Origin of the sequence: Janthinobacterium violaceinigrum, assembly GCF_009208555.1 — a bacterium.
In the GTDB taxonomy this organism is placed as follows: Bacteria; Pseudomonadota; Gammaproteobacteria; order Burkholderiales; family Burkholderiaceae_D; genus Janthinobacterium; species Janthinobacterium violaceinigrum.
On the sequence record NZ_WFLI01000035.1, the window covers coordinates 1 to 57,671 of the forward strand.

The window sequence follows — 57,671 nt, forward strand, 5'->3', positions numbered from 1 at the left end:
CGCGCCGGCTGCAGCAATTCCCATTGCGCCAGCGCCGCGTGGCGCCCGGCCGCTGCGGCGCTGTCGGCGGCCGCGCTGTCGAGCGCCTGCTGCGCGGCCGTCGCCTGGCTTTGCAGCTTGTGCGTCTCCTGGTGCCAGCGCTGCTGCAGTTCCAGCACGGCCTTGCGCAGGTCGATGTGCTGCAGCGTGGTCTCGGCCGCGCCGCACAGCGTTTCGGTCTCGGCCCGTTCTTCCGGCGACAAGGGCCGCTGGTCGGCCAGTTTTTCGCCCAGGCGTTCGAGGATCTGCTTTTCCTTTTTCGCCCGTTCGAAGGCGCGCATGGAAATATCGGTATAGATGCTGCTGCCCGTCAGGGTTTCCAGCAATTCGCCCCGTTCATTGTCTTCCGTCTTGAGGAAGGTGGAAAACTCGTTCTGCGCCAGCAGCACGGCGCGCGTGAACTGGTCGAACGACAGGCCGATGCGTTTTTCGATCTCGTCCTTGACTTCCGTCTTGGTGCCGCCGATGGGCTGCAGCGCGGGCAGCTGGTGCAAGCTCATGGCGGTCGCCTGCAGCGCCCCTTCGGCCCGGGTGCGCGAGCGGCGCACGCTCCAGCGCGCGCGGTAGCTGGCACCGTCGTTGCCGACGAAATCGACTTGCGCGTACCCGTCCGGCGTGCCGCGGCGCAGCAGGGTGCGCGTATCCTGGGCGTTGACGGTTTCCTTGCCCACGTCGGGCAGGGCGCTGCCCCGGCCCAGCACCTTCAACAGGCGCGGCGTGGCGTCGTACAGGGCCAGGCACAGGGCGTCGAGCAGGGTACTCTTGCCCGCGCCCGTGGGGCCGCTGATGGCAAACAGGCCCGCGGACGCCAGCGGTTCCTGCTGGAAGTCGACTTCAAATTCGCCGGCCAGCGAGGCCAGGTTCTTGCCACTGATTTTCAGTATTTTCATGGTTGTTCTGGAGCAGTCATGCGCCGGGCAGCAGCAGCTCGGCCAGCGCCGACAGTTGTTCGGGCGGCGCTTCCTTGTCGTATTTCTGCAGGTACAGGCGGCGGAAGATGTCGTCGGGTTGCAGCTGGCCCAGCTGGTCGAGCGTCATGTTGTCGGGGGCGCTGCTGCGCGCGGCGCTCGACGTTTCGATCTTCGCCAGGCGCACGGGTTTGCCGTCCAGCGCCGTTTCGATGCGCATGCGCAGGCCCGGTTCGGGCGCGTCCAGGCGCACGCGCACTTCCAGAAAGGGCTGCGCTTCCGGTGGCGCTTCGGGCACGTCGAGGGCGGCCAGCTGCGCCAGCACTTCGCCGATGGGCGCCGGCGCCGCTGGCACGCGCAAGAGGGGCACGGCGCGCGGCACTTCGATGGCGCGCACTTCGCGCAGCTGCTCGCCGTCGATGTCCAGGCACAGCACCTGGTGGCGATAATTGACTTCGGCGAACGACAGGGGAATGGGGCTGCCGCAATAGCGGATATGTTCCTGTCCGCCCACGGCTTGCGCCTTGTGCAGATGGCCCAGCGCCGCATACGCGATGGCGGCGTCAAAAATCCCCGACGGCAGCATCTCGGTGCCGCCGATGACGATGCGCCGCTCGGAATCGTTGGACATTTCGCCGCCCACCATATGGCAGTGGCCCATGGCGACGATGGCTTGCCCCGGCTGGCGGCGCGCCAGCGCCAGGTCAGTCAACTGGCGGTACAGCAGGGCGATGCCGCCCAGGTAGGCGTCCTGCGTGTCGCCGGCCGGCAGTTTCGGCACGTCGCCGGGACGCAGGAAAGGCACGGCCAGGCACCAGGCCTGCACCTGGCCATCGCTGCCGGCCAGCGGCAGCAGCAGGCGTTCCAGGTCGATATCGCCCGCCGCATCGCGCAGCAAATGGCCGATCACGTGCGTGCCGTGCGCGGCCAGCAGGGGGCCGGGCGCTTCCAGCCGGCCGGCCGAATCGTGGTTGCCCGCGACGACGACCAGCTGCAGCGCGGGCAGGCGCGCGCGCGCCTGCTGCAGGAACACGTACAGCTGCTTTTGCGAGGCGGCCGATGGGTTGGCGTTGTCGAATACGTCGCCCGCGACGAGCAGCACGTCGGCCCGTTCGGCCACGAGGGTGTCGAGCAGCCAGTCGAGGAAGCGCTGGTGTTCGTAGCCCCGCTCGTAATTGTGCAGGGTCTGGCCCAGATGCCAGTCGGAAGTGTGCAGCAGGCGCATGGTGGGGCAAGGGTAGGGAAGACAGGCGCCAATATAGCAGGAATGACCGGGGTCAGAGCCAGCCTTCAATCGATAGTCGCGCCGGCGCGATAGGTATTGCGGCCATCCTGCTTGGCCTGGTACAGCAGCACGTCGGCCCGCTGCAGCAGCATGGCGGGGGAAATGTCTTCGTCGCGGTAGAAGGCCAGGCCGATGCTGGCGGAAATGTGCACGCTGATGCCATCGAGTTCGAACGGCTGCCGCATGGCGGCGACGATTTTTTCCGCCAGCACGGCCGCGTCGTCGGGCCGGGCGATCTGCTCCATGATGATGGTGAATTCGTCGCCGCCCAGGCGGGCGATGATGTCGGTGGCGCGCATGGTCTGCGTCAGGCGCTGGGCGAAGGCGCGCAGCAGGGCGTCGCCCGTGCCGTGGCCGTGCGTGTCGTTGACGGGCTTGAAGCGGTCGATATCCATGTACATGACGGCCATCAGGTGCTGCTGCTGGCGGCTGGCGTGCATGGCGTCGCTGAGTTTTTGCTGGAAGCCCGCGCGGTTCGACAAGCCCGTCAGGGCATCGACCTGGGCCAGCTTCAGCAGGCGCTGTTTCTCGCGCTTTTGCACGGTGATATCCTGGCGCATCACGTGAAAGCCCACCACCTGCAGCTTGTCTTCGCCGATCTGCGGGATATAGATCACTTCCATGCAGCGCTCGATGCCTTCCTTGTCGTCTTCTTCCTCGAAGCTCAGGGTCTCGCCGGCCAGCACGCGCTCGATGTACGGCGCCACCGTGCGGTAGCGCGCCTCGCCCACGGTGGCGCGCACGCTGCTGCCCAGCGCCTGCCGGCCCGTCAGGCCGAATTCGCGTTCATACGCGATGTTCAGGAAGCGGTAGACCTGGTCGGCATCGATGTAGGCGATCATGGCCGGCAGGGTGTCGGCGATGGTGCGCAGGCGCGCTTCGCTTTCCAGCAGCGCCACTTCCGATTCGCGCAAGGTGGTGATGTCGTCCAGGCTGCCCACGTAGCCTTCGATCTGGCCGTCGATGAGGATGGGGGCGATCTTTACGGAGACCCACACCAGCCTGCCGTCGCGCTGCAGGCAGCGCAGGGTGGACTGGAACGGCGCGTGGCTGCGTGTGAGCTGCTCCAGCGCCACGTGCATCAGCGGATAGTCTTCCGGGTGCAGCGCGCTGGTCCAGCCGGCGCCCAGGGCGGCGGCGCGCGGCAGGCCCGTGATCGATTCGAAGGTGCGGTTGACGTAGGTGCAGCGGCGCTGGCGGTCCAGGCGCACCAGCCCCAGCGGCGAGGCGTCGTTGACGGCGGCCAGTTCGGCCTGTTTCTGGCGCAGTTCCAGTTCCTGCTGGCGGCGCTGCGAGATATCCTCGGCGATGCACAGGATATGCTCGACCTGCTGGCGCTCGTCGAACACGGGCACGGAGACGGCGTGCAGGTAGCGCAGGCTGCCGTCAGACAGGCGCAGCGGCTTTTCCGTATGGTCGATGACGCCCCGTTCGGCCAGGATGGCGCGGTCGTCCTCGGCATCGTGCAGGCCGAAGTCGGGCGGGAAGGCCTCGCAGTCGGTCTTGCCGATGACGTCGGCGGCCAGGTGGCCGGTGATGTCCTCGGCCGCCTTGTTCCACACTTCCATCTGGCCGAAATTTTCCGGCCGCGCGCTTTTCACGTAGACCAGCACGGGCAAATGGTCGATCAGCGACTGCAGGAAGCTGCGGTTGTCCTGCAGCGCCAGTTCGTCGTGCTTGCGCGCGCTGATGTCGCGCGAGGTGACGGCCACGCCGTCGGCGATGGGCACGACCTGGTGGCGCAGCCAGCGCGTGCCGCCCGAGGCCAAGGTCAGCTCGAATTCATCTTCCAGCGGCTGGCCCGTTTCCATCACCAGCAAAAAGCGCTTGAAGAAGCGCTCGCCGCGCAGCAGCGGCACCTGCGGCAGCACGCGCTGGCCTAGCAGTTCCGAGCGCGGCTTGCCCAGCATGTCGGCGGCCCGCTCGTTGACGTCGGCGAAAATGAAGTCTTCCACGGGCTTGCCCGGCGCGGGGCGCCAGGCTTTCAGCAGCAGCACGGCGTCGAGGCTGCCCTGGTGCGCCGCGCGCAGCAGCGCTTGCGTTTCCTTGGCCTGGCGGATGCTGCGGCGCAGGCGCGCGCTCTGGCGCGTCAGCAGCGCCGTGAAGCCGGCGATCAGCAGGCTGGCGGCGATCAGCGCGCCCAGGTATATCTTGCGGCGGTGTTCGAAACGGGCCAGGGCAGCGGCACGGCTCACACCCACCACGGCCAGCAGCGGGTAGCGGGGCAGCTCGCGGTAGCTGTAGATGCGCGAGGTGGCGTCGACGGGCGGCTCGATCACCAGTTCTTCCGGCGCGTGATCCGGCGCGCCGGGCATGCGGAAATCGATGCGGTCGCTGATGATCAATTGCTCGCCGATGCGTCCCACCGTCAGGCCGCTGTCGCGCGCCACCAGCATCAGGGCGCCGTGTTCGTCGAGGTTCAGGCGGTCGTAGTCGTCGACGAAATACGTGGGATCGACGTGGATGATGATGGCGCCGGCGAAGCGGCCCTGGCCATCGTTCAGGCGGCGCGCCAGGCGGATGGTCCAGTGCTTGCTGGCCGCGTCGAGCATGGGCGTGTCGACCAGGGCCGTGTCGGCCGGATTGGCGGCCAGCGCGCGGAAGAAGGCCTGGTGCGCCAGCTTTTCCGGGAAATACGCGTTGGCGCTGTCGGTCACGTTGCCATGCGCGTCGACCAGGGCGATGGGCAATTCCAGCTTCGACGGCAGCACGCTGTCGAGCAGTCCCTGGCGGCGCGTGAATTCGTTGAGGCGCAGCTCGCCGCCAGACTCCTCGTATTTGAGCTTGAACAGCTGCGTGGCGTGGTCGGTCTGGCGCAGGATGTAGCTGGTATGGTCGGCCAGTGTGCGCGCCAGGGTCTGGCTGCCGGCGACGGCGTCGCGCACGGCCCCGGCCTGTTCCTGGCCCACCTGATAGATGACGGCGCCCCACATCACGAGCAGCAGCAGGAGCGCGAACAGGGGCACCAGGCTGATGCTGTAAAGGCGGCTGGCAAGGCGTTGCAGGGGTCTTGTTATCGCTATCACGGGCGCTTGCAGGCTAGAGTCATGGAAAAGGGGAGGGGCGGCGTGGCGCGCATGATAGCCGAAATCGGCGGTCCTGCGCTGAACCCGGTGCTGTCGCTCCCATCGTCTGTTCGTGGTCTGTCGCTGGCCTTATTCTGCGTTAAATCAGGTAGCTGTGGTGCCGCGCACGTTAAAAAAAGCACGCCGCCCCCCATACGGGCGGGCGCCGTGGCAGAAAAAGTACAATTGCGCCCCCATCCTCTTTAAAATGGATGCTTCTTCCTCCCATATCGAAAGTTGTCATGCAGAGTAAAAAGCCCGACGCGGCAAGACTGGACAAGATCGTGGCCGAAGCGCGCCGCGCCGCCGACCAGCGCGAGAGCGGCTACCGCGAACGCTCGCTGAAGATGTATCCGTGGGTGTGCGGCCGCTGCATGCGCGAATTCACGCGTGCCAACGTGCAGCAGCTGACGGTGCACCACCGCGACCATAACCACGACAACAATCCGCCCGATGGCAGCAACTGGGAACTGCTATGCCTGTATTGCCACGACAATGAGCACTCGCGCTACCTGGAAGCGGACCGCGGCGCCGGCCTGCTGTCGGCCGACGTGGCGCCGGCCACGCACAATCCCTTCGCCGCGCTGGCGGGCCTGATCAAGAAAAAGGACTGAGCGGCCCATCCCGCCTGACCCCATGCGCATCTTGCTGACCGAAGACGACCCGCAGCTGGGCCGCGCCATGCAGATCGGCCTGGAACAGGACGGCTACGCCGTCGACTGGGTCACGAGCGCCGAACACGCGCACACGGCCGTGCGCCTGCACGACTATGGCTGCATCCTGCTGGACCTGGGCTTGCCGGGGCAGGATGGCATGCAGGCGCTGGGCGTGCTGCGCGACAATGGCTACAGCGGCGCCGTGCTGGTCGTCACGGCGCGCGACCAGGTGGGCGAGCGCATCGCGGGCCTCGACGCGGGTGCCGACGATTTTCTCGTCAAGCCGTTCGACCTCGACGAGCTGGCCGCACGCATCCGCAGCGCCTGCCGGCGCGCCAGCGGGCGCCTGCGCGAAAATCTCGTGCACGGCGAGCTGGTGCTCGATATCGCGGACCGGCAGGTGACGCAGGGGGGCGTGCCCGTGAGCTTGACGGTGAAGGAGTTCCGCATCCTGCAATTACTGCTGGAACACGGCGGCCGGGTGCTGAGCCGGGAACAGCTGGAGAAAAACCTGTACAGCTGGGGCGATGAAGTGGAAAGCAATGCCGTGCAAGTGCATATCCACCACCTGCGCAAGAAGCTGGGGCGCGAACTGATACGCACCGTGCATGCGATCGGCTATTGCATCGACAAGCCGAAAGCGGCGTGACAATAGAAAACGGGCCGCCCTGCGGCAGCCCGTTGCGGCGATGCTTAACGCGTCGTCACGGCATCAGAAATCGACGGTGGCCGACAGCCACAAACGGCGTCCGTCCAGGCTGTTGACATAGCGGTTGGCGTAATTCAATGCCGGTGCGCGGTACGGCTGGTAGTCGATGAAGTCCTTGTTGAGCAGGTTGTACACGGCTGCGTTCAGCGTGACGCGCTTGTTCAACTGGTAGCTGCTGCCCAGGTGCAGCATGGTGTAGCCCTTGTAGTCGCCCAGCGCGGCCTTGGCGGCGCGCGTGGTCGCCGAGGTGCCCGGATCGCGGAAGCGCTCGCTGCGGTATTCACCGCGCAGCCAGCTGTTCCACACAGGCGAAATGTCCCAGCTCAGGCGCGCGTTGACGGCGTGCTTGGGCGTATCGCTGAGCGGCATGCCCGCGTTGCTGCCGCTCTTCTGTTCGCTTTCCGTGTACGTGTAGTTGGCGCTGGCCGACAGGGTCTTGCCCAGCGGGAAACGGGTGTTCAGCTCGACGCCGCGCGTGACGGCCTCGTCCACGTTGATCGACTGGCCGAACGCGTCCACATTGGGCCAGTTGCCGAAGCTGACGCAGCCGGGACGGTTCGGCGATGGACGATAGCTGCAGTTGAGCAATCCCGTGCCCGTCGTGATCTTGTCCTTGAATTCGTTATTGAACAGGGAGCCGCTGGCGGTCCAGCCGGCCAGATTGTCGAAGTACGCGCCGATTTCCGTTGTCGTGCTCGTTTCCGGCTTCAGGTTCGGGCTGCCGACGAGGGGTATCGTGCCCTGGCCGCCGAAACCGTTGATGCCCGGCGACAGCTGCTCCACGCGCGGCGTCTTGTAGCCCTTGCTGACGCCGCCCTTGATGGTCCAGCTCGGGGTAGCGTTCCACACGGCATAGGCGCGCGGACTGGTCTGGCCGCCAAAGATGCTGTGATCGTCGTAGCGTGCACCCACCGTCAGGGCAACATTGTCCAGCACTTGCCATTCGTCTTCGAGGAACAGGGCTTTTTGCGTGAACTCGAATTTTTTCGGCGCCACCCCGTCCGTCATTTCCGCTTTCCACCACTGCGCGCCGACGGTGGTCATGTGCTTGCCCAAAGGTAATACCAATTTGGTATCGAAGACCTGGCTTTCCACTTCCAGGGTACGCGCGCTGCCGGCCACGGCGCCCGGCGTGCCCGGCGGAATCGTGCGGCCCAGGGTTTCCGTCTTGTTCACCATGTAGCTGCTGTCCAGGGTGCCGAAGCCGAAGCGGCCCGTGTGCGACAGGGTCCACTGGTCGCGCTTGTATTTCTGCTCGGGGCCGTAGCCGCCCTGCACCGACTGCGTGCCCAGCTGGCCGCGCGAATTGTCATAGGTCTGGCGTCCCGCGTCCGCGTCGAGGATGACGGTATGGAAACGGTTCGGCGTGAACGCCAGGCGCGCGCCGAAGTTGTCCACGTCCGAGCGCACGGGGTTGGCACCCATGCTGGCGGGCACTTGCGCGCCGACCGCATTGGGGATGCTGATATCGGCCGCGTCGCGGCGCTGCTTGCTGCCGCGCAGGGACAGGCCCAGCAGGTCGGTGGCGATGGGGCCGCTCAGGTAGAAGCGGCCTGCCTTGACGTCGCCGAAGTCCGATTCTTGCTGCACGGTGTAGTCGGCCGAGACGGAACCCATCCACTGCTTGCCCACCTTGCGCGTGATGATGTTGATCACGCCGCCCATGGCGTCCGAGCCGTACAGGGTCGACATGGGGCCGCGGATGATCTCGATGCGTTCGATGGCGGCCAGCGGCGGCATGAAGCTCGTCTGCGTGCCACCGAAGCCGTTCGGCGTGACGTTGCCGGCCGCGTTCTGGCGGCGGCCATCGATCAGGATCAGGGTGTAGTCGCTGGGCATGCCGCGGATGCTGATGTTCATGCCGCCCGTCTTGTCGCCCGCCGCGCCCACGTCGATGCCTTCCACGCTTTCCAGCGCCTGCGTCAGGTTGCCGAAGCGTTCCTTCGACAGCTCCTGGCGCGTCAGCACGGTGATCGAGGCGGGCGCCTGCTTGATATCCTGCTCGAAGCCGGAGGCGGAAACCACCACTTCCGGCATGCTGGCCGGCGCCGTCTGGGCGTGTGCCGGCAGGCAGGACAGGGCGGCCAAGGCCAGGGCCAGGGTGGTGGGACGCGGCAGGCGCGCGCGGCGGGTGCTGTTGGGCATGCAAACTCCTGAGGGTGAATTAATTATTGGTCTGTATTGTTGAGGTAATGGGAATCATGAAAGCAATAAGAATCATTTACAATTGCCGGCATGGCTTCCCAAAAAATATTTCGCTCCGGATCTTGCGCAGAAGTTCTTAAGAGATTCTTAACTGCCGGCGCCGGCGTGCAATCGCTCGTTCGCGCCCACCCGATGCCTGCCGACGCCGTCATGGCTGGCGCATGAGCGGCCGTGCCTTGAACACCTGGTCGCTGCGGCGCACCTTGCTGGCCGTGCTGCTGGGCCTGACCCTGGCCCTGTGGGTGGGCAGCGCCGCCATCGTGTACGTGGAAGCGCGCCGCGAAAGCCAGGAATTGTTCGATCAGTCGCTGATCGAGACGGGCCATTTGCTGCTGTCGCTGGTGGAAAAGGACGTGCGCGAACATGGCTTGACGGGGCCCATCGACCTGCCCCTGCGCGGCCATCCGAACCCCCACCATTATTTGCTGTTCAAGGTGCGCGACGCGCAGCAGCGCGTGCTGTACCGCAATGACGCGGCGTCCGACATCGCCCTGTCGCGCAGCGCGCCCGACGGCCTGTCGTGGACGACGATCGCCGGCCAGCGCTGGCGCCTGTATTCGCTGTGGGACCAGCAGCGCAGCCTGCAGCTGCTGGTGGCCGAGCCGACCAGCCACCGCGACGACATCAGCCGCGGCTTCTTTTACCGCATCGCGCTGTTCGGCCTGCTGCTGGTGGCGCTGGCCACCGTCGCCATCTGGTGGAGCATCCACCGCGTGTTTCGCGTGCTGCAGGCGTCCGCCGATGAAGTGTCGGCGCGCACGCCCGACGAGCTGGCCGACGTGCAGGTGCGCGGCGCGCCCACCGAACTGCATCCGCTGCTGCTGGAAATTAACCGCCTGTTCGGACGCGTGCGGCACAGCCGCGACAACGAGCAGCGCTTCACGGCCGATGCGGCGCATGAACTGCGCACGCCGCTGGCCGCCATCAAGACCAATCTGCAAGTGCTGCAGCGGGCCCGCAGCGCGGCCGAACGCGACGAATTCATCGCCGGCCTGAGCGCCAGCGTGGAGCGCGCCACGCGCCTCGTCAACCAGTTGCTGGCGCTGGCGCAGCTCGACCCGCAGGTGCAGGCCGGGACGGCGCTGGCGCCGGGCGACCTGGCGCCGCTGCTGGCGCGGCAGGAAGAAGCGTGGCAGGCGCTGGCCGCGCCGTACGGGTTGTCGCTGGCGGTGAACGCGGCGCCGGCGCCGTGCGCGCTGCATGACGACAGCCTGCAGATGCTGCTGCGTAACCTGGTCGACAATGCGCTGCGCTACACGCCGGCGCCGGGTGTCGTCGTCGTCAGCTGCGGCGTGGAAGGGGGGCGCAGTTTCCTGCGCGTGGTCGATACGGGGCCGGGCATCGCCGAAGACATGCGCGAGCGCGTGTTCGAGCGCTTCGTGCGCCTGGGCGGAGGACAGTTGCCCGGCAGCGGGCTGGGATTGTCGATCGTGCGCCGCATCGCCGAACGGCATGGCGCGCAGATCGTGCTGGGGACCGGCCTGCAGGGCCGGGGGCTGGCGGTGACCGTCATCTTTCCATGACGGCACCGCCAATGCGTCAAGCGCTTACAGCGACTTCAGGAAAGCCAGCAGCGCGTCGCGCTCCGTCTTCGACAGCTGCTCGAAACGCTGGCGCGCCTTCGTCCCTTCACCGCCGTGCCACAGGATCGCTTCCGTCAGGCTGCGCGCGCGGCCGTCGTGCAAATAGCCGGCCTGACCGCCATTGCCCATGACCTTTTCCGTGTAGCCGATGCCCCACAGGGGCGCCGTGCGCCACATCTGGCCCTGCGCCTGGCCTTCGCTGAACTTGTCGGCCAGCTCGGGACCCATGTCGTGCAGCAGCAGGTCGGTGTACGGGCGGATGGTCTGGTTGCGCAATTCCGCAAACAGGTGTCCCGCACCCGTCTTCATTTCTACCGTATGGCAGGCAGCGCAGCGCATGCCCTGGAACAGTTTCGCACCGGCGCCAACCTGCTGCGGGTCGACCTTGAGTTCCTCGATCGGCGCCACGCCTTTCGGGAAACCGCTGGCGATGCTGCGCTGGGCCGGCACGGCCACCAGGGCCAGGTATTGCGTGATCGACTGCAGGTCTGCTTCCGAGATGCCGGGCTGCGCGCCGCCCGCCGCGCAGGCTGCGGGTCCGGCCATGCAGGCGCGGTTGCGGTAGACGGGCGAGGTGACGGCCATGTCCAGCAGCAGCGCGTCGGCGGCCTGGTGGCGCAGGGTGGCCTTCGATGCCTTCCAGCCGAAGCGGCCCAGGCGCACTGCGCCCGTTTCCGGGTCATACACATAGTTGGGCTGCCCCTTGACGCCATCGGCGTCCGGCGTGCCGCGGGCGCGCGCCACGATATCGGCTTCCGGCACGGCTTCCAGCAAGCCCGTGCCGATCATCGGCGGCGCCGCGCGCAGCGAGACGATGGCCGGCACGGGACCTTCGAAGGCCAGCGTCGGCTTGCGCAGTTCCACCACCGTGCCGTCGGCCAGGGTCGTCTTGCGGGCCGTAAAACCGCCCACGCTGACGCTGTTGCCCCAGTTCTGCGGCGCGCCGGCAGGCGACACGGCATTCATCTGGATCGCCGTGCCGTACTGCGGGTGCGGCACCTGCTGGCCCGCCGCGTTGAGGCTGGCGACGCGCACGGCCATGGTGTCGAGGCGCTGGTTCAGGGCCACGGGCGCGGGGCTGCGGCCGTTGTTGACGTGGCAGGCGATGCAGGCCGACTGTCCGTAGCGCTGTCCCTGCAGCTTGACGGCGGGCGCGTAGCGGTCGTTGCCGCCCTCATTGTGCTCGCCGGTGGTGAAATTCGTGTGCACCAGGCGGCGGCCTTCGACGAAGCGCTGCATGTTCTGCATGCCGATATGGTTGTGCGGCTGCTGGAACATGAACAGGGCATTGTCCGAGTAGTTATACGACACGGAGCCGAGGCCGCCCGACAGCGTCTCTTCCGGCAGCGGCACGGAATTGAGGCGCGGCTGCACGCCGTACCATGGCCGCAATCCCGCGCCCACCACGTAGGTCCATTCATACGAGTAGTAGCGGATGCCGCCGTCGTCGCCTTTCGACGCCATCGAGGCGGTGGTGGAAAACATCGATGGCGACACTTCGATGATGTCGCCCGCCGTCAGCGCGCGCGCCTTGACGTCCGTGCCGTTCGGCATGCCGGCCGCATCGAGGCCGCCATGGCCCGGGTATTCCTTGATCAGGAGGGTGCAGGCGCCGTTGATGCCGTTGGCGTTCGTCAGCCTGTCGTTCGCGGGGTAGGCCATGGGCTTGCAGACGGGGACATTGCGGTCCACCAGCTCGCCCGGCGACATCCAGCCATAGCCCGTCACGCCTGGACGGTCGAAGCCGCGGAAGAAGGCCACGCCGCCGGAGAGGAAGTCGACGGTGGTGTACTGGTTGACGATCAGGGTGGGCTTGGTGACGCCGCGCACCTTGCTGTTGTCGATGATTTCCACGCCCCAGGTGCGGTTCTTGAAATACTGCGGCACGAACGTCAGGTAGTTGCCCGGTCCCTTGTCCTGCGGCAGTCCCGTGACGGGATCGACCGTTTCATTCGGGCCGTAGCCGATCTCGTTCCATTCCTCGCCCCGTTCGCGGCCATGGCGCGCCAGGCCCCGCGCGCCGAAACGCGTCACCAGCGTGCCGTCGGCCAGGGTGAATTGCAGGCTTTCCAGCGGCTGCGCGGCGGCCGGCAGCGGCGTCATTGCCGTGCCATCGGCGGGAAATTTCAGCGCCGAGGTGGCGGTGGACGGCAGGCTGTTGTCGCTGCCCGGCGACTTGAAGCTCACTTCCAGCAGCGAGTAGCCGTACTGCGTGGCGCGCGCCACGCCCTGCAGACGGATGTAGCGCGCATGCACGCCCAGGTTGAAGAATTCCTCGGTGCCGCCGCGGCCATTCGTCACGTAGCGGATCTGCGACCATTGCTGGCCGTCGTCGGATACTTGCAGCGCGTACTGCTTGCCGTACGCGTTTTCCCACAGCAGCTTCATGTAGCCGACGGGCGTCTTCGCGCCGAAGTCGAACTGGATCCAGGCGCCGTCCTCGAACTTGCTGGCCCAGCGGGTGGTCGTCTTGCCGTCGATCGCCATGGCGGCCGACATGCCGTTGTTTTCCACGGGCGAGGAGGTGGCCGCCACGGGGCGGATCTCCAAGCCGGGCTGGTTCGGGTCGCCCGTCACGGGCGGTTCGGTGACGGGCGGCGTGTCGGGCGGCAGCACGGGCGTGCCCGAGAAGGCCTGGATTTCAAAGATCGAATAGCCGTACTGGCCCGCGCGTTTCACGCCCTGCATGCGCAGGTAGCGTCCCTGCGCGCTAAAGCCCGTGATGTCCTCGATGCCGCCCTTGCTGTCGTCGACGCGCTGGACGGTGGTCCAGTGCGCATTGTCGTCCGACACCTGCAGCAGGTAGGCGCTGGCGTGCGCGTTTTCCCAGGCGATGCGCACGCGCGTGATGGTTTGCGGGGCGCCGAAATCGAGCGTCAGGTATTCGTTGTCCGTAAAGGCGCTGCCCCAGCGCGTGCCGTCGTTGCGGTCGATGGCGGCGCTGGCCGACAGGTCGCCCCGTTCCGCCGAGCTGGCCGTGGCGGCGACGGGCGTGAGCGCCGTTTCCGATGCGGTTTGCGCCAGCAGGCGCTGGGCCATGGGCGGCGCGCTGGCGGCCTCTCCACCGCCGCCGCCGCATGCGGCCAGCAGCATGGCCAGGGCCAGCGGCAGGCCCTGTCTTGAAAAGCGCGCGAGGCGGGGCCGTTGTGGCCGGTGCCGAAGCGGGGATGTATGCATGTTCTCTTCCTTGTTTTTATTGATTAATGTCAGATTGGTCAAACTGGCCAGGCCCGCCGTCTCCGCCTCCCCGCTGCATGGGGCGCCACCACCGTTGCACACCTTGCGGCCGGACGGCGGCAGCGGCGGTGTGACGGGATGCGGGCTGGGAGGTGATTTAATTGCCGAGTGGCAATATTTTCCCTAACTTATAGAAGCGCTTAGGGCATGTCAAGAGGCCGCATGCAGTTGTCATCAACTGGTCATGCGGCAGCCGGTTTTTGCACTATGGCGGTGCGGAACATGAAAAAAAAGATGCGACAGCATGAAAAAAATTCAGGAAAAAATGCCGGGCGCGGGACGGGAATGCGGTATCTTCCTGAAATGCCTGCCGACGAAGCGCGCCCCTTTTTTGAGGAAGAACCGACCTTGCCGACCCCGCCCGCCGCACCGATACTTCCGTCCCTGTCCCTGGCTGCCGCGCGCACGCTGCACCTGGCCGCGCAGGGCTTGCTGCAGGCGCGCCGCAGGAAGGCCGTGAAGGCCGACGTGCTGGCCGCCGTGCGCCAGATGGGCGTGCTGCAGATCGACACCATCCACGTGGTGGCGCGCAGCCCCTACCTGGTGCTGTGGAGCCGGCTGGGCGACTATCCGCAGCCGTGGCTGGAGCAATTACTGGCCGAGGGCGCGCTGTTCGAATACTGGGCGCATGAAGCCTGCTTCGTGCCCATCGAAGACTATGGCCTGTACCGCCACCGCATGCTCGATCCCGCGGCCATGGGCTGGAAATACTCGACCAAATGGATGGCGGAGCAGGGCGAAGCCGTGGCGGCCGTGCTCGAGCACATCCGCGCCAACGGCGCCGCCCGTTCGGCCGACTTCGAGCGCACGGATGGCCAGGCGGGCGGCTGGTGGAGCTGGAAGCCGGAAAAGCGCTCGCTGGAAGTGCTGTTTACCTCGGGCGTGCTGATGATCGCCAAACGCCACAATTTCCAGCGCTATTACGACCTGGCCGAGCGCGTGCTGCCCGGCTGGCACGATGGCTTGCTGCCGCCAGAAGCGCAGGTGCGGCGCCAGCTGCTGCTGGCCAGCGTGAAGGCGCTGGGCCTGGCGCGGGCCGGCTGGATCAGCGATTACTTCCGTACGAAGCAATCGCGCGCCAGCCTGGCGCACGATCTGCAGACGCTGGTGGACGAGGGCGCGCTGCTGCGCTGCACGGTGGCCGGCTGGGATGACGCCGTGTACGTGCATGCCGAGCATGAAGCACTGGCGCGCAGTGCGGCCGCCGGCAAGCTGGCGCCCACCCTGACGACGATCTTGTCGCCGTTCGACCCCGTCGTCTGGGACCGGCGCCGCGCGCTCGAATTGTTCGGCTTTGACTACCGGCTCGAATGCTATACGCCGGCCGAGAAGCGCCGCTATGGCTATTTCACCTTGCCGATCTTGCGCCGCGGCGCGCTGGTGGGACGGCTGGACGCCAAGGCGCACCGCGCGCAGGGGCGCTTCGAGATCAAGTCGCTGGCGCTGGAAGACGGCGTGCGCCTCAGCTCGCGCCTGGTGCAGGACGTGGCCGGCGCCGTGCAGCGCCTGGCGCTCTGGCATGGCTGTCCGCACATCGATATCGTGCAGGCGCAGCCGGCGCCGTTCGGTCAGCAGCTGGCCGAGGCCCTGCATGACGGCGGCCCCGGGGAAAGGCGGGCCGCATGATGCTGCCGCCGGCTCCTTCCCGCCTGCTCGACGCCGATGGCGTCCCTCATTTCGGCCGCTACACGGGGCAGCTGGACGCCTTCGACTGGTCTGCGCTGGCGCCGCCGCACGCGCGCGGCGCCGTCTGGCGATTGTTCCACCATAAACGCTGGCATTACGTGGCGCTGTCCACGCCCACGCTGTTCTGCGGCGTGGCCATCGTCGACCTGGGCTGGACCAGCACGGCGTTCGCGTATGCCTTCGACCGCCACAAGGGCAAGATCGTGGCCGCCTTTTCGCAGGATGGCGTCCCCGGCTTGAGCGCCACGGTGGCGCCGCATGCGGGGGCCAGCAGCCGTTTCCGCTTCCTCTCGCAAGTGATCGCCATCGAAGCGCAGCCGCAGCAGCGCTACCGCCTGCGCCTCGATTGCGGCCATTTCGGCATCGATGCGGAATTTGGCCCGCCCGTGGCGCCCACCCTGCTGGCCGTGGGACCCGTGGGCGAGGGCGGCAGCGCGCACGCCACGCAAAAGTCGGGCGGCCTGCCCCTGTGGGGCACCGTGCGCTGCGGCGCCATGGGCTACAGCTTGGACGACGGCGTGGCCAGCTTCGACTATTCGAACGGCTTGCTGGCGCGCGAGACGGAATGGCGTTGGGCGTCGGCGCACAGCCTGGACCTGGGGTTCAACCTGCAGGCCGGCTATTTCGGCGCGCATGAAAACGCGCTGTGGCTCGACGGCCAGCTGTATGCGCTGGGCCGCGCGCATTTCGACTTCAATCCTGACAACCCGCTGGCGCCGTGGCATGTGTGGACGGATGACGATCTGCTCGACCTGCATTTCAAGCCCGAGGGCGCGCGGCGCGAAGACAAGAACCTGTGGATCGCGGCCAGCCGCTACATCCAGCCCATCGGCACTTTCAGCGGCTGGGTGCGCGCCAGCGCGGACAGCCCCAAGCGCATCGTGGCGCAGCTGGCGGGGGTGACGGAAAGCCACCGTTCGCGCTGGTAGGGGTGCGCGGATTTTTCGTGAAATGCACGACAAGGTCAAATTTTTTTGGCAACGCATCCTATACACTGGCGCCTAGTCGCTCCGGCAATCCCGCTCCGGCAATCCATGAGGCCAGAACATGAGTATCCGTAATCTCGACAAGCTGTTCAAGCCAGCCTCGGTGGCCCTGATCGGCGCCACGGCGCGCGAACGCAAGCTGGGCGCCATCGCCCTGTACAACCTGCTCGGCGGCGGCTACCAGGGTGACATCTGGCCCGTCAATCCCAAGTACGACGAGCTGATGGGCCTGAAATGCTACCGCAAGCTGGCGCAGCTGCCGAAAGCGCCGGACCTGGCCATCATCTGCACGCCGCCCGCCACCATCACGGCCCTGATCCGCGAACTGGGCGCACTGGGCACGCGCGCCGCCATCGTCATGACGTCCGGCCTCGATCCCGTGCGCGAACAGTCGCTGCGCCTGGCCATGCTGAAGGCGGCCAAGCCCCACCTGCTGCGCATCCTGGGCCCCAACAGCATGGGGCTGCTCGTGCCGAAACTGGGGCTGAACGCCAGCTTCGCCCACGTGGGGGCGACCAGCGGCAAGATCGCCTTCGTGTCGCAGTCGGGCGCGCTCGTGTCGGGCGTGCTCGACTGGGCAAATGCGCATGGCGTGGGCTTTTCCAAGTTCATTTCGCTGGGCGCCAGCTACGACATCGATTTCGGCGACCTGCTCGACTACCTGGCGGGCGACGTCGACACGGCCGCCATCCTGCTGTACATGGAAGACATCCAGGCGGCGCGCAAATTCATGTCGGCGGCGCGGGCGGCCGCGCGCAGCAAGCCCGTCATCGTGCTGAAAGCGGGGCGCGCGCCCGAAGGCGCGGCCGTGGCGGCCTGGCATACGGGCGCGCTGGCCGGTTCCGACGCCGTGTACGACGCGGCCATCCGCCGCGCCGGCATGCTGCGCGTGTACTCAGCCGAGGAACTGTTCGACGCCGTGGAAACCCTCACGCACATCCGCTCGCAGCGGGGCGAGCGCCTGGCGATCTTGTGCAACGGCGGCGGCCTGGGCGTGATGGCCACCGATGCGCTGGTGGGCAGCGGCGGCAAGCTGGCCGAACTGTCGCCCGATACCGTGATTGCGCTGGAAAAAGCCTTGCCGCGCGGCTGGTCGCACGACAACCCCGTCGGCCTGCCCGGCGACGCGGCCGTGCAGCGCTATGCCGACGCCATCGTGCCGCTGCTCGACGAGCCGCAGGCGGACGCCTTGCTGCTGCTGCACGCGCCCACGGCCATGGTTTCGTCGATCGATATCGCGGAAGCCGTCACGCCGCTGATCAAGGCCACCTCGCGCACGGTGCTGTCGTGCCTCCTGGGCGGCACCACCGTGGCGCCCGCGCGCCAGGTGTTCAACCGGGCCGGCATTCCCACCTACGACACGCCGGAAAAGGCCGTGCATGGCTTCATGCAGATCGTGCAATACCGGCGCAACCAGGAAACCCTGATGCAGGTGCCGGCGCAGCTGCCCATGTCGGCCACGCCGCGCCGCGCGCGCGTGCGCGAAATCGTCGCCGCCGCGCTGGCCGCCGGCCAGACGGTGCTGGGCGAATGCCGCTCGAAGGAAATCCTGGCCGCCTACGGCATCCCCGTGGCCACCACGCGCATGGCGGCCGACGTGGAAGAGGCGCTGGCCGTGGCGGCGGACATCGGTTACCCGGTGGCGCTGAAAATCCATTCGCCCGACATCGCCCACAAGTCCGACGTGGGCGGTGTGGCGCTGGACCTGGACACGCCCGACATCCTGCGCACAGCCGCTGCGGCCATGCTCAAGCGCGTGCGCCGCATGCGTCCCGACGCGCTGATCGACGGCTTCACGGTGCAGCAGATGGCGCGCCGGCCGCAGTCGCATGAACTGATCGTCGGCGTGACGACGGACGCCGCGTTTGGTCCCGTGATATTGGTGGGGCAGGGCGGCATCGCCGTGGAAGTGACGGCCGACCATGCCATCGGCCTGCCGCCCCTGAACATGGTGCTGGCGCGCGACATGCTGGCGCGCACGCGTGTATCGAAACTGCTGGCCGGCTACCGCAACCAGCCGCCGGCCGACATCGACGCCATCTGCTACACCCTGATCCAGGTGGCCGAGCTGGTGGCCGACATCGGCGAGCTGGCCGAACTCGACATCAATCCGCTGGTGGCCGACGCCGATGGCGTGATCGCCCTCGACGCGCGCATCCGCCTGCAGCCGGGCCAGAAGAGCGACCGCCTGGCCATCCGGCCGTATCCGCAGGAGCTGGAAGAGCAGGTGACGTGGATGGGGCAATCCATCCTGCTGCGCCCCATCCGCCCCGAGGATGCGCCGCAGCACATGGACCTGTTCCACGCGCTGGACCCGGACGACGTGCGCCTGCGCTTTTTCACGTCCATGCGCGAGCTGCCCGTGTCGCAGCTGGCGCGCCTGACGCAGATCGATTACGACCGCGCCATGGCCTTCATCGCCACGCACACGGGGCCGGACGGCAAGCCGGAAACCCTGGGCGTGGTGCGCGCCGTGGCGGACCCGGACAATATCCACGCCGACTTCGCCATCGCCGTGCGCTCGGCCCTGAAAGGCAAGGGCCTGGGCCACATCCTGTTTGAAAAGCTGGTCGATTATTTCCGCAGCCGGGGCACGGAAGCGCTGGTGGGCGAAGCGATGGCGCGCAACAAGGGCATGCAGCGGCTGGTGAAAAGCTTTGGCGGCGAGGTCACGCCGTCGGAAGAGCCGGGCGTCGTCAACCTGCATATCGGGCTGCGCGCGCCCTGAAAAAACGCCGGGGGCATGCCGCGGGTTTGTGCAGGATCAAACCCATCCCTGTCGGTAGTCTTTACACTTTCACTTCCAGGATGATATATCCAGCGCGTTTACGGGAGTGAGTGCATGCTTACTGCAACATATATATTGGTTTCCCTGTCGGTGGAACAGGCAAGCATCCGCCTGAGTTTGTTGGCATTTCAAAAATACATGCATGTGCAGTTGCGCCAGCAGAGCAGCCTGAGCCTGACGCAGCTGCAGTACGCGGGCGACTGGCTGAGCCGGCTGTACCAGGGCGGCTACTGGCGCAAGGTGGAGATGTATCTGATTCCCGCCATACGCCAGGCCACGCCGCATGCTGATGGTTTGCTGGACGAAATCAATGGCTTGAACCATGCGGCGCTGGAAAGCATCAATGTCGTGCAGCAGCGCGCCGGCGCCGCCATCGAGCATTCCGAATTGCAGGCCGAGCAGCTGTGCGCGGCCATCGACGCCTTTTGCGGGGCCTTGCTGCAGCGCCTGGAAAAAGAAGAGCGCGAACTGTTCGCGCTGGCGCGCAAGGTCATCGTGGGCGAAGCGTGGTTTGCCATCGCCTACCAATTCCTCGCCCACGATGCGCGCGCGCAGGAAGCGCGCCGCGGCAAGGCGCAGGTGCTGCCGTTTGTCCTTCCGGCGCCGGGCACGCCTGACGGCGCCGCTGAAACCACGGGCAGCGCCGCTGCTGCCGGCGGGACCGCCGTGCCTGCCGTGGCGCAGCCCCTGCGCGCGCAGGCTTGAACGGGAGCGAGCGCACACCCCGTTCGCCCGTTCGCGCCGGGGCTGCCGCCCTGGTTTTGCGCTGGCGTCTTCATGGGAGAAATGTTGTATTAGTCATTTGGTAACTTGTACATACCTGTCCGATGCAATACCCCGGGCTTTGTTATGATGGTGGTTTTGATCCACGCGAAACCCGTCATGTTCGAATTTCTTTTCAAGCGTTCTGCCAGCAAGCCTTCCGCACCAGACCCTGTCGTGGCAGAACAGGCCGCCGCCTCGGCGCAGAGCGCATCGCGCCGCGCCGAACAGGTTGCGCGTGCCCATGCCGTGGCGGGCGACGAAGCCGCCGCCGCCGATTTTATCGTTGCCAGCGAATTTGCCGATGCCCGCCTGATCGCGGCTGAACACGTCCATGCCTTGCCCCTGCTGGAAAAAGTCCACCAGGCCATGCGCAACACGGACCGCCGCGTCGCCAAGCTGATGCAGGGCCGTATCGACCTGATCCGCCACCAGGCGGCGGAAACCCAGCGCGCCCAGGCCAGCATCGACACGGCCCAGCGCCTGCTGAACGATGACAAACTGAGCCCCAACCAGGTCGCCGAGCTGGATCGCCAATGGCAGGTCATCAAGGCCACGCCGGAACTGGCCACGGCCTTTGCCGCCGCACGCGCCGCGCTGGCTGCCCGCCTGGAAGCGCAGGTGCTGCTGCAGCGCGCCGTGATCGACGCCGTCGCTGCCGCCCGCGCACTGGCGGCCAGCGGCCAGGGCGCCGGGGAGTTGGCGCAGGCGCTGGCCCGCCTGGACGCGGACCATGCGCAGCATGCGCAATCGCCCGAGCGCGCATCGTTGCCGAAACACCTGGAAAGCGATTTTACGCAGGCGCGCGAGCAGGCCCAGTCCGCCTTGCAGGCGCTGCAGCAGCACCAGGCCGTGTTCGACGCGCGCCAGGCAGCGCTGGCCGACTGGCAGGCGCAGGACGCCGCCACGCTCGACGTGGACACCCTGAAACGCGCATGGCAAGCCCTGCCGCGCCTGCCCGAGTCACCGCTGTCCGACAGCCTGCAGCAGCAATTTGCGGCCGTGCTGGCCAGCGCACCGGCGCCCGTGCAGGCGGCAGCGCCGGCCGCCGCGCCGGGTGCGGCGGAGACTGCGCCGCGCAAGCCGCGCCAGGAACACGCGCCCGTGTCGAAGGAAGAGACGGAACAGTTCGTCAAGACGCTGGACGCCATGGAAGCAGCCTTGCAGGACGGCTTGCTGCACGTAGCGTCCGAACACGACAAGACCTTGCGCGATAGCAAGCACGGCCGTTTGACGCCGGCCCAGTCCGACCGCCTGGCCCACGTGCGCGCGCAATTCAAGCAACTGGCCGACTGGGCGCGCTGGGGCGGCAACGTCTCGCGCGAGGAATTGGTCAAGGCCGGCGAAGAGTTGCCGGCGCAACAATTACCGATGGCAGAGCTGGCCAAAAAGGTGGGCAGCCTGCGCGAGCGCTGGAAGTCGCTCGACACCTTGTCCGGCCCCGCGCCCAAGTCCCTGTGGGAGCGTTTCGACGCCGCCTGCAGCCTCGCGTATGCGCCGGCGGCCCAGCATTTCAAGCAGCTGGCCGAAGAGCGCCACGGCAACGCGGCCAAGGCCCAGGAACTGATCGCGGAAACGGCCGCCCTGGCAGCGGAAGAAAGTACCGACTGGAAGCATATCGCTTCCGCCTCGCAGCGTTTGCGCCAGGCGTGGACGCGCCTGGGCACCATTGACCGCAAGGAAAAGAAACGCCTGGATACGGAATTTGGCGCCGCCCTCGACGCCTTGTCGAAGCCGCTGGAAACGCAGCGCCAGATCGAGACGGCGCGCCGCGAACAATTGATCGTCGAAGTGGGCTTGCTCAAGCCGTCCGAGCGCAACACGGTCGACATGCTGAAAGCCTTGCAGGATAAATGGCAGGAACTGGCGAAGGCCCTGCCGCTCGAGCGCCGCGCGGAACAGGCGCTGTGGCAGCGTTTCCGCGCCGCCTGCGACGATATCTTCGCCAAGCGCAAGGAAACGGCCCATGCGGCCGACCACGAGCGCCGCGAACACCTGCACGCGCGCGTGGCGCTGTGCGCCAGCCTGGAAACGGCCGTCGTGCCCGAGGGCGACGACAAGGCGCGCACGGCCTTTATCAATCACTTGCTGCGCGACACGCGCGCCGCCTGGAATGCCACGGGGCCCGTGCCGCGCGCCAGCGAAGCGAATATCGAGCAGCGCTACCAGGCGGCTGTCGCCGGCCTGCAGGCGCAGGCGGACGCCATCGCCGAACGTGCGGGCGCGGCCCAGGCCAACGCCCTGCGCGACAAGCTGCGCCTGACGCAGGCGCTGGAAACGGCCCTGATCGAAGGCGATGCCGGCACGGATGGGGCCACCTGGTCCGAGCGCTGGAGCGCCTTGCCGCCGCTGGACGCCCAATACGAACGCAGCCTGCAGCAGCGCTTTGCCGCCGCCCAGGCCGCGCTGGGCGAGGGCGCTGCCGCCTACGTGCAGCAGTTGCAGGCCGGCCAGGCCCGCTTGCTCGATGAAGTCTTGCGCCTGGAAATCGTCGCCGGCGTCGACAGCGGCGCCGAATTTGCCCGCGACCGCCTGAAAATGCAGGTGGAAGTGCTGCAATCGTCGCTGAAATCGGGCCAGAAGCCGCTCACGCAAGTGTCGCAGCTGATGCAGCTGTGCGCTATTGCCGCTGCCACCGACACGCGCACGGCCAGCCGCATCGAAACCCTGCTGCGCCGCATCGGAGGCAACGTCAAATGAGCACTTCCGTCCGCGTCCAGCACGCCGATTTTGACCTCAGTCAAGAAATCGCACAATTGCGTGCAGGCAACCCCAAGGTAGGCGCCGTCGTCGGCTTCGTCGGCACGGTGCGCGACATGAACGAGGGGCTGGACGTGGCGGCCATGGAGCTCGAGCACTATCCGGGCATGACGGAAAAGTCCATCGAAGCCATCGTGGAGCAGGCGCGGGGCCGCTGGCCCCTGTCGGGCGCGTTGGTGATCCACCGCGTGGGTCCCTTGCTGCCGCAGGAACAGATCGTGCTGGTGGCCGTCTCGTCCGCCCACCGGGGCGAGGCGTTTGCCGCCTGCGAGTTCATCATCGACTACCTGAAGACGGAGGCGCCGTTCTGGAAGAAGGAAGACACGCCCGAAGGGGCGCGCTGGGTCGATGCGCGCGACAGCGACGAGACGGCCCTGGACAAATGGGCGACAAAAGCAAGCACCATTTGAATCGTGTCTGCCGCGCACGCTAGCATTTGCCCAAATGCAGCGGTTTTCTGCTTTGTGTATGCTTGAAAAGTACTGCCTCACCCCAATTTGGTTAACAACTAATTAACCGGGAGCGCTTTTCATGCGACAAGACAAACTCACTACCAAATTACAGGAAGCCCTGGCCGATGCGCAAAGCTTGGCTGTGGGCAACGACAATCCCTATATCGAACCAGTCCACCTGCTGACGGCCCTGTTGAACCAGGACGACGGCGGCGCCCGCTCGCTGTTGCAGCGGGCCGGCGTCAACGTGGGCGGCCTGTCCAAGGCCCTGGGCGCCTCCATCGAACGCTTGCCGAAGGTATCGGGCACAGGCGGCGACGTGCAGGTCAGCCGCGAATTCGTGGGTCTCTTGAACCTGGCCGACAAGGAATCGCAGAAGGCGGGCGACCAGTTCGTGTCCAGCGAAATGGTCTTGCTGGCCATGACGGACGACAAGTCCGACTGCGGCAAGCTGGCGCGCGAAAACGGCCTGACCCGCAAGGCCCTGGAAGCGGCCATCGAGGCTGTACGCGGCGGCAACAAGGTCGATTCGCAGGAGGCCGAAGGCCAGCGCGAAGCCCTGAAAAAATACACCTTGGACCTGACGGAACGGGCGCGCAAGGGCAAGCTCGACCCCGTGATCGGCCGCGACGATGAAATCCGCCGCACCATCCAGATCCTGCAGCGTCGCAGCAAGAACAATCCCGTGCTGATCGGCGAGCCGGGCGTGGGCAAGACGGCCATCGTCGAAGGCCTGGCGCAGCGCATCGTCAATGGCGAAGTGCCCGAATCGCTGAAAGGCAAGCGCGTACTGTCGCTGGACATGGCGGCCTTGCTGGCGGGCGCGAAATTCCGCGGCGAATTCGAGGAACGCCTGAAATCCGTGCTGAAGGAACTGGCCATGGATGAAGGACAAACCATCGTCTTCATCGACGAGATGCACACCATGGTGGGCGCGGGCAAGGCCGAAGGCGCGATGGATGCGGGCAATATGCTGAAACCGGCGCTGGCGCGCGGCGAACTCCATTGCGTGGGCGCTACCACCCTGGATGAGTACCGCAAGTACATCGAGAAGGATGCGGCGCTGGAACGCCGCTTCCAGAAAGTGCTCGTCGACGAACCGACCGTGGAAGCGACGATCGCCATCCTGCGCGGCTTGCAGGACAAATATGCGCTGCACCACAAGGTGGAAATCACGGACGCGGCCATCATCGCCGCGGCGGAATTGTCGCACCGCTACATCACGGACCGCTTCCTGCCCGACAAGGCCATCGACCTGATCGATGAAGCGGCGGCGAAGATCAAGATCGAGATCGATTCCAAGCCGGAAGTGATGGACAAGCTGGAGCGACGTCTGATCCAGCTGAAGATCGAGCGCGAAGCCGTCAAGAAGGAAAAGGACGAAGCGTCATTGCGCCGCCTGGCCTTGATCGAGGAAGAAATCGTCAAGCTGCAGCGCGAATACAATGACTTCGAGGAAATCCTGAAAGCGGAAAAAGCCGTGGTGCAAGGCAGTACGCACATCAAGGAAGAGATCGAGCAAGTCAAGCTGCAGATGGAGCAAGCCACGCGCGAGAGCAACTGGCAGAAAGTATCGGAACTGCAGTATGGCAAACTGCCGCAGCTGGAAGCCCAGCTCAAGCAGGCTGACAGCGGCATCCCGAAACTCGATCCCGACCAGCCGAAGCTGCTGCGCACGGAAGTGGGCGCCGAGGAAATCGCCGAAGTGGTGTCGCGCGCGACGGGTATCCCCGTGTCGCGCATGATGCAGGGCGAACGCGACAAGCTGCTGCACATCGAAGAGAAGCTGCATGAGCGCGTCGTGGGCCAGGATGAAGCGATCACGGCCGTGGCTGACGCCATCCGCCGCTCGCGCGCCGGCCTGTCCGACCCGAACCGTCCCTATGGTTCCTTCATGTTCCTGGGACCGACGGGCGTGGGCAAGACCGAGCTGAGCAAGGCGCTGGCGACCTTCCTGTTCGATACGGAAGAATCGATGATCCGCATCGACATGAGCGAGTTCATGGAGAAGCATTCCGTGGCCCGCCTGATCGGCGCGCCGCCCGGCTATGTGGGCTACGACGAGGGCGGCTACCTGACGGAAGCCGTGCGCCGCAAGCCGTACAGCGTGATCCTGCTCGACGAAGTGGAAAAGGCGCATGCCGACGTCTTCAACGTGCTGCTGCAAGTGCTCGACGATGGACGCATGACGGACGGCCAGGGCCGCACGGTGGACTTCAAGAATACCGTCATCATCATGACCTCGAACCTGGGTTCGCATAAGATCCAGGCCATGGAAAGCGATGATCCCGGTGTCGTGAAGCTGGCCGTGATGGCCGAGGTACGCTCGCACTTCCGTCCCGAGTTCGTCAACCGTATCGACGAAATCGTGGTGTTCCACGGCCTCGACGAGAAAAACATCGGCGCGATCGCGAAGATCCAGCTGAAGATCCTCGAAGAACGCCTGGCGCGCATGGACATGCAGCTGAGCCTGACTGACGCAGCCTTGCAGCAGATTGCCGAAGCGGGCTACGACCCGGTGTATGGCGCCCGTCCGCTGAAGCGGGCGATCCAGCAGCAGATCGAAAATCCGCTGTCCAAGCTGATCCTGGAAGGCCGCTTTGGCCCGAAAGACGAGATCCGCATCGATGCCCAGAACGGCAACCTCGTATTCACGGGCGCGCAGGTGGGGCTGGACAAGGTGTAATTTACCCCAAAGGCGAACAAAAGCCGGGGTCAGACCCGCCGGGTCTGACCCCAGTTCTACGCTGTGGGGTGTTGGCGCAAGCTAACATCGGCATAATCTAAAGCGGGGCGGTATCAGGCTAGACCTGATGCCGCCCTTCTTGTTATGATCGGTACTATTTTCTGACTAATTCCGGAGGCGGTACGATGGCAAACACATGGCAAGCAGGGCGGCGCATTGGAGTGGGATTGACCTTGGCGGCGGCCGTGCTGGCATTGCCTGCTCACGCCCAGGAAGAGAAGGTCTTGAACATCTATAACTGGTCCGACTATATCGGCGACGATACGATCAAGAATTTTGAAAAGGAAACGGGCATCAAGGTGCGCTATGATGTTTTCGACAACAACGAAATCCTCAATGCGAAACTGGTGGCGGGCAAGTCCGGCTACGACATCGTCGTGCCGACGGCCCAGTGGGCGCGCCTGCAGATCGATGCGGGCTTGCTGCGCAAACTCGACAAGAGCAAGCTGACGAACCTGGGCAACCTGGACCCCAGCCTGCAGGCCAAGCTGTCGAAGATCGACCCGAACAACGACTACCTGGTCGACTGGCTGTGGGGCTACACGACGGTGGGCATCAACGTCAACAAGGTCAAGGCCGCGCTGGGCGGCATGCCCATGCCCGACAATGCCTGGGACCTCGTCTTCGATCCGAAATATGCGGCGAAGCTGAAATCGTGCGGCGTATCCTTCCTCGATTCGCCGTCGGAAGTGCTGCCGGCCGCTCTGCAATACCTGGGCAAGCCCGCCTACTCGAAAACCGCTGGCGACTACCAGGAAGCGGGCAAGGTGCTACAAGCGATCCGCCCCTACGTGACCCTGTTCAGCTCGTCAGGCTACATCAATGACATGGCCAACGGTTCCGTCTGCGTAGCGCTGGGCTGGTCGGGCGACATCAACATCGCGCGCCAGCGCGCCATCGATGCGAAAAACGGCAATGTGATCCAGGTGCTGGTGCCGAAGACGGCCGCCCTGATGTTCGATACCATGGCCATCCCCGCCGACGCGCCCCATCCGACCAATGCGCACCTGTTCATCAACTACATCCTGCGCCCGCAAGTGCATGCCAGCCTGAGCAATAAGGTGTTCTACGCGAATCCGAATCCGGCCAGCATCAAATATGTGCGCAAGGACATCGGCGAGAACAAGGCCATCTTCCTGTCGGATGCCGACAAGCAACGTATGGCTGCGCCGGAAGCGACCACGGCCGATATCCGCCGCCTGATGACGCGCATCTATACGAAGTTCAAGACGGGAGTGTAAAAACAAGGATGGCGCGAGAGACGGACTTGTGGCCGTCGCTGGCGCCATGCGATATTGCCGAGGTGAACACTACTCGTGGTAGCGGTCCAACAGCTTGTGGTGACTGCCGCGCATTTCTTCGATCAGTTCAAAGGCGACGAAGCCGATGATGGCGGCGAAGATGGCGATGAAGAGAAAAACGAGGAAGGTTAACATGGTCTTTCAGCCGCCGTTGGACGGCTGTCCGCTGGGTTGCTCAATGTGCCAGAGCAGCGCTCCAACACGTAGTTGATGCAATTAAACTCTAGCAGATCGGCAGCGCTTTGCAAGGCTGCTGAGTTGTAATTTCCACCAGAATTTGTCCCAGCGCACTTTTTGCGCATTTCCCTGCTTGACCACCCTCATTGGACCACCAGGTCATGCGCCATCACGGCCTTCAGATAAACACTGATCGGGCCGCCTGGTTCGCGTTGCGAGAACCTGTCCATCCTTGCGTTGGCCTTGCGCATTTCCCCTATTTCACCACGAGGTCATGCGCCATCACGGCCTTCAGATAAACACTGATCGGGTCGCCTGGTTCGCGCTGCGAGAACCACCACGCGCTGGCCTTGCGCATTTCCCACTCCTGCTCTTCGCCCGTCAGCAGCAGGGCGGCCGCCTGGCCCAGGGTGGGCTGGTGGCCGACGATGAGCACGGTTTCCTTGCCGCCGGGCCAGTTGGCCGCCTTCAGGATGTCTTCCGCCTCGGCGCCGGGCGCCAGTTCCGGCATCAGCTTGAACTTGCGGCCCAGCGCTTCTGCCGTTTGCAGGGTGCGCAGGGCGGGGCTGACGAGGATACGGCAGTTTTCCGGCAGTTGCGAGCCTAGCCATTCCCCCATGCGGCGCGCCTGTTTCTGACCTTTGACGGTCAGGGCGCGTTCGAGGTCGGGGACGCCCGGTTCCGCTTCTGCGTGTCGCCACAAGATGAGATCCATGCTGTGCTCCTCTGTGTAGAAAGTCGATAGCCGCCTATTCGCCGACCTCCGCGCCCGGCGTGCCCAGTGCGTGCATCAAGTATTGCTGGGCACTGAATGGCGTTTGCTTGCCGCGCGGCTTGCGGCGCGCGTAGTGGCCCGTCGGCTCCAGTTCCCATGCATTTGTATTATCCTTCAAATACGGATTCAGGCCCTCGGCGATCACGCGCCGCTTCAGTGCCCGGTCCAGCACGGGGAAGGCCACTTCCACGCGGCGGAACAGGTTGCGGCTCATCCAGTCGGCGCTGGCCAGGTAGACATCGTGCGCCAGGTCATTGCGGAAATAGTAAATGCGGCTGTGTTCGAGGAAACGGCCGATCACGGAGCGCACCTTGATATTTTCCGACAGGCCAGGCACGCCCGGCTTCAGGGTGCAGGCGCCGCGCACGATCAGGTCGATCTTCACGCCATCGGTCGAGGCCGCATACAGGGCGCGGATCACGGATTCGTCCACCAGCGCGTTGACTTTCACGATGATGCGCCCGCGCCGGCCGGAACGGGCGATCTTCGCCTCGTTGCGGATGGCCTTGATGATCTCGCTTTGCAGGCCGAACGGCGCCAGCCACAGGTGATTCAGGTTGTGCGGCTTGGTCAGGCTGGTCAGATGGATGAAGACTTCGTTCACTTCCACGGCCAGGTCCTGGTTGGCCGTCAGCAAGCCGAAGTCCGTGTACAGCTTGGTGGTCGTGGGGTGATAGTTGCCGGTACCCAAGTGAGCGTAGAAGCGCAGCGCGCCGTCTTCGCGGCGGATGACGAGCGCCACCTTGGCGTGGGTTTTCAGGCCCACCACGCCATACACGACTTGCGCGCCTGCCTGCTCCAGCTTGTCAGCCCAGTTGATATTGGCTTCTTCGTCGAAACGCGCCATCAATTCCACGATGACGGTCACTTCCTTGCCCATCTTCGCCGCCGTAATGAGCGACTCCATCAGGTCCGAGTTCATGCCCGTGCGGTAGATCGTCTGCTTGATGGCCACGACGGACGGATCGTAGGCGGCGCTGCGGATGAAGTCGATGACCGTCTGGAACGACTGGTAGGGGTGGTGCAGCAGGATGTCGTGCTTGTTCAGCGCGGCAAAGATGTCGTTGCCGATGGCTTTGTGCGCAAGGCCGGGGAAGAACGGCGTAAAGCGCAGTTCGGGCTGCTTGACGTGGTCGATCATTTCCGACAGGCGCACCAGGTTCACGGGGCCGTTGACGCGGTACAAACGGCTTTGATCGAGATTGAACTGGTCGAGCAGGAACTGCGACAGTTCTGGCGGGCAATTGCGCGCCACTTCCAGGCGCACGGAGGTGCCGAACTGGCGTCCCACCAGCTCCCCCTTCAGGGCCTGGCGCAGGTTCTTGACTTCGTCTTCATCGACCCACAGGTCGCTGTCGCGCGTGACGCGGAATTGCGAATAGGCAATTACTTCACGCCCGGCAAACAGGTCCGAGATGTGCGCATGGATGACGGAAGACAATAAACAGAAGGACACGCCGTCGCCCGATATCTCGTCCGGCAGCTTGATGACGCGTGGCAAGACACGGGGCGCCTTGACGATGGCGATCGCCGTGCCGCGGCCGAACGCATCCTTGCCGCTCAGCGAGACGATGAAATTGAGACTCTTGTTGACCACCTGCGGGAACGGGTGGGCCGGGTCCAGGCCGATGGGGGTGAGCAGGGGACGCACTTCGCGGTCGAAATATTCCTTGACCCACGCGCGCTGCGCCTCGTTGCGGTCGCTGTCGCGCAGCAAATGCACGCCCGCTTCGCGCAGGGCCGGCAGGACTTCGCTATTTAATATCTCGTACTGGCGTTCCACCAGGGCATGGCATTCCTTGCCGATGCGCTCCAGGTTGGCCGCCAGGGCAGGGTGGCCCGCCAGGGAGCCGCCGATGCTGCCGGCCGCCAGCAGGCTGGCCACGCGCACCTCGAAGAACTCATCCATGTTACTGCTGACGATGCACAGGTAGCGCAGGCGCTCGAGCAGCGGAATGTTCGGATCTTCCGCCTGGGCCATCACGCGCCGGTTGAAAGTCAGTTGCGACAGTTCGCGGTCAAGCAGGATGCCCGATTTGGTCACTTCCATGTGCAGTTCAGGTTTCATATTCTTTTGTCTTTGCAGATAGTTAATTCTAGCCGTATTTCATCATGTATGACGCGCTGTGAGTGTAATCATGAAATATGACGTAAGCGTGACATAAGCTGTCATAAAGCGTCGCCCGACCTGTCATTTTTCGTGCCGGAAATGGCATTTCTCGGGGCGTAGGCAAATATTTCATGAAATTTGGCGCATGTCATAAAGCTGTCATATTCGCTTGCTAGACTGCGCAGCATTCAACCGGGACTTTGAGCCCTAACAACCCTGAGGACTTGATATGCAAATGAAGCAAATGTTCAAATTTATCGTCGTGGGTGCTTCGGCAGCGATGGCATTTTCTTCCGCTTCCGTCATGGCGGCAGATATGACAGGTGCTGGTGCAACCTTCCCGTACCCGATCTACGCCAAATGGGCTGAGACTTACAAAGCCAACACGGGCAACGGCCTGAACTACCAGTCCGTCGGTTCCGGCGCCGGCATCAAGCAAATCAAGGCCAAAACTGTTGAATTCGGCGCTTCGGACATGCCTTTGAAGGCAGAAGAGCTGGAAGAAGCAGGCCTGATGCAGTTCCCTGCCATCATGGGCGGCGTTGTCACCATCGTCAACCTGGACGGCATCAAGCCAGGCCAGCTGAAGATGACGGGCAAAGTCGTTGCCGACATCTACCTGGGCAAGATCACCAAATGGAGCGCGCCGGAAATCGCCGCCCTGAACAGCGGCGTCAAGCTGCCGGACACGGAAATCACCGTGGTGCACCGCGCCGACGGTTCGGGTACCTCGTTCCTGTTCACCGACTTCCTGTCGAAAACCAACCCGGAATTCAAATCGAAAATCGGCGCTGGCTCGGCTGTGAAATGGGCCGTGGGCGTGGGCGGCAAGGGTAACGAAGGCGTCGCCGCCAACGTGCAGCGTATCAAAGGTTCGATCGGCTACGTCGAGTGGGCTTACGCCAAGAAAAACAATATGTCGCACACCCAGCTGCAAAACAAGGACGGCAACTTCCTGCAGCCTGACGACGAAAACTTCAAGGCAGCAGCCGCTTCGGCACCTTGGACGCAAACCCCAGGCTTCGGCGTGGTCCTGACCGACCAGGCTGGCAAGAACAGCTGGCCTATCACGGGCGTGTCGTTCATCCTGATGCACAAAGTCCAGGCTGACGCAGGCAAGGCTAAAGAAGTCCTGAAATTCTTCGACTGGGCCTACAAAAACGGCGGCCCTGCTGCCGTCGAACTGGACTACGTGCCAATGCCGGCATCGGTCGTGAAACTGGTGCAGGAATCGTGGAAAGCCAACCTGAAAGACGCATCGGGCAAAGCCATCTACTAATTCGATAGTTTGACCAGATAAGTACCGATCCTTGTCCCGCCAGCAGCACGGCGGGGCAGGGAGTTAGCCAGGACCGCCCGCAAGCCCTTGCAGACGGTCCTGGCTAAAGAAGCAAAAATAAAACAAGAGTTAACACAACAGCAGTATCTGCAAACAGCAACACCGGCAGTACCACCCACATCTGGCACAATATGAGCGCACAATCTACCTCCTCCACGATCCCCATGCCAGGCGGCACCATGACCGATTCCATCAGTCACGCGCAAATGCTATCGACCATGCGCAAGCAGCGCATCCAGGATTTCCTGTTCCACAAGGTGACGATGCTGTTCGCCCTGTCGGTGCTGGTCGTCCTCGTCGGCATCATCATTTCGCTGATCATGGAATCGATACCGGCCTTCCAGACCTTCGGCCTGCACTTCATCGTCTCGGCCGAGTGGGACCCCGTCAATGACCAGTACGGCGCCCTGATCCCCATCATCGGCACCCTGGTGACGTCGATCATCGCCTTGCTGATCGCCTTTCCCGTCAGCTTCGGCATCGCCCTGTTCCTCACGGAAATCTGCCCGGCCTGGCTGCGTCGCCCGCTGGGCACGGCTGTCGAGCTGCTGGCCGGCGTGCCATCGATCATCTACGGCATCTGGGGCCTGTTTGTCTTCGCGCCCCTGTTTGCCGACCACGTCCAGCCGCTGCTGAAAGCCACCCTGGGCAACGTCCCCGTCATCGGCCAGCTGTTCAGCGGTCCCATGATGGGCATCGGCCTGCTGACGGCCGGCCTGGTGCTGGCAATCATGATCATTCCCTTCATCGCTTCCGTGATGCGCGACGTGTTCGAGATCGTCCCTGCCGTGCTGAAGGAATCCGCATACGGCCTGGGCTGCACGCGCTGGGAAGTGGTGCGCAAGATTGTCTTGCCTTACACCAAGACCGGCGTCGTCGGCGGCGTCATGCTGGGCCTGGGCCGCGCGCTGGGCGAGACCATGGCCGTCACCTTTGTGATCGGTAACGCGAACAAGCTGTCGTGGTCGCTGTTTGCTGCCGGTAACAGCATCACCTCCTTGCTGGCAAACGAATTCGGCGAAGCGCAATCGGCGCTGCACGTATCCTCGCTGTTCTCGCTGGCACTGATCCTGTTTGTCATCACCTTTATCGTCTTATCCGCCGCCAAGCTGATGCTGGCTGGCATGTCCCGCAAGGAAGGCACGAAATGAGCCAAGTAAGCACTCTCGACGTTCCGGCCAAGCCGGCCATGAACCCCGTCTACCGCAAGCGCCTGCTGATGCACCGCGTCGGCATCGCCCTGTCGGTGGCCGCCATGGCCCTGGGCCTGGCCGTGCTCGTGTGGATCCTGTTCACCCTGGTGATCAAGGGCTTTGGCGCCCTGTCCGTCGACCTGTTCACGCAAACGACGCCCGCTCCCGGCAGCGAAGGCGGCGGCCTGATCAATGCCATCGTCGGCAGCGCCCTGATGGTGGGCCTGGCAACGGTCGTCAGCACCCCGATCGGCATCCTGGCCGGCATCTACCTGGCCGAATACGGCGAAGAAAACAAGCTGGCGCAAGTGACGCGTTTCGTCACGGACATCATGCTGTCGGCCCCATCGATCGTCATCGGCCTGTTCGTGTATGCGCTGTACGTGGCGCACGTGAAACACTTTTCCGGTTACGCGGGCGCCATCGCCCTGTCGCTGATCGCCGTGCCGGTGGTGGTGCGCACGACGGACAATATGCTGCGCCTGGTGCCGAACAGCCTGCTGGAAGCCGCGTTTGCCCTGGGCGCGCCGCGCTGGAAGGTCGCCACCCTGGTGCGCTTGCGCGCCGTCAAGGCTGGCGTCATCACCGGCGTACTGCTGGCATTGGCCCGCATCGCCGGCGAAACGGCACCGCTGCTGTTCACGGCCCTGAATAACCAGTTCCAAAGCTTCAACATGAATGCGCCGATGGCCAACTTGCCGTCCGTCATCGCATCGTTTGCGATGAGCCCGTACGACAACTGGCGCTCGCTGGCCTGGGGCGGCGCACTGCTGATCACCTTCAGCGTGCTGGCCTTAAATATCCTGTCGCGCACCGTGTTCAGCCAAAAAGTCCCTAATTAAACAGATATCGAGCGAAGCGAACCCAAATGAATACGCAAATGAATCCAGCACAAGACCTGGCACCAAAGAAAAAAACCATCGAGATTTCGGGCCTGAACTTTTTTTACGGCAAAACGCAAAGCTTGCATAACGTCAACCTGGACATCCACGAGAAAAAGGTCACGGCCTTCATCGGCCCGTCCGGTTGCGGCAAGTCGACCCTGCTGCGCACGCTGAACCGCATGTACGACCTGTATCCGGGCCAGCGCGCGGAAGGCTCTATCCTGTACCGCGGCCGCAACGTGCTCGACGCGGACCAGGACGTCAACATGCTGCGCGCCAAGGTCGGCATGGTGTTCCAGAAGCCGACGCCGTTCCCCATGTCGGTGTACGACAACATCGCCTTCGGCGTGCGCCTGTATGAAGACCTGTCGAAGGGCGAGATGGACGAGCGCGTCGAGTGGGCCCTGAAAAAGGCTGCGCTGTGGGGCGAAGTCAAGGATAAGCTGAGCAAGAGCGGCCTGTCGCTGTCGGGCGGCCAGCAACAGCGCCTGTGCATCGCGCGCGGCGTGGCCGTGAAGCCCGATGTCTTGCTGCTCGATGAGCCGACCTCGGCGCTGGACCCGATCTCCACGTCGAAGGTGGAAGAGCTGATCAGCGAACTGAAACAGGATTACACGATCGCCATCGTGACGCACAATATGCAGCAGGCGGCGCGCTGCTCCGATTACACGGCCTATATGTATCTGGGCGAGCTGGTGGAATTCGGCGAAACGGACCAGATCTTCATGAATCCGGCCCGCAAGGAAACGCAGGATTACATCACGGGCCGCTTCGGCTGATCCACCGCGCACCGCTATATACAAGACAACTGAATACGGAGAGACAGCATGATAGGCGAACATTCATCCAAGCAGTACGACAACGAACTCGAAGCGATCCGCTCGAAAGTGCTCCTGATGGGCGGCATCGTTGAAACCCAGTTCCTCGACGCGATGACGTGCTTCCGCATCGGCAATCCGGAACGCGCCGACCGCGTGATGCGCGAAGACGACGTCGTCAACCAGCTGGAAGTGTCGCTGGACGATGCCTGCAGCCATCTGATCGTGCGCCGCCAGCCGGCCGCCAACGACTTGCGCACCATCATGGCCACCATCAAGGTGATTACCGACCTCGAGCGCGTAGGCGACGAAGCGACAAAAATCGCCCGCGTGGCGAAGAATCTGCACAAGCGGGGCAACGGCGTCGTCAACCATTACGAAATGGTGCGCGGCATTGCCAACACGGCTACCGACATGCTGCACGACGCGCTCGACGCGTTCGCGCGCAACGATGGCAAGCAAGCCTTACAATTAATTGCACAAGATGCCATCATCGACCATGAGTTTCGGTCTATCATGCGCAACTTGATAACCTTTATGATGGAAGACCCGCGCACGATTTCGGCGGCGCTCGATACCCTGTGGGTGGCCAAGGCCATCGAACGGATCGGCGACCATGCGAAAAACATCGCCGAATACGTGATCTACGTGGTTGAAGGCAAGGACATCCGCCACACCAAGGTGGCTGCTCCCGCCATTTCCGAGGAGCTCCCTGAGTAAGCTTTATGGCATCTGATAAAACCACGGTATTGATTGTTGAAGATGAGCCGGCCATCGTTGAACTGGTGACCTATTCGCTGCGCGAATCCGGCTGGAATTGCTGTTCTGTACAAAACGTTGCCGATGCCTGGGAATTCATCCAGCACCGCACGCCGCATCTGATCCTGCTGGACTGGATGCTGCCGGACCAGACGGGCTTGCGCCTGCTGTCGCGCATCCGCGCCGACCGCAATTTCGCGGCCATCCCCGTCATCATGCTCACCGCCAAGAGCATGGAAGAAGACAAGCTGGCTGGCCTGAACAGCGGGGCCGACGACTACGTCACCAAGCCGTTCTCGCCGCGCGAGCTGCTGGCCCGCGCCAAGGCCTTGCTGCGACGCAAGAGCCCGGAACACGCGCAGGCGCCCATGCGCGCCGGCAACGTGGCCCTGGACCCCGTCAGCTGCACCGTGATGATGGATGAACAGAAGATCGATATCGGCCATGCCGAATACAAGCTGCTGAAATTCCTGCTGGCCCATCCCGAGCGCGTGTTTTCGCGCAGCCAGCTGCTCGACAAGGTGTGGGGCGACCATGTGGTGATCGAGGAACGCACGGTCGACGTCCACGTATTGCGCTTGCGCAAAGCCTTGAAAGAGGCGGAAAGCCTGATCAAGACGGTGCGCAGCGTCGGCTACATGTTGTCTGAAAAATAAAGCTAGCCTCTATGAATCCGAAATTGCTGTTCTGGGTACCGGCCGCCTTGCGCATGGTGCTGGCGCTGCTGGGTGTGGCCGTCGTCTGGTATCTGTTTGGCGCCACGTATGCGCTGGGCATCGCCTTCGTGCTGATGGCCATGATGGTGTTCGTGCAGCTGTCCTACCTGTTCCAGCTGAGTAACTGGCTGGACAATCCGCAAAGCGCCAAGCTGCCCGATGGCTGGGGCGCCTGGACCAGCATCTTCGCGCGCCTGTACCGCATGCGCCGCGACGACGAGAAAAACCAGGCCGAGCTGACGGAATGGCTGGCGCGTTTCCGCCAGGCCATGCATCTCCTGCCCGACGGCGTCGTCATCATGGACGACGTGCTGTTCCTCGAATGGTGCAATCCCGCCGCCGAGAAACACCTGGGCCTCACGCACGAGCGCGACAAGGGCATGCGCGTCACCAACCTGATCCGCAGCCCCGAGTTCATGGATTACATCATCCTGGGCCGCTACGACCAGCCGCTGACGATCACTTTCCGCAACCGCAAGCTGATCGTGCAGATCATCCCGTTTGAAAACCGCCGCCAGATTCTCGTCACGCACGATGTGACGGAAACGGAACGCATTGAAATGATGCGCCGCGACTTCATCGCCAATGCCTCGCACGAGCTGCGCACGCCGCTCACCGTCATCGTGGGCTTCCTGGAAATCGCTTCCGCCGAGCTGGACCTGGACGCCGCCACGCGCGCCGCCCACCTCAAGCTGATGACGGAGCAGGGCCACCGCATGCAGCACCTGATCGAGGACATGCTGACCCTGTCGCGCCTGGAATCGGTCGACTACCCGCTGCGCCCCGAGCCCGTGGATGTCAGGAAGCTGATGCAGCAGGTCTTGCGCGACGCCAAGGGCTTGTCTGCTGGCAAGCATGACGTCAAGATGGAATGCAATGGCCCCGACGTGCTGGGCAGCTACGACGAGCTGTACAGCGCGTTCGGCAACCTGGCTTCGAACGCCGTGCGCTACACGCCGGCCGGCGGCACCATCACCCTGCGCTGGCAGGATGGGGCGACGGGACCGCAATTCATCGCGCAGGATACGGGCATCGGCATCAGCCCCGAGCATATCTCGCGCCTGACGGAACGTTTCTACCGCGTCGACAAGAGCCGCTCGCGCGAAACCCAGGGTACGGGCCTGGGCCTGGCCATCGTCAAGCACGTGCTGCTGCGCCACGGGGGAACGCTGGCCATCCAGTCCGTGGCCGACAAGGGCAGCAGTTTTATCGTCAGCATGCCCAAGTCCGTCGTCACGCCGCTGCAGGGCGAGTTGCTGGTCAAGTAGGCCAAAGGGAGGATGCTCCTCCCGGTATCGTGGTGCGACTAGTGCAAGGTTGGCATAAGTCGTTACAATCTGGCCATGACTTTAATCAACGCCTCTTTTCGCCACGCCGGCGCGCAGCAACTGGCCCAGTCGCTGCAGGCCGCGCGCCAGGATACCCTGTCCCTGTTCGACTGTTATGTCACTGCCGGCCTGGACGTGGTGGCGGGCCTGCCCCGCCATCCGCGCCTCAATCCGCCCTTATGGCAACTTGCACATATCGCCTGGTTTGCCGAGTGGTACATCCTGCGCGAAGCCGCATCGAGCCATCCGGCCGACGCCATCTACAATTCCCTGCTGACGCGCGGCGACGATTTGTTCGACGCCAACATGGTGGAACACCGCGCGCGCTGGAAGCTGGACCTGCCCAGCCCGGGCGCCGTGAAAACGTATTGCCACGAAGTGCTCGACAGGGTACTGGATAAACTGTCGCGCGAAGCCAATGTCGACAGCGCCCTGGCCCCGTACCGGCTGGCCTTGGCGCAGGAAGACTTGTGTGGCGAGGAAATGCTGGCCGGCTTGCAATGGCTGGGCCTGGAAGCACCCGCATCGCTGGCCGTCAGCCCCGCCTTGCCGCCAGGGGCGGGGGATATTGCTTTCCCCGGCGGGACCATCGAACTGGGCTCGCCCCGCGGCGCCGGGTTTGCCTTCGACAATGAATCGCCGCCCCACGCGTGCTACGTGCCGCCGTTTTCCATCGATGCCTGCGCCGTATCCAACGCCCAGTTTGCCGACTTTGTCGCCGACGGCGGCTACCAGAACCGCCAGTTCTGGAGCGCGGCCGGCAGCGCCTGGCTGATGCAGCAGGAGCGCTCGTCGCCGCTGTACTGGCTGCGCGAGGCGACGCAATGGCGCACCATGCGTTTCGGCCAGCGCACGACCTTGCCGCCAAATGAAGCGGTGCGCCACATCAACCTGTATGAAGCGCAGGCGTACTGCGCCTGGGCGGGGCGCCGCCTGGCGACGGAGGCGGAATGGGAGTATGCTGCGCTGTCCGGCCATCCGCGCTTTCACTGGGGCCAGGTGTGGGAATGGACGGCGACGCCGTTCGAACCGTATCCGGGCTTTGCGCCCGATGCCTGGCGCGAGTATTCGGCGCCGTATTTCATGCAGCACCAGGTGCTGCGCGGCGCCGCCTTCGCCACGCCGCCGCGCCTGCATTCGGTCCGCATGCGCGCCTTCCACGCGCCCGAGCGGGGCGACATCTTTGCCGGCCTGCGCACCTGCGCCTGGTAAGCACGCAAAGCGTAGTAACCATTTCAGGAATTCTTTTGAGTACAGATAACGCCCCGCAGTTCATTCCCAAACGCATCACGCCCACGCCGGAGCAAGTGGCCATCCAGACGGCGCAAAAGAAAGTCGTGCTGATCGACGCCAATGCGGGCGCGGCCAAGACGACGACTCTGGCCCTGCGCCTGGCCGAAGCGCTGCATCGGGGCCGCGCGCCCGAACGCATGCTGGCGCTGGTCTTCACGGAAGCGGCGCGCGTGGCCCTGCGCCAGCGCCTGCTGGAAGTGGGCGTGCCGCTGGGCGTCGTCAAGCGCCTGACCATCGACACCTTCGACGCTTTTGCCGCCAAGGTGCTGTCGCAGCTGGAAAACATGCAGGTGGCGTTCATGCGCAGCGATGAAGAGCTGCGCCCGATTGCCTGGGAAGCGCTGGAAGTGGTATTCGAGAAATACGCCCACCGTTATCCGCTGGAAATCAATACGACGAACGGGGCGATTGCCGAATTCCTGAAATTGCAGCTGCGCACCAAGGCGCGCCTGGATTTCCAGAATCCCGACTTCGAGAGCAATTCCCTGGAAGATAATCTGGAGCTGCTGGGCATGTCGCGCACGCATTATCTGTGGCTGCGCGAATATGAAGGCTTGCGCGGCGCCGACACGGGCGATATCCAGTTCCGCGCCCCATTCGACGCCACCTACGACCTGGTGCGCATGCTCGACGGCGACGAGCCGCTGCGCCAGCAATTGCCGGCCTTCCAGATCATCGTGGCCGATGAATTGCACGATTTGAACGAAGCGTCGTTCCGGCTGCTGACTATGCTGATACGCCGCGGCAACGCGTTTTTCTGCGGTGCGGGCGACAAGGACCAGGTCATCTACACATGGTCGGGCGCCGACCACCGCTTCCTGCGCCAGCGCTTCGAACAGGAATTCCCCGCCTTGCAGCGTCTGCCGCTGACGGCATCGTACCGCTACGGCCCGCAACTGGCGCACGCCGTGGGCGTGCTGAAAAACAAGGCCAGCGTGTCGGCCCTGTCGCGCGCCACGCACATCGACGTGCTGCAGTACGACCATGCGCAGCCGCAGGCGTGCAGCGCCCAGCTGATCGCCGCGCTCGAACACGCGCATGCGGGCACGACGGCCATCTTGCTGCGCGACCGCGACCAGGCGATTCGCGTGGAAACGGCACTGTTCCAGAGCGGTATCGCGTATGGCCTGGTAGACATGAACAGCTATCTGCTGAGTCTGGAAGTGCTGATGCTGCGCGGTATGGTCGCCATCGCCCGCAAGGACTTGCACGCCATCAAGAGCGGCCCGCGCCGGGGCGAGATCCTCGAAGCGCTGGTGGCGTTCGCGGAAATCCCGTTTACGCGCGCGGAGCTGCAGCAAGCCAAGGCCGACGTGGCCAATTATCCGGACTTGCTGGAAGGCTTCCTGACCAACCAGCTGGCCAAGTCGCACAACCAGGACAAGGCGGCGCTGACCCTGGCCGCCGTCGACTACCTGCGCGCGCTGCCTCCCGATGCCCTGGCCGGCGACGCGCTGCAACACATCTTTGGCCTGATGCAGCTGGAACAGACGGCGCGCCGCATCTATGTGGACCCGGCCCAGGCCAGGGTGGTGGCCCGTTCCCTGCACGGCTTCATTGCCGTGTGCCGCGAAGCGGGCGTGGCGCTGGGGGGCTTTGCCGGCTGGCTGGGCGAGATGGAAGACGCCGTGACGGTCTCGACCGGCAAGGCCAAACTGGTGATCGCCTGCATCGACCAGATCAAGGGCCTCGAATACAACCACGTGATTCTGCCCTACCTGGCGGTCGACGAATTCCCGCGCAGCAAGACCGACCCGCTGGAAGAGGAAAACCGGTTCTATGTGGCCGCCACACGCGCGCGCGACAGGCTGACCCTGCTGACGCCGGAAGACCCTGCCTGGCAGAGCCGCTACATCGCCGCCCTGCAGCTCAAGCAAAAGATTGTTGCGCCCAAGTCATAGATCTTTTGCTGTGTGGCCGCTTTTTGCGAAAGACGAAAGCGGGCATACTGGCCTGGTGTGATTGACAGCAATCTAACCAGACAGGGAGCAAGATATGAACGTGTTTTTGACAGGTGCGGCGGGTTTCATCGGCAGTTCCATCGCGGCGGGCCTCGTGCGTGCCGGCCATCAGGTGACGGGCCTCGTGCGCAAACCGGAGCAGGTGGCCGAGCTGGCCAGGATCGGCGTGCTGGGCGTGCAGGGCGAGCTGAACGACCGCGAGCTGCTCATCGAGCAGGCGAAGGCGGCCGATGCCGTCATCAATGCGGCCAGCAGCGACCACCGGGGCGCCGTGGAAGCCATCATCGATGCGCTGGCCGGCACGAATAAACCGTTCCTGCACACGAGCGGCTCGTCCATCGTGGGCGACGCGTCGGGCGGCGAGGGCACGCAGCAGATTTATTACGAAGACAAGCTGCCGGCGCCCACGGCCGACAAGGCGGCCCGGGTCGCCATCGACGACCTGGTGCTGGCCAGCGCCGCCAAGGGCGTGCGCGCCAGCGTGCTGTGCAACACCCTGATCTACGGCCACGGCGCCTTGCCGCGCGACAGCGTGCAGCTGCCGCGCCTGCTGAAGCAGGCGCGCAAGAGCGGCATCGTGCGCCACGTTGGGCCGGGCCGCAACATCTGGTCCAATGTGCATATCGACGACGTCGTCAGCCTGTATTTGCTGGCGCTGGAAAAGTCGCCAGCCGGCACGTTTTACTTTGTCGAGTCGGGCGAAGCGGCGTTCCGCGACATGACGGCCGCCATCGCCCAGGCACTGGACCTGGGGCCCGCGCAGGACTGGCCGTTGCCGGAAGCCATTGCCGAATGGGGCTACGAGATGGCTTCCTACGGCCTCGGCTCCAACAGCCGCGTGCGCGGCGCGCGGGCACGTACGCTGCTGGGCTGGCAGCCGCAGGGACCGTCCGTGCTGGCATGGATCGCCAATGACATGCTGCAGCCGCCGCACGCCACCGCCGTTTGATGCAGCTCAGCACAATCGCATCTGTGTGCGCTAGCGAACGGTGCTTTCTGGCGATCGGGAGTATGATGGCTTTGCTTGGTTGAGACGCACTGCCGTGAAGTTGGCGGCATGTTCGATCTTCCAGCAGGTCAGCCGGTCGCCTCAAGGATCGGCACCAGATTTCCGCTGCGGGCGCAGGTGCGCTGCGCGGCTGTACACTGCAACTCCAGGTCGTGGTGTTGTGCTACGAACCCCTTCAAGGCCGGCGCTAGCCGGTCTTTTTTTTGCCTGCCATTTCTTCCTCTGCGCCATTCACCGCTGCCTGGCCGCCATTCGCCGAAGCGGTGTTTGCTCCCGTCCGAAATCCGCGTATCTTTACGATCAACCAACTTCAAGGGGTGATCGTGAAACCTGAACCAGCCTATTACCGCCGTACCCAGCTGCTGTGGGGCGTGCTGCTGATCGCCATCGGCGCCATCATCCTGCTGGACCGGCTCGATGTGATCTATCTGCACGATTACTATGCACTATGGCATTATTGGCCGCTGATACTGGCCCTCTTTGGCCTCAACAAGCTGCTCACGCCCGTGTCGGCCAAGCAGGTGCTGAGCGGCCTGTGGCTGATCTTTTTTGCTGCCTGGTGGTATGTATCGTATGAAGAACTGTGGAACTTGAGTTTCTACAATAGCTGGCCCGCCTTGCTGATCGCCTGGGGCGTGGGCCTCGTGCTGGAACCGCTGTTGAACAAACATTTTATTGCCTACCGGGAGTCCGAGCATGAAAAATAAACCGCCGCCGCACTCGCCATCGCAGATCGTGCTGGGCGTCATCGTCATCGGCCTGGGGCTGCTGTTCCTGCTCGATAACCTCGGCTTCATCAATGTGCGCTACACCTTCCGCTTCTGGCCCACCATCCTCATCATTTTCGGCTTGCTGAAAATATCGCAAAGCCATACGCGCTCCGGCTACATCCTTGGCGGCGTGATGGTCTTGCTGGGCCTGACCTGGACCCTGAAAGCCATGGGATTGTTCTATATCAACTGGGGCATGCTGTGGCCGCTGCTCATCATTGCCGCCGGCGTGGCCGTGGTGTCGAAGTCCTTGCCCGGCGGGCAGCAGCGGCAGCGGCGCCGGCACTTTGCCGCGCAGCAGGACGGCACGCCAGCACCTGATTCGTTCGGCCAGCCCAGGAATGGCGCCGTGTCGCTGGACAAGGACGCCGCGACGGCAGCGCCCGGCGCCGGCGGGCAGGCGGACGACGACAGCATCATCGAAGTGACGGCCATCCTGGGCGGCTTTGTGCGGCGCGTGTCGTCGCAGCGCTTCAAGGGCGGCGATATCAACGTCATCATGGCCGGCTGCGAAATCGACTTGCGCCAGGCATCGATCCAGGGCGAGGCCGTGCTCAATGTATTCGCCCTGTGCGGCGGCGTCACCATCAAGATTCCGCCCGACTGGAGCGTGGTGCTGCAGGGCACGCCCATCCTCGGCGGCTTCGAGGAAAAGACCATCGTGCCGCCGAACCAGGACAAGCGTTTGTACGTGACGGGCTACGCCATCATGGGCGGCCTGGAAATCCGCAACTAGGCGCGCATGTCCGGACCCTTGTCGAAGCGGCGCGGCGCCGTGGCCGTGGTGGTGGTGTGCCTGGCGCTGGGCCTGGCGCTGGCGTTCGTGCTGGCCAGGGTGGCCCATGCGCCCAGGCTCAACGCCGTGCTGCTGGTGGTGCCCGCCACGCTCGTGTATGCCATCGGTTCGGGCTTTTCCGCGTTTTACCTGTGCCGCGCCTATCCCTTGCACGCGCGCCATCCGCTGGCCATTGCCGGCGTGATGGGAGTGGCGGCCCTGTTCGCGGGCTTGCTGTGGGCGACCCTGCTGCAATTTCTGAACAGCGTCAGCCTGCTGCTGGAAGTGCCCTGGCTGGGCGTGAACCTGACGCAATCGCTGCTGGCCCTGTTTTTCGGCCTGGGCGTGCTGCTGTATTGCCTGGCTGCCGCCGTGCACTATCTGTTGCTGGAATTCGTGCGCGCCAGGATGGCCGAGCAGCGGGGCCTGGAAGCGCAGCTGATGGCGCAGGAAGCGCAGCTGCGCATGCTGCGCACGCAGATCGATCCGCATTTCCTGTTCAACAGCCTGAACTCCATCAGCGCCCTGACGTCTATCGATGCGGCAGGCGCGCGCCAGATGACGGTGCAGCTGGCCAGTTTCTTTCGCCAGAGCCTGAGCCTGGAAGCGCACAAGCACATCACCGTGGAACAGGAGCTGGTGCTGATCCGCCATTTCCTGGCCATCGAGCAAGTGCGTTTCGGCGCGCGCCTGCAAGTGGCGGAAGCCATCGATGACGCCGCGCTGGCCTGCCTGCTGCCGCCCATGCTGATACAGCCGCTGGTGGAAAATGCCGTCAAGCATGGCATCTGCGGCTTGACGGAGGGCGGCCTGATCGCCATCGAGGTGCGGCGCGCGGGCAGCCTGCTGCAGATTGCTGTGCGCAATCCCGTTGATGCGGATCAAGGGCCAGAGCGCGGCAATGGCGTGGGGCTGGAGAATGTGCGCCAGCGCCTGGCCAGCGCCTATGGCCACGAAGCGGGCGTGCACTGGGCGCGCCGCGGCGCGGCGTTTGAAGTGACCTTATCGATGCCGGCGCAGACCGGCGACACGGAGAAAGCATGATGCAGGCAAGAATGCGGGTGGCCATCGTCGATGATGAACTGCTGGCGCGCAGCGTATTGCGCGAATACCTGGCGCGCCATGACGATATCGATATCGTGGCCGAGTGCGCCAACGGCTTCGATGCCGTCAAGGCCATCGCGGAACTGGAGCCGGAACTGGTGTTTCTCGACATCCAGATGCCGCGCCTGGACGGCTTCGAGGTGGCCGAGCTGATCGGTGCGAAGACGCGCCTGATCTTTGTCACGGCCTACGACCAGTACGCCTTGAAAGCGTTCGAATGCCATGCGCTCGATTACCTGCTGAAACCTTTCAGCGAACAGCGCTTCGACCAGGCGCTGGCCCATGCGCGCGCGCAGCGCAGCACGCCCGCCGCCCAGGCTGCCGTGCAAACGGTGGCGCGCGAAGCGGCCACGCGCGCCGCGCCCCTGGACCGCGTGCTGATACGCGATGGCGCCAGGGTCCACGTGATCGCCAGTGCGCGCATCGACTACATCGAGGCGCAGGACGATTACATCAGCATCCGTTCCGAGGGCAAGTCCTACCTGAAAAGCCAGACCCTGGCGGAACTGGAAGCCCAGCTCGATCCCGCCAAATTCCTGCGCGTGCACCGGTCGTATCTGCTCAATATCGACGGCATCCGCCGCATCGAGGCAGCCACGAGGGACAGCCACGTGGCCATCTTGCGCGATGACACGCGCATACCCGTGAGCAAGGCGGGCTACCAGAAGCTGAAGTTACTGGTTGGCTAGCTGCACATCCCACCACGTGGGCAGTAGCTGGCGGATTTCTGGCCGGGAAAAACGGTCGTCGATCAGGTAGACGACGCCCTTGTCCGACTGCGTGCGGATGACCCGGCCGGCCGCTTGCACCACCTTTTGCATGCCCGGATACAGATACGTGTAGTCGTAGCCGGCGCCGAAAAGCTCGCCCATGCGCTGGCGGATCTGCTCGTTGACGGGGTTGATCTGCGGCAAACCCAGGGTGGCGATGAAGGCGCCGATCAGGCGCGCGCCCGGCAAGTCGATGCCTTCGCCAAATGCGCCGCCAAGCACGGCAAAGCCGATGCCGCGCGTCTCCAGGCCGAAGCGCCCCAAAAAGTGCGCGCGGGCAGCATCGTCCATGCGGCGCGGCTGCTGCCAGATGGGCACGTCCGGGTAGTGCTGGGCAAACAAGTGGGCCGTCTTTTCCATGTAGTCGAAGCTGCTGAAGAAGGCCAGGTAGTTGCCCGGCGTTTCCGCGTATTGCTTTGCCATCAGCTGGGCGATGGGCAGCAGCGAGGCGGCGCGGTGCTGGTAGCGCGTGGAAATGCTGTCGGCCACGCGCACGGACAGCTGCTGCGCCTGGAAGGGCGATTCCACGTCGACCCAGGCCGTGTCGGCCGGCATGCCCAGGGTGTCGCTGTAGTAATTCCATGGACTCAAGGTGGCAGAAAACAGGGCCGTGCTGTGGCTGGCCGCGAAGCGCTCCTTGAGAAACGGTGCCGGCACGATGTTGCGGATGCAGACGGTGGAACCGGTGTCGGTTTTGCTGACGTCGAACAGCGAGTGTGGGCCAAAGCTTTCCGCCAGGCGGTTGATCAGCAGCACGTCGAAATAAAAGCGCTGCAAGTCCTCGTCCAGCGCGGCAGCGTGTTCGGCCATGTAGTCGCCGATGGCCGTGACCACGCCTTGCAGCGCGCCAAAGAATTTGTCGGGCAGGGCCGCATGCACGTGGTAGTCGCCATCCTGCTCTTTTAACAGCGCCGTCCACTGGCGCGAGAGGCGGTCCAGCGGTTTTTTCAATCCTTCGGGCGCGAACTTGCGCAGCATTTTCAGGTCGATCTGCGCCAGTTCGGCGCTATACATGCTGCGCGCGCGCGACACCATATTGTGTGCTTCGTCCACCAGCACGTTGACTTTCCAGTCGTGGGCCAGGGTCATGCCGTACAGCATGGCGCTGAGGTCGAAATAATAATTGTAGTCGCCGATGACGACATCGCTCCAGCGCGCCAGTTCCATGCCCAGGTAATACGGGCAAATGCTCTGCTGCAAGGCGATGGCGCGCACGGCTTCCTTGTCCAGGATCAAGCCGCTGGCCAGCGCCACCTCGCGCGCCAGCGGCAGGCGGTCGTAAAAACCCTTGGCCAGCGGGCACGATTCGCCGTGACAGGCTTTGTCCGGATGCTCGCAGGCGCTGGTCTTGGCGCTCAGTTCCAGCACGCGCAGGGGCAGCAGGGGCGCGCTCTCCTTGAGGATGGCGCAGGCGTCGAGCGCCATCTGCCGTCCCGGCACCTTGGCTGCCAGGAAAAACAGCTTATCGAGGCCATGCGCGGCCGTGGCTTTCAACATGGGAAACAGGCTGCCCACCGTCTTGCCGATGCCGGTCGGCGCCTGCGCCAGCAAGCCGCAGCCGCGGCTGCTGGCCTTGTACATGGCTTCGGCCAGCTGGCGCTGGCCCGGGCGGAAGTCCGCATGGGGAAACGCCATGCTGGTGAGCTGTGCGTCGCGGCCGGCCCGGTGCGCCAGTTCCTGCTCGGCGCAGTCGAGGAACAGCGCGCAATGCTGTTCGAAGAACAGGCGCAGGGCCTCGGCCGTGCATTCCTCATGCATGACCGTTTCCTTCTGGCTGGCAATGTCGAAATACACGAGCGCCACGCGCAGCATGGGCAGGTTCAGCTGCTGGCACAGCAAGTGGCCATAGATGCGCGCCTGCGCCCAGTGCAGCTGGCGGTGGTTGGCGGGCATGGCGTCGAGCTCGCCCCGATACGTCTTGATTTCTTCCAGCTGGCGCCGCGCCGGGTCGTAGCCATCGGCGCGGCCCCGCACGTGCAAAGGCCCGAAGTCGCCGGACAGGCTGATTTCGCGCTGGTAACCGTCGTCGCGCCGGCTGGTGACGGTGGCGTGGCCCACCATGCCTTCCTGCGCCGTGGGGGACGGTGTGAAACGCAAGTCCAGGTCGCCCACCTTGGCCGTGAATTCGCACAGGGCGCGCACGGCAATCGTGTACGTGTTGCGGCTCATGCTGCCGCCTGCCATTGCAGGTAGCACACGCTGACGGGCATGGCGTGCTCGGCGCAATAGGCGATCCAGCGCAGCTGATTGTCCTGCAATCGGTCGCCGGGGCCCTTGACTTCGATCATGCGGTAGCGCCGTTCTTCCGGCCAGAACTGGATTAAATCGGGCAAGCCGCTGCGGTTGCTTTTGATATCGAGCAAGATCCGTTCGAACGCCTTCTTCAGATGAAAAGCGGGGATGCAGGCCAGCGCCAGGTCCAGCAAGCCGTCGTCCAGCACGTCCCAGCTGACGAAGGGCGAGACGATGCCGTGCTTGGCGGCAAGTGTGGCGCGGATGGCGGCGTGGTAGCTGCCGTCGTCCAGCTGCGCCAGGCAAGCGGCAAAGTCCGTGCTGCGGCGCTGGCAGAAATCGGCGCTGTGCAAGTCGGCCGGGCCACGGTGAAACGGGTGGAAGAAGGCGCCCGGCATGGCCTTGAAGATGGCGGGCCAGCACAGCAGGCCGAACAGCGAATTGATCAGGGTGTTTTCCACGTAATACACGGGCGCGTCGTCCTGCATCAGGTGTTGCTGCACCACTCCTTCCACGTAGCACGCAGCGTCTGGATACGGCAGATGCAGGTCGATGCGGTCGATGGCGGCGGGCACGGCGGCCGCCAGTTTTGCGTGGCCCAGCTTGCGCCGCAGCCGGGGCGCCATGCGCAGCAGCAATTGCTGTTCCGCCTCGCTTTCCGGCGCGGCCAGCGCGATCGTCAGGCGTTCGTAGGCCGCTTGCGGCTGCTCGTCTTTTTCCAGCACGCGGATGGCGCGGCCCCGGGCGCCCGGATAGCGGCAATCGGCATAGGCGCGGTAGGCGGCGGGCCAGTCCTGGGTCTTTTCCAAGTGCTGGCCGATCTGGAAACGCAGCTTGTCGCGCCGGCTGGCCAGCCAGGTATTGTCCTGCGACAAGGGCAGCGCCGCCAGTGCCTGCAGCACTTCGTCCGCGGGCGCGCTGTCGTTGTAGCGTTCGCGGCACTGGTGCAGCACTTCATAGTGCTCGATATCCTGGCGCGTGCGAAAGCCCCGCGACTTCGGCGAGAATTCCACTTTTTCGTATTGATACACGCCCAGGTCGGACAGCACGAATTCCGACCAGTCCTGGTGATAGTTGCCAAAATAAATCAGGCGTAGCCGGTCGCACAGCGGTTGCAGGCCGATGCGGTACAGCACGTCGCCACAAGCCGGATGCCAGGCGGAAAACGGCTTGCTGTCCCCATGCTGCTCGCGCAAGGCGTCCAGCTGCTCGGCCTTGCGCGCCGCCTTCAGGGGCGCGGCGAGCTGAAAGGCCTGGGCGATTTCCGCTTTCAGCAGTTGTTCGAACAGTTCATCGAGCGAAATGGCGGGATCGGCTTCCACCCATTCCAGGGCCAGCAAGGGCAGGGCGGCCGCGCGCGTGTCGCCGATTTCCTCGTAATTGAGCTTGCTGGCGCGAAACAGGCAGCCCTTGCGCATGACGAGGCGCACGAACAGGGCGCGCGAGGGCAGCGGCAGTGCGCCGAAGTCGGCGATGAACTGCGTTTCTTCAACGCTCAGCAGGTCGGCGTAACGGGCGGCTATCCAGCTCAGCACATCCTGGAAATTGTCCAGATAGTACAGGGGATTTTCCAGGACTCTCAGCATGGGGGGAATGGGGCAAGATGCAAGGTGATCGGTTTTACTGTGTTTATATACAGTTTAAACCTTCATCCGCCGCTTGCCCAGCGATTTTATGCTCAGCTGGCCGTGCTGTAGGCAAAACAGCTGTCGAACTTCTCGTAGGGAATGAGTTTGTCGCGCAGGCTGGCCCGTTCCATATCGGTCAGCAAGCCCCGGTGCGCTTCCTTGCGTCCCTTCGGCAGCGCCACTTCGTAGTCGATGATGTCGCGCGACAGCAGCGTTTGCAGGATCTGCGCCTGCTCCGGCGTCAGGTAGCGCGCATGCGTGAGCATGGTCTTTTCCAGCTGCTCGCGGAATTCCCCGTCGCTGACGTCGTTGTAGGTATCCTGGTCCGCCATGCTGTTCAACAGCATGTGAAAGATGAAGTCCTGCAGGTTTTTCGCCAGGTACTGGGCTTCATCCTCGTCGTGCCACAGCAGCACGATGGGCATCTCGCCCTCTTGCTGGCCGGACGCGAAAAAGCAGTAGTGGTCGCCCGCGCCCGTTTGCGCGAACGGGATGAACTGGAAACGGGGAGAGATGCGCCGGTAATCGTCCTCGTCGAGCAAGCTTGCCGCTTCTTCGGCCACGGATTTGATATTGAGCAATTCGAAATCGTCTGCGTGCAGCAGCAGGGTGGGACGATCCTGTAGTGTAGGAAACACCAGCTTGTACCAGTCGGGTCCGTATTCGCCCACGTCGAGCATGCCGTCGCGGTCCAGCTGCCGGTACAGCGGCGGATAGGTGAAGCCGTGTTCGTGTTCAATTTCTGACAGTGTCATGTTTGCCCTGTTAGCCGTGATTCGTGGCGCCATGATAGCCGAGGCGATGGCGCGCACGCTTCACCGTGGCAACGTTCGCCCTAATTAATAAACTTTTTAGTTTACTTATGTGGCCTGGCCACGTATTCTTGCCGGACCATCTCCATCGAGCCCGCATGAAAAATATCATCCTGATTTCTGCCGCCTGCCTGCTGGCGCTGCTGTCGACCATCGGCGCCTCCCTGCCATACCCGATCCTGCCGCCCCTGTTTGCGGCCGAGGCGCCGAATGCCTTCAACAATTTCCTGGGCTTGCCGTCGAAACTGCTGTTCGGCCTGGCGCTGACCATCAACCCGCTGGGCTTGCTGATCGGCTCGGCCGTGCTGGGCCCCTTGTCGGACCGCTACGGCCGCCGCCCCTTGCTGATGCGCACGGCCGTGGGCGCCGCCATCGGCCATGCGATCACGGCCTGGGCGCTGGTGATCCAATCCTATCCGCTGTTCATCGTTGCCCGTTTCATCACGGGTTTGCTGGAGGGAAACGGCGCCGTGGCGCGCGCCATGCTGGCCGATCAGCTGACGGGACCATTGCGCCTGCGCGCCATGTCCTGGCTGAATGGCGCGTTTTACCTGGGCTGGCTGGTGGGTCCCATCCTGGCGGGCGCGACCTTGGGCTGGGGCGTGACGGTGCCGTTCTGGATTGCCGCCGCCGCCCTGATGCTGGTGGCCGTGCTGGTAGCCGTGGGCTTGCCGCGCGAAACGCCGTCCCTGCTGACGACGTCGTGGTGGCAGGTGGCGCGCGACCGCCATTCGCTGAACCTGCTGCGCCATGACGAGCTGCGCACCCTGTTCATCGTGCAACTGGCGCTCACGTGCGGCGTGGCCAGCTTCTACGAATTCTATCCGCTGTGGCTGGTCGAGACGGCCAATTACCATGCACAGGAGATTGCCTGGGTGAACGTGGGCCTGTGCGGCACGATGACGGTCACTTCGCTGCTGGCGGGCGGTCCCAGCCGCCATGCGCCACTGCTGCGGGCCAGCTGGTATGCGTGCGGCGTGGCACTGGCCGTGGGGATCCTGGCGCTGGGCAATATCTGGGTGGGCATCGCCGCCATCGTGCTGTTCGGCATTCCGAATGCCCTGTACAACACGGTGATCCAGGGCTGGTGCGCCGAGCGCTTCAGCGCGCACGGGCAGGGCGCCGTGATGGGCTTGCTGGCCACCACGTTTTGCATCGCCAACATCGTCGTCGCCTTGAGCGGCTCCGTGCTGACCCTGATCGACACGCGGCTGATCCTCGTCGCGGGTGCCTTCTCCGCCGCCTGGGCCGCCTGGCGCATGGTGGCCTGGCGCCGCCAGCTGGACGGCGCCGTCGACGCAAAGGCCGTGGCATGAGCCGCAGCATGAACACGTCGGAACAGACCCTGTTCCTGCTGAAGATGCGGGGGCCCCAGACGGCGCAGCAACTGGCGACCCTGCTCGATATCACTTCCATGGGCGCGCGGCGCCAGCTGGAAGCGGCGCAGGACAGGGGCCTGGTGGCTTTCGAGGACGTGGCCGACAAGGTGGGACGTCCGTCGCGGCGCTGGGCATTGACGCGGGAAGGCCACGCGCGCTATCCCGACCGCCATGCGGACCTGACCCTGGAATTGATTGCGCAAGTGAAAACCCTGTTCGGCGATGCGGGCCTGGAGAAACTGATCGGCGCGCGCGAGCGCAGCAGCGAGCTGGCCTATGGCCAGCTGGTCGACCCGCAGCTTGACCTGGCGCAAAGAGTGGACGGCCTGGCGCGGGCGCGCGACGGCGAGGGTTACATGGCCCATGCGGAGCCGCAGGACGATGGCAGTGTCTTATTGGTGGAAAACCATTGTCCCATCTGCGCAGCGGCCACGGCATGCCAGAATTTCTGCCGCTCGGAGCTGGCCATCTTTCAGCGGGTACTGGGGGACGATTGCAAGGTCGAGCGCAGCGAATATCTGCTGGAGGGGGGCAGGCGCTGCGTGTACCGGATCGTGCCGGTGGGGTGAGGGCCAAACTTGTCGACCCCAAGGTTGTAGGTCGGGTTAGCGCTGCGCGCGTAACCCGACATCACCATTGGCGCCAACAACGCGTCGGATTACGCGCGGCGTTGCCGCGCTAATCCGACCTACATCGCTTACTTTTTAGCCGCCTTGGGCTTGGCGGCAGGCGCTGCCTTTTCAGCCGCGGCGGTGGCGCCGCTCGTCGCCTTTTCCGTTGCCTGCGCCACTTGCGCGCTGGCTTTGGCGATCTGCTCTTCCACGGTTTTCACTGCCTGTTTCGTGGCCTTGGTCACTTGCTCGTAGCCGAGGAAGGCGTTGTCGATGGCGGCCTTGACGATGGCCACGGCATTTTCCGAACCTGGCGGCACGTTTTTCGTGACGTCGTAGATCAGGGCGCTCAGATTGCTTTTCGCTTCCGCCACATGGGCTTCCGCGGCCGTGGTGAATTCCGTATGGATTTCCTTGATGATGTCGTCGAGTTGCTGTTTATACGCTTTCGCGCCGGCCACGCCCGGCTGCAGCTGGGCAGCGGCGGCGGCCATGGCGGCCTTCGGATCCTTGGCCTGGCTGATTTCCTTGCCGGCGGCCAGGCTGTCCTCGATGCCGGACTTGGCGGTGGCCATGTTCAGCGCCAGCACCTGCTCCACGCCTTGCACGGCCTTGGAGGTGAGGGTGTTGAAGGTCATCAGCTGGAATTCAAACAAGGCCTTGGTGGCCGATGCAAATTGTTCGGGATTCGTAAACATGTGGTCTCCTCGGTTTGAATAGATACGTTCTTATCGTTCCATACTCTTTCGACGCCGCAATGCCATCGCTTGATCTCAAGCCGGTGCCCCGTGTGGTCATGGCCCCATTATTTAACAAGCGCAGGTTTTTCGCAACGGCTATCTTTATACGGGCCCGAGGCCAGTTCCCAGCCGAATCCCAGCGTGGATTGGGCGCACGACAGGGTGCCGTCAACCTTGCTGCGCCATTTGTACCAGGGGGCCGGTCCGGCCGAGGCGCAAGCGCAAATGGCCAGCAGGGCCGTGGCGATCAGGTATTTCATAGGTGCTCCGAAAGAAAAGCCTGCCGGCATTGTAGCGCGCCTGCCGCTCAGGGGGCGGCCGATTGCGGCGCCGCGGCGGGCAGTTGCAGGGTGAAGGTGGTGCCGCTGTCGGCGCCGGTGCTGCTGGTGGCATCGATATGGCCGCCCAGCACGCCCGTGACGATGTTGTGCGCCACGTGCAGGCCCAGGCCCGAGCCGCCGGAGCCGAGCTTGGTCGTGAAGAAGGGGTCGTAGACATGTGCCAGGGCATCGGCGGCGATGCCCACGCCCGTGTCGGCGATGGACAGGGTGATCGTCTGCCCGTCGTCGCTGCCGCGGGCGGTAATGGCGATCTTGCCGCCGCTGCGGCCCTCGAAGGCATGGCGCAGGCAATTTTCCAGCAGGTTGCTCAGCACCTGGCCCAGCGGACCTGGATAGCTGTCCATGGCCAGGCCGTCCGGCACGTCCTGCGTCAGGTGCAGGCCGGCAGCCTTCAGGGGCGTGGACATGGGCAGCATCAGTTCGGCGATGAACTGGCGCAGCAGGAAGTGCCGGCGCTGCGAGCTGGCGCGGTCGACGGCGATCTGCTTGAAGCTCGACACCAGGTCGGCGGCGCGTTGCAGGTTGCGCAGCATGATGGCGTCCGCCTCGCTGGCCTGGGTCAGGTAGGCGCCCAGTTCCGAGCGGCGCAGGCCGTCCAGGAAGCTGGCCTGGATTTCGCGCGTGCGCTCGGCCATGGTGGTGGCGACCACCAGGCCGTTGCCGATCGGCGTATTGAGTTCATGCGCGATGCCGGCCACCAGCGCGCCCAGCGCGGCCAGCTTGTCGCGGCGCACCAGTTCTTCCTGCGTGATGGACAGGTTTTCCAGCGCGGCGGCCAGTTCGCAGTTGGTCTGCTCCGAGTGTTCCTTGGCCTGCGTCAGCGCTGCCGTGCGTTCGGCCACCAGCTCTTCCAGGTGGGCGCGGTGGCGCTGCAGTTCGCGTTCGTGGCGCATGCGGCCGATGGCGATGCCGGCCAGGTCGGTGGCCGTATCGATCAGTTCCAGGTCGCGCGCATCGGGCTGGCGCACTTCGCGGTAATACATGGCGAATGAACCGAGCACGGCGCCATCCTGGCCGAAGATGGGGCGCGACCAGCAGGCGCGCAAGCCGAACGGCGCGGCCAGCTCGCGGTAGGGCGCCCACAGGGGATCGCGCATGATGTCGCTGACCACCACCGGTTCGCGCAGGAACATGGCCGTGCCGCAGGAGCCCACGCCGGGGCCGATGGCCACGCCTTCGAGCAGGGCCATGTATTCGGGCGGCAGGCTGGGACCGGCCGCGCTGTGCATGTGGAGGCCGTCATCGTCGAGCAGCATGATGGAGCAAAGCACGCCGCGCGACTGGCCTTCGATCAGGAGCAGCAGCTGGTTCAGGGTGGGCGTCAGGGGCGCGCCCTTGGCGACCATTTCCAGCAGGGTGCTCTGTCCCGAACGCATCGCTTCGGCGAGGTTGCGTTCGGTCAAGTCGATGATGCGCGCATGCACGAGCTGGCGGCCCGGCACGGACAAGCGCATCAAGCGGATTTCGCAGGCGATCGGATGGCTGTCGCGGTGGCAGCAGCTGGCGCGGAAGACGACGATCTTGCCTTGCAAGGTATCGCGGATCTTTTCTTCCAGCAGTTGCGGCGAGGCGCGGCCATCGTCCTGGACCTTGGGAAACAGGGGTTCCATGCCGCCTTGCAGCAGTTCCGCCAGCGGCATGCCGAACAGGTCTTCGGCCAGGTGGTTGGCGTCGATCAGCAGGCGGTTGTCGATGTCGAACAGCAGCACGGCGTCGGGCGAGCCGGCCAGGATCGAGTGGTAATTGACTTCCAGCGTTTGCGGATGCAGGGGGCGCGGCGGCGCGGCGGCAAGCGGCGCGGACGCCACAGCCTTGTGCAAGGCCAGTTCCATGAGGATTTTTTCCGCCACGTCGCGCGCATTGAAGGGCATCTTGATGTAGTCGGATGCGCCGGCACCCACGCTGCGGCCCTGTTCCTCGGCGCTGGGGGTGGCCGACATCAGCAGCAGGGGCACGCTGTGGCGTCCGCCCGCATTGCGCAGGCGCATGCAGGTGGCGCCGATATTCGAGCCGGCCAGGGCCGCGTCGAGCAAGATCAGGTCCGTGCCGCCGGCCGCCAGTTCCACGCCTTCGTCGACATCGCCCGCCAGTCCCGTGCCCAGGTTATGCCGGTCCAGCACATACAGCAGTTCGCGCACATCGTTCGGCGAATTGCTGACCAGTAGCACTTTGGCCCGGTCGGCGATGGAAGAAATCAACTGATTCATGGTATCGCGCCCTTACGCGGTTCATGGGCCTAGTATTACATCAAGGCAAGTAGGAGTAAACGATAATTCTTGATGACCAAAAGCAAGGGTTATCGCGCCCGTTCAGGCCGCGTTTTGCGCTGCGGGCACCGTTGCCAGCTCGGCGCGGGCCTGCTCGATGCGCGGGTAATTATCCTCGATCCAGTCGACCAGCACGGCCAGGCGTTCGGCCGCTTCGCGTCCCAGCGGCGTGAGGCTGTATTCCACCTTGGGCGGTATCACCAGATATGCCTGGCGCAGCACGAAGCCGTCGCCCGCCAGCGCTTCCAGGGTTTGCGCCAGCATCTTTTCGCTGACCCCGCCCACTTCACGGCGCAGTTCGCTGAAGCGCCGCGTGCCGCTCAGCAGCAACACCAGCACCAGCACGGCCCAGCGGCTGGTCAGGTGGCTGAGCACGGCGCGCGACGGGCAGGCGGCCGCCAGCAGGTGCGCGCCCTGGTTCTGGCGGACGAGGGCGGCGCGCAGGCTGGCGCCGGGAGTGTCTGTGGACATGATAGTTGGCCTTCAATTTGAGATGAATTCATACTTACCAAAAGGTACGTACTTACAATAAGTAAGTAATAGTCCTATTATAGGGTTTTACCACCCACCCTCCAAGGAGAAATCATGATCGTCATCACCGGCGCCACAGGCAACCTGGGCCAGCACGTCATCGCCAGCCTGCTCAAATCCGTCCCCGCAGCGAACATCATTGCCGCCGTGCGCAATCCGGCCAAGGCCGCCAGCCTGGCCGCACTGGGCGTGCAAGTGCGCCAAGCCGATTACAATGATGGCGCCAGCCTCGACGCGGCATTCAAGGGCGCAACGAAGATCTTGCTGATCTCGTCCAGCGAAGTGGGGCAGCGCGCGCAGCAGCACCAGAACGTCATCGATGCGGCCAAGCGTGCCGGCGTTGCCCTGCTGGCCTACACCAGCGTCTTGCGCGCCGACACGTCGCCGCTGGGCCTGGCTGCCGAGCACGTCGTCACGGAAGCGGCCATCCGCGCATCGGGCTTGCCGTACAGTTTCCTGCGCAATGGCTGGTACCTGGAAAACCATACGGAACACCTGGCGCCCGTGCTCGAGCATGGCGTCGTGCTGGGCGCGGCGCAGAATGGCCGCTTTTCGTCGGCCGCGCGTGCCGATTACGCGGCCGCGGCCGCCGCCGTGCTGACGGCCGCCCAGCCGCAAGCCATCTATGAACTCGCAGGCGACCACGGCTTTACCCTGGCCGAGTACGCAGCTGAAGTGGCGCGCCAGTCGGGCAAGGCGATCGTGTACAAGGATTTGCCGCAGGCCGATTTCAAGGCCGCCTTGATTGGCGTGGGCGTGCCGGAGGGCTTTGCCGACTTGCTGGCCGATTCCGATGCGGGCGCGGCCAAGGGCGGCCTGGAAGACAATGGCAAGCAATTGAGCGCGCTGATTGGCCGTCCGACGACGAGCCTGGCCAATGCCGTGAAGGCGGCGCTGGTCAAATAAGGGGAGGGTGCCGCAGGTCGGGAAGACTACGCGGCATTCTGGAATGAAAAAAGCCGCAAACTCGTGAAAGTTTGCGGCTTTTTTGCGAATTAGGTAATGGTGCCCACGAAGGGACTCGAACCCCTACACCCGAAGGCACATGGACCTGAACCATGCGCGTCTACCAATTCCGCCACGTGGGCACTGATGCTGCTTGTTGCTGCTTACTGCGATGTCTCACTACTGTACTGCGGACTACAACGAAAACAGCTCGTTGCTGGTGGTGCCCACGAAGGGACTCGAACCCCTACACCCGAAGGCACATGGACCTGAACCATGCGCGTCTACCAATTCCGCCACGTGGGCATTGTGCTGCTCATTTCAACTGCGTACTGCTTTACTGCGGATCACAATGAAAACATCTCATTGCTGGTGGTGCCCACGAAGGGACTCGAACCCCTACACCCGAAGGCACATGGACCTGAACCATGCGCGTCTACCAATTCCGCCACGTGGGCATTGTTACTGCTTGCTGCTTGTCGTTGCATGTTCTGCAGCGAGGACAAAATCATAAGGGCTGGCGCGCATTCGGTCAATCAACATTTTGCACTTTTCTTCAAGAAACATGTTTTTTTGCCTGAAAACGGCTGTTCCCTATGAAAAAAGGCAAAATCTGCCTGTTTTTTCAGCGCCTTCCCGCATCTTTCCGTTCATGGGCGTGCCGTGCTTGCCGGTTGCCGCAATGCGGCTCGCTGATGGCGGGAAGGGGTTTTCGTCTCGGAAATGAAAAAAGCCGCAAACTCGTGAAAGTTTGCGGCTTTTTAGCGAATTAGGTATGGTGCCCACGAAGGGACTCGAACCCCTACACCCGAAGGCACATGGACCTGAACCATGCGCGTCTACCAATTCCGCCACGTGGGCACTGATGCTGCTTACTACATTTTACTGCTCGAGTATTTGTTGCAAAATAACTTACTACAACAATTCTGCTATTATAGCGACTTGAAGAGTTTTGCGCCAGATGAGCTTTCGCTCCATACTGCACATCAACCCTGTACCGCTTTCCTGCAACTGCAATCCCGTGAAGGTTTGTCGCTGCAAGAGACCGAGATTATAGAGCAATATTTGCCGAAGTCAAATGCATTGCGCAGCTTTTCTCCTTTTTTTCATTGGCGGGCGTCTTGTACTGTTTCCGACACGCTGTCCGTTAGGCAAACCAAGGCGTCCTCCGGTACACTACCGCACATCACCGTGTCAATATTGACGGTGATGTCATCGGTCTTTGTATTCCGTTTG

At 64.1% G+C, this 57,671-nt stretch carries 44 protein-coding genes and 4 tRNA genes; 29 read left to right on the plus strand and 19 right to left on the minus strand.

Going from position 1 to position 57,671, the window contains the following annotated elements:
* The 3 genes from GCN75_RS22865 to GCN75_RS22875 all read right to left on the minus strand — a co-directional run.
* Window positions 1–929 (minus strand): AAA family ATPase (locus tag GCN75_RS22865; protein WP_152284443.1); only part of this gene is annotated, 929 nt, incomplete at its 3' end.
* 16 nt (window positions 930–945) lie between these two features.
* Window positions 946–2,172 carry an exonuclease SbcCD subunit D C-terminal domain-containing protein gene (locus tag GCN75_RS22870; protein ID WP_152284444.1) on the minus strand — a complete coding sequence of 409 codons (1,227 nt, stop codon included), beginning with the start codon at window positions 2,170–2,172 and terminating at the stop codon, window positions 946–948.
* 65 nt (window positions 2,173–2,237) lie between these two features.
* Window positions 2,238–5,258, minus strand: coding sequence for a PAS domain-containing protein (locus GCN75_RS22875; RefSeq protein WP_226941523.1), 3,021 nt, complete (start codon window positions 5,256–5,258; stop codon window positions 2,238–2,240).
* Between the two features lie 281 nt (window positions 5,259–5,539).
* On the opposite strand from GCN75_RS22875, the gene GCN75_RS22880 reads away from it, so the two are divergent.
* A complete protein-coding gene (locus tag GCN75_RS22880; RefSeq protein ID WP_152284445.1) occupies window positions 5,540–5,911 on the plus strand; it encodes a YajD family HNH nuclease in 372 nt (123 codons plus the stop codon).
* Window positions 5,912–5,933: 22 nt separating this feature from the next.
* The gene (locus GCN75_RS22885) at window positions 5,934–6,602 is read left to right on the plus strand and encodes a response regulator (protein WP_152284446.1); all 669 of its coding nucleotides are present in this window, start codon (window positions 5,934–5,936) and stop codon (window positions 6,600–6,602) included.
* Between the two features lie 63 nt (window positions 6,603–6,665).
* On the opposite strand, the gene GCN75_RS22890 is transcribed toward GCN75_RS22885, so the two are convergent.
* A complete protein-coding gene (locus GCN75_RS22890) occupies window positions 6,666–8,807 on the minus strand; it encodes a TonB-dependent receptor domain-containing protein (RefSeq protein ID WP_152284447.1) in 2,142 nt (713 codons plus the stop codon).
* A gap of 221 nt (window positions 8,808–9,028) precedes the next feature.
* Here GCN75_RS22890 and GCN75_RS22895 point away from each other — a divergent pair, with 221 nt between their 5' ends.
* Entirely contained in the window at window positions 9,029–10,390 is a 1,362-nt protein-coding gene (locus GCN75_RS22895) for a sensor histidine kinase (protein ID WP_152284448.1), read from the plus strand.
* Between the two features lie 24 nt (window positions 10,391–10,414).
* Here the strand turns inward: GCN75_RS22895 and GCN75_RS22900 are convergent, their stop codons facing one another.
* Complete coding sequence (locus GCN75_RS22900) at window positions 10,415–13,627, minus strand: di-heme oxidoredictase family protein (RefSeq protein ID WP_152284449.1); 3,213 nt, start codon at window positions 13,625–13,627, stop codon at window positions 10,415–10,417.
* Here GCN75_RS22900 and GCN75_RS22905 point away from each other — a divergent pair.
* The 9 genes from GCN75_RS22905 (at window position 13,626) to GCN75_RS22945 (ending at window position 27,108) form a co-directional block, all read left to right on the plus strand.
* Window positions 13,626–13,814, plus strand: coding sequence for a hypothetical protein (locus GCN75_RS22905; RefSeq protein WP_152284450.1), 189 nt, complete (start codon window positions 13,626–13,628; stop codon window positions 13,812–13,814). The two genes, GCN75_RS22900 and GCN75_RS22905, sit on opposite strands and share 2 nt — an antisense overlap.
* A gap of 158 nt (window positions 13,815–13,972) precedes the next feature.
* Window positions 13,973–15,313, plus strand: a complete 1,341-nt coding sequence (locus GCN75_RS22910) for a winged helix-turn-helix domain-containing protein (protein WP_226941524.1) — start codon at window positions 13,973–13,975, stop codon at window positions 15,311–15,313.
* On the plus strand, window positions 15,310–16,302 hold the full coding sequence (locus GCN75_RS22915; protein ID WP_152284451.1) for a DUF2804 domain-containing protein: 993 nt from the start codon (window positions 15,310–15,312) through the stop codon (window positions 16,300–16,302). The genes GCN75_RS22910 and GCN75_RS22915 overlap by 4 nt, the downstream gene beginning before the upstream one ends.
* A 118-nt stretch (window positions 16,303–16,420) precedes the next feature.
* Window positions 16,421–19,087, plus strand: a complete 2,667-nt coding sequence (locus GCN75_RS22920; protein WP_193317616.1) for a bifunctional acetate--CoA ligase family protein/GNAT family N-acetyltransferase — start codon at window positions 16,421–16,423, stop codon at window positions 19,085–19,087.
* A gap of 114 nt (window positions 19,088–19,201) precedes the next feature.
* Complete coding sequence (locus tag GCN75_RS22925) at window positions 19,202–19,852, plus strand: hemerythrin domain-containing protein (RefSeq protein ID WP_152284452.1); 651 nt, start codon at window positions 19,202–19,204, stop codon at window positions 19,850–19,852.
* Window positions 19,853–20,029: 177 nt separating this feature from the next.
* A complete protein-coding gene (locus tag GCN75_RS22930) occupies window positions 20,030–22,609 on the plus strand; it encodes a DUF349 domain-containing protein (protein WP_152284453.1) in 2,580 nt (859 codons plus the stop codon).
* Window positions 22,606–23,079, plus strand: coding sequence for a molybdopterin synthase catalytic subunit MoaE (gene moaE / locus GCN75_RS22935; protein WP_152284454.1), 474 nt, complete (start codon window positions 22,606–22,608; stop codon window positions 23,077–23,079). Before GCN75_RS22930 ends, moaE begins: the two co-directional genes overlap by 4 nt.
* A 121-nt stretch (window positions 23,080–23,200) precedes the next feature.
* On the plus strand, window positions 23,201–25,807 hold the full coding sequence (gene clpB / locus GCN75_RS22940; RefSeq protein WP_152284455.1) for an ATP-dependent chaperone ClpB: 2,607 nt from the start codon (window positions 23,201–23,203) through the stop codon (window positions 25,805–25,807).
* Window positions 25,808–25,992: 185 nt separating this feature from the next.
* On the plus strand, window positions 25,993–27,108 hold the full coding sequence (locus GCN75_RS22945; protein ID WP_152258493.1) for a polyamine ABC transporter substrate-binding protein: 1,116 nt from the start codon (window positions 25,993–25,995) through the stop codon (window positions 27,106–27,108).
* A 69-nt stretch (window positions 27,109–27,177) separates the two neighbouring features.
* Here GCN75_RS22945 and GCN75_RS29860 read toward each other — a convergent pair whose 3' ends face one another.
* From GCN75_RS29860 to ppk1, 3 genes are all read right to left on the minus strand, one after another.
* Window positions 27,178–27,303, minus strand: a complete 126-nt coding sequence (locus GCN75_RS29860) for a hypothetical protein (protein ID WP_264372559.1) — start codon at window positions 27,301–27,303, stop codon at window positions 27,178–27,180.
* Window positions 27,304–27,601: 298 nt separating this feature from the next.
* Window positions 27,602–28,060 carry a phosphohistidine phosphatase SixA gene (sixA, locus tag GCN75_RS22955; protein ID WP_152258494.1) on the minus strand — a complete coding sequence of 153 codons (459 nt, stop codon included), beginning with the start codon at window positions 28,058–28,060 and terminating at the stop codon, window positions 27,602–27,604.
* Between the two features lie 34 nt (window positions 28,061–28,094).
* Entirely contained in the window at window positions 28,095–30,188 is a 2,094-nt protein-coding gene (gene ppk1, locus GCN75_RS22960) for a polyphosphate kinase 1 (protein ID WP_152258495.1), read from the minus strand.
* A gap of 271 nt (window positions 30,189–30,459) precedes the next feature.
* On the opposite strand from ppk1, the gene pstS reads away from it, so the two are divergent.
* From pstS to GCN75_RS23030, 14 genes are all read left to right on the plus strand, one after another.
* Complete coding sequence (gene pstS / locus GCN75_RS22965) at window positions 30,460–31,509, plus strand: phosphate ABC transporter substrate-binding protein PstS (protein WP_152284456.1); 1,050 nt, start codon at window positions 30,460–30,462, stop codon at window positions 31,507–31,509.
* A gap of 239 nt (window positions 31,510–31,748) precedes the next feature.
* Window positions 31,749–32,720, plus strand: coding sequence for a phosphate ABC transporter permease subunit PstC (gene pstC / locus GCN75_RS22970; RefSeq protein ID WP_152258497.1), 972 nt, complete (start codon window positions 31,749–31,751; stop codon window positions 32,718–32,720).
* Window positions 32,717–33,604, plus strand: a complete 888-nt coding sequence (gene pstA / locus GCN75_RS22975) for a phosphate ABC transporter permease PstA (protein WP_077402151.1) — start codon at window positions 32,717–32,719, stop codon at window positions 33,602–33,604. Before pstC ends, pstA begins: the two co-directional genes overlap by 4 nt.
* Window positions 33,605–33,642: 38 nt before the next feature.
* Window positions 33,643–34,425 carry a phosphate ABC transporter ATP-binding protein PstB gene (pstB, locus tag GCN75_RS22980; RefSeq protein WP_010396817.1) on the plus strand — a complete coding sequence of 261 codons (783 nt, stop codon included), beginning with the start codon at window positions 33,643–33,645 and terminating at the stop codon, window positions 34,423–34,425.
* Between the two features lie 48 nt (window positions 34,426–34,473).
* Window positions 34,474–35,184 (plus strand): phosphate signaling complex protein PhoU, encoded by a 711-nt coding sequence (phoU, locus tag GCN75_RS22985; RefSeq protein ID WP_034778131.1) that lies wholly within the window; start codon window positions 34,474–34,476, stop codon window positions 35,182–35,184.
* Window positions 35,185–35,189: 5 nt separating this feature from the next.
* Complete coding sequence (locus GCN75_RS22990) at window positions 35,190–35,879, plus strand: response regulator (protein WP_034755074.1); 690 nt, start codon at window positions 35,190–35,192, stop codon at window positions 35,877–35,879.
* An 11-nt stretch (window positions 35,880–35,890) separates the two neighbouring features.
* Window positions 35,891–37,207, plus strand: a complete 1,317-nt coding sequence (phoR, locus tag GCN75_RS22995; RefSeq protein ID WP_152284457.1) for a phosphate regulon sensor histidine kinase PhoR — start codon at window positions 35,891–35,893, stop codon at window positions 37,205–37,207.
* Window positions 37,208–37,282: 75 nt separating this feature from the next.
* Window positions 37,283–38,479 carry a selenoneine synthase SenA gene (gene senA / locus GCN75_RS23000; RefSeq protein WP_226941525.1) on the plus strand — a complete coding sequence of 399 codons (1,197 nt, stop codon included), beginning with the start codon at window positions 37,283–37,285 and terminating at the stop codon, window positions 38,477–38,479.
* 35 nt (window positions 38,480–38,514) lie between these two features.
* Window positions 38,515–40,461: a UvrD-helicase domain-containing protein gene (locus GCN75_RS23005; protein ID WP_152284458.1), complete on the plus strand. Its 1,947-nt coding sequence runs from the start codon at window positions 38,515–38,517 to the stop codon at window positions 40,459–40,461.
* 94 nt (window positions 40,462–40,555) lie between these two features.
* Window positions 40,556–41,470, plus strand: a complete 915-nt coding sequence (locus GCN75_RS23010; protein ID WP_152284459.1) for an NAD-dependent epimerase/dehydratase family protein — start codon at window positions 40,556–40,558, stop codon at window positions 41,468–41,470.
* 383 nt (window positions 41,471–41,853) lie between these two features.
* Window positions 41,854–42,237: a LiaF transmembrane domain-containing protein gene (locus GCN75_RS23015; RefSeq protein ID WP_226941526.1), complete on the plus strand. Its 384-nt coding sequence runs from the start codon at window positions 41,854–41,856 to the stop codon at window positions 42,235–42,237.
* On the plus strand, window positions 42,227–43,036 hold the full coding sequence (locus tag GCN75_RS23020) for a LiaI-LiaF-like domain-containing protein (protein WP_152284460.1): 810 nt from the start codon (window positions 42,227–42,229) through the stop codon (window positions 43,034–43,036). The genes GCN75_RS23015 and GCN75_RS23020 overlap by 11 nt, the downstream gene beginning before the upstream one ends.
* 6 nt (window positions 43,037–43,042) lie before the next feature.
* Window positions 43,043–44,119, plus strand: a complete 1,077-nt coding sequence (locus GCN75_RS23025; RefSeq protein ID WP_152284461.1) for a sensor histidine kinase — start codon at window positions 43,043–43,045, stop codon at window positions 44,117–44,119.
* Between the two features lie 11 nt (window positions 44,120–44,130).
* On the plus strand, window positions 44,131–44,868 hold the full coding sequence (locus GCN75_RS23030; protein ID WP_152284484.1) for a LytR/AlgR family response regulator transcription factor: 738 nt from the start codon (window positions 44,131–44,133) through the stop codon (window positions 44,866–44,868).
* Here the strand turns inward: GCN75_RS23030 and GCN75_RS23035 are convergent.
* The 3 genes from GCN75_RS23035 to GCN75_RS23045 form a co-directional block, all read right to left on the minus strand.
* The gene (locus GCN75_RS23035) at window positions 44,854–47,118 is read right to left on the minus strand and encodes an ATP-dependent DNA helicase (RefSeq protein WP_152284462.1); all 2,265 of its coding nucleotides are present in this window, start codon (window positions 47,116–47,118) and stop codon (window positions 44,854–44,856) included. The two genes, GCN75_RS23030 and GCN75_RS23035, sit on opposite strands and share 15 nt — an antisense overlap.
* Window positions 47,115–48,767 carry a VRR-NUC domain-containing protein gene (locus GCN75_RS23040; protein ID WP_152284463.1) on the minus strand — a complete coding sequence of 551 codons (1,653 nt, stop codon included), beginning with the start codon at window positions 48,765–48,767 and terminating at the stop codon, window positions 47,115–47,117. Before GCN75_RS23040 ends, GCN75_RS23035 begins: the two co-directional genes overlap by 4 nt.
* 92 nt (window positions 48,768–48,859) lie before the next feature.
* A complete protein-coding gene (locus GCN75_RS23045) occupies window positions 48,860–49,564 on the minus strand; it encodes an SMI1/KNR4 family protein (RefSeq protein WP_152284464.1) in 705 nt (234 codons plus the stop codon).
* Window positions 49,565–49,719: 155 nt separating this feature from the next.
* Here GCN75_RS23045 and GCN75_RS23050 point away from each other — a divergent pair, with 155 nt between their 5' ends.
* Together GCN75_RS23050 and GCN75_RS23055 are read left to right on the plus strand one after the other, a co-directional pair.
* Window positions 49,720–50,937: an MFS transporter gene (locus tag GCN75_RS23050; RefSeq protein ID WP_152284465.1), complete on the plus strand. Its 1,218-nt coding sequence runs from the start codon at window positions 49,720–49,722 to the stop codon at window positions 50,935–50,937.
* An 8-nt stretch (window positions 50,938–50,945) separates the two neighbouring features.
* A complete protein-coding gene (locus GCN75_RS23055) occupies window positions 50,946–51,569 on the plus strand; it encodes a helix-turn-helix transcriptional regulator (RefSeq protein ID WP_152284485.1) in 624 nt (207 codons plus the stop codon).
* Between the two features lie 128 nt (window positions 51,570–51,697).
* On the opposite strand, the gene phaP is transcribed toward GCN75_RS23055, so the two are convergent.
* The 4 genes from phaP to GCN75_RS23075 form a co-directional block, all read right to left on the minus strand.
* Window positions 51,698–52,309: a TIGR01841 family phasin gene (gene phaP, locus GCN75_RS23060; RefSeq protein WP_152284466.1), complete on the minus strand. Its 612-nt coding sequence runs from the start codon at window positions 52,307–52,309 to the stop codon at window positions 51,698–51,700.
* Between the two features lie 107 nt (window positions 52,310–52,416).
* On the minus strand, window positions 52,417–52,611 hold the full coding sequence (locus tag GCN75_RS23065) for a hypothetical protein (RefSeq protein ID WP_152284467.1): 195 nt from the start codon (window positions 52,609–52,611) through the stop codon (window positions 52,417–52,419).
* A 47-nt stretch (window positions 52,612–52,658) separates the two neighbouring features.
* Window positions 52,659–54,899 (minus strand): ATP-binding protein, encoded by a 2,241-nt coding sequence (locus tag GCN75_RS23070; RefSeq protein WP_152284468.1) that lies wholly within the window; start codon window positions 54,897–54,899, stop codon window positions 52,659–52,661.
* 102 nt (window positions 54,900–55,001) lie between these two features.
* The gene (locus GCN75_RS23075) at window positions 55,002–55,430 is read right to left on the minus strand and encodes a winged helix-turn-helix transcriptional regulator (protein ID WP_152284469.1); all 429 of its coding nucleotides are present in this window, start codon (window positions 55,428–55,430) and stop codon (window positions 55,002–55,004) included.
* A gap of 114 nt (window positions 55,431–55,544) precedes the next feature.
* On the opposite strand from GCN75_RS23075, the gene GCN75_RS23080 reads away from it, so the two are divergent.
* Entirely contained in the window at window positions 55,545–56,396 is an 852-nt protein-coding gene (locus tag GCN75_RS23080) for an SDR family oxidoreductase (RefSeq protein ID WP_152284470.1), read from the plus strand.
* Window positions 56,397–56,493: 97 nt separating this feature from the next.
* Here the strand turns inward: GCN75_RS23080 and GCN75_RS23085 are convergent.
* From GCN75_RS23085 to GCN75_RS23100, 4 genes are all read right to left on the minus strand, one after another.
* Window positions 56,494–56,578, minus strand: a tRNA-Leu gene (locus GCN75_RS23085).
* 78 nt (window positions 56,579–56,656) lie between these two features.
* Window positions 56,657–56,741: transfer RNA gene (locus GCN75_RS23090), tRNA-Leu, on the minus strand.
* Between the two features lie 67 nt (window positions 56,742–56,808).
* Window positions 56,809–56,893 (minus strand) — tRNA-Leu (locus tag GCN75_RS23095).
* 318 nt (window positions 56,894–57,211) lie between these two features.
* Window positions 57,212–57,296, minus strand: a tRNA-Leu gene (locus GCN75_RS23100).
* Window positions 57,297–57,671 lie beyond the last annotated feature (375 nt).

Excerpts from the sequence above, each read along its gene's own strand:
- GCN75_RS22870 (WP_152284444.1), bottom strand. The coding sequence starts at position 2,172 with ATGCGCCTGCTGCACACTTCCGACTGGCATCTGGGCCAGACCCTGCAC.
- GCN75_RS22880 (WP_152284445.1), top strand. The coding sequence starts at position 5,540 with ATGCAGAGTAAAAAGCCCGACGCGGCAAGACTGGACAAGATCGTGGCC.
- GCN75_RS22885 (WP_152284446.1), top strand. The coding sequence starts at position 5,934 with ATGCGCATCTTGCTGACCGAAGACGACCCGCAGCTGGGCCGCGCCATG.
- GCN75_RS22890 (WP_152284447.1), bottom strand. The coding sequence starts at position 8,807 with ATGCCCAACAGCACCCGCCGCGCGCGCCTGCCGCGTCCCACCACCCTG.
- GCN75_RS22895 (WP_152284448.1), top strand. The coding sequence starts at position 9,029 with ATGAGCGGCCGTGCCTTGAACACCTGGTCGCTGCGGCGCACCTTGCTG.
- GCN75_RS22905 (WP_152284450.1), top strand. The coding sequence starts at position 13,626 with ATGTTCTCTTCCTTGTTTTTATTGATTAATGTCAGATTGGTCAAACTG.
- GCN75_RS22900 (WP_152284449.1), bottom strand. The coding sequence starts at position 13,627 with ATGCATACATCCCCGCTTCGGCACCGGCCACAACGGCCCCGCCTCGCG.
- GCN75_RS22910 (WP_226941524.1), top strand. The coding sequence starts at position 13,973 with ATGCGGTATCTTCCTGAAATGCCTGCCGACGAAGCGCGCCCCTTTTTT.
- GCN75_RS22915 (WP_152284451.1), top strand. The coding sequence starts at position 15,310 with ATGATGCTGCCGCCGGCTCCTTCCCGCCTGCTCGACGCCGATGGCGTC.
- GCN75_RS22920 (WP_193317616.1), top strand. The coding sequence starts at position 16,421 with ATGAGTATCCGTAATCTCGACAAGCTGTTCAAGCCAGCCTCGGTGGCC.
- GCN75_RS22925 (WP_152284452.1), top strand. The coding sequence starts at position 19,202 with ATGCTTACTGCAACATATATATTGGTTTCCCTGTCGGTGGAACAGGCA.
- GCN75_RS22930 (WP_152284453.1), top strand. The coding sequence starts at position 20,030 with ATGTTCGAATTTCTTTTCAAGCGTTCTGCCAGCAAGCCTTCCGCACCA.
- moaE (WP_152284454.1), top strand. The coding sequence starts at position 22,606 with ATGAGCACTTCCGTCCGCGTCCAGCACGCCGATTTTGACCTCAGTCAA.
- clpB (WP_152284455.1), top strand. The coding sequence starts at position 23,201 with ATGCGACAAGACAAACTCACTACCAAATTACAGGAAGCCCTGGCCGAT.
- GCN75_RS22945 (WP_152258493.1), top strand. The coding sequence starts at position 25,993 with ATGGCAAACACATGGCAAGCAGGGCGGCGCATTGGAGTGGGATTGACC.
- GCN75_RS29860 (WP_264372559.1), bottom strand. The coding sequence starts at position 27,303 with ATGTTAACCTTCCTCGTTTTTCTCTTCATCGCCATCTTCGCCGCCATC.
- sixA (WP_152258494.1), bottom strand. The coding sequence starts at position 28,060 with ATGGATCTCATCTTGTGGCGACACGCAGAAGCGGAACCGGGCGTCCCC.
- ppk1 (WP_152258495.1), bottom strand. The coding sequence starts at position 30,188 with ATGAAACCTGAACTGCACATGGAAGTGACCAAATCGGGCATCCTGCTT.
- pstS (WP_152284456.1), top strand. The coding sequence starts at position 30,460 with ATGCAAATGAAGCAAATGTTCAAATTTATCGTCGTGGGTGCTTCGGCA.
- pstC (WP_152258497.1), top strand. The coding sequence starts at position 31,749 with ATGACCGATTCCATCAGTCACGCGCAAATGCTATCGACCATGCGCAAG.
- pstA (WP_077402151.1), top strand. The coding sequence starts at position 32,717 with ATGAGCCAAGTAAGCACTCTCGACGTTCCGGCCAAGCCGGCCATGAAC.
- pstB (WP_010396817.1), top strand. The coding sequence starts at position 33,643 with ATGAATCCAGCACAAGACCTGGCACCAAAGAAAAAAACCATCGAGATT.
- phoU (WP_034778131.1), top strand. The coding sequence starts at position 34,474 with ATGATAGGCGAACATTCATCCAAGCAGTACGACAACGAACTCGAAGCG.
- GCN75_RS22990 (WP_034755074.1), top strand. The coding sequence starts at position 35,190 with ATGGCATCTGATAAAACCACGGTATTGATTGTTGAAGATGAGCCGGCC.
- phoR (WP_152284457.1), top strand. The coding sequence starts at position 35,891 with ATGAATCCGAAATTGCTGTTCTGGGTACCGGCCGCCTTGCGCATGGTG.
- senA (WP_226941525.1), top strand. The coding sequence starts at position 37,283 with ATGACTTTAATCAACGCCTCTTTTCGCCACGCCGGCGCGCAGCAACTG.
- GCN75_RS23010 (WP_152284459.1), top strand. The coding sequence starts at position 40,556 with ATGAACGTGTTTTTGACAGGTGCGGCGGGTTTCATCGGCAGTTCCATC.
- GCN75_RS23020 (WP_152284460.1), top strand. The coding sequence starts at position 42,227 with ATGAAAAATAAACCGCCGCCGCACTCGCCATCGCAGATCGTGCTGGGC.
- GCN75_RS23025 (WP_152284461.1), top strand. The coding sequence starts at position 43,043 with ATGTCCGGACCCTTGTCGAAGCGGCGCGGCGCCGTGGCCGTGGTGGTG.
- GCN75_RS23030 (WP_152284484.1), top strand. The coding sequence starts at position 44,131 with ATGCGGGTGGCCATCGTCGATGATGAACTGCTGGCGCGCAGCGTATTG.
- GCN75_RS23035 (WP_152284462.1), bottom strand. The coding sequence starts at position 47,118 with ATGAGCCGCAACACGTACACGATTGCCGTGCGCGCCCTGTGCGAATTC.
- GCN75_RS23040 (WP_152284463.1), bottom strand. The coding sequence starts at position 48,767 with ATGCTGAGAGTCCTGGAAAATCCCCTGTACTATCTGGACAATTTCCAG.
- GCN75_RS23045 (WP_152284464.1), bottom strand. The coding sequence starts at position 49,564 with ATGACACTGTCAGAAATTGAACACGAACACGGCTTCACCTATCCGCCG.
- GCN75_RS23050 (WP_152284465.1), top strand. The coding sequence starts at position 49,720 with ATGAAAAATATCATCCTGATTTCTGCCGCCTGCCTGCTGGCGCTGCTG.
- GCN75_RS23055 (WP_152284485.1), top strand. The coding sequence starts at position 50,946 with ATGAACACGTCGGAACAGACCCTGTTCCTGCTGAAGATGCGGGGGCCC.
- phaP (WP_152284466.1), bottom strand. The coding sequence starts at position 52,309 with ATGTTTACGAATCCCGAACAATTTGCATCGGCCACCAAGGCCTTGTTT.
- GCN75_RS23065 (WP_152284467.1), bottom strand. The coding sequence starts at position 52,611 with ATGAAATACCTGATCGCCACGGCCCTGCTGGCCATTTGCGCTTGCGCC.
- GCN75_RS23070 (WP_152284468.1), bottom strand. The coding sequence starts at position 54,899 with ATGAATCAGTTGATTTCTTCCATCGCCGACCGGGCCAAAGTGCTACTG.
- GCN75_RS23075 (WP_152284469.1), bottom strand. The coding sequence starts at position 55,430 with ATGTCCACAGACACTCCCGGCGCCAGCCTGCGCGCCGCCCTCGTCCGC.
- GCN75_RS23080 (WP_152284470.1), top strand. The coding sequence starts at position 55,545 with ATGATCGTCATCACCGGCGCCACAGGCAACCTGGGCCAGCACGTCATC.